Origin of the sequence: Thioalkalivibrio sp. ALRh, from assembly GCF_000381425.1 — a bacterium.
Lineage (GTDB): Bacteria > Pseudomonadota > Gammaproteobacteria > Ectothiorhodospirales > Ectothiorhodospiraceae > Thioalkalivibrio.
The window spans coordinates 56,998-112,497 of record NZ_KB906523.1 but is presented as its reverse complement, the minus strand read 5'-3'; the positions used below and the strand labels follow the sequence as shown (position 1 = coordinate 112,497).

Sequence of the window (55,500 nt, the reverse complement as noted above, 5' to 3'; positions counted from 1 at the left end):
AGCATTGAGTCAGTAGCGGTCACAGAGGATGGATGGGGTAGACCGCGCGGGGTCCGCGGTGGGGCCGGGAATCGAGGCGGACGGGCGTTTCACAGGGCCGGCCGGCACGTCAGAAGCCCGGTCGAGTGAGGCGGCACCGGTCACGCTGGCCGGTAGCGGTACTGTGATGCAAGGAGCCGAAGAATGTTCAAGACCGTCCTAGTCCTGGGCCATGTCAGTGGCATCCGTATTCAGATCCACATCAGCTGGATCTTCATCCTGATCCTGCTGCTGGCGAGCATGAGCACCGGTTTCTATCACCAGTATCCGGAATGGTGCCTGGCGATGGCGGTTGGCACCGCGGCGGTGACGGCCCTGCTGTTCTTTTCTTCCATCCTCGCCCATGAACTGGGCCACAGCATGGTAGCGCTGCGGCGTGGTGTGCCGGTGGAGTCCATCACCCTGTTCATCTTCGGGGGACTGGCCCAGATGGGGCGAGACCCCGAGCGGGCAGAGGACGAGTTCTGGATAGCGATTGCCGGGCCGGCGGTGAGTGCGGCCCTGGCATTGCTCTTCTGGTGGCTCGCGTTGCTCACCGCGGATTGGTTCGAGCCGGTACCGGTGGCGCTGGGCTGGCTCGCGCTGATCAACATGATCGTGGCCATCTTCAATCTGATCCCGGGTTTTCCGCTGGATGGCGGGCGGGTGTTCCGGGCAGTGATCTGGAAGTTGACGGGCGACCCGCGCAGGGCCATCGAGGCCGCAGTACGGGGTGGGCGGATGGTGGCCTACCTCCTGTTCGGCTTCGCCTTCTGGAACGTCGTGGTGCTGGGCAACCTGATCGGGGGCCTGTGGGTGATGCTGATCGCCTGGTTCCTGCTGAACATGGCCGAGATGCAGGGGCGGATGTATGACATGCGCGAGCGGCTGGTGGATGTCCGTGCGCGGGATCTGGCAAACCCGGATCCGCCATTTGTCGGCCAGGATGTATCGGTCGAGGAGTGGATTGACCGTTTTGTTCTGCCGGGTGGGCGCCGCTCCTTTCTGGTGGGCGATGCGGAGCGGGTTCAGGGACTGGTGACCCTCAGCGACAGCCGCAAGGTGCCGCGGGAGCGGTGGCCGACCACCCGGATCGCCGCGATCATGACCCCCGTGGATGCGCTGAGCCGTGTCGCGCCCGACACGAAGGCGGAGGAGATCCTGCAGGTCATGAGCGAACACAACCTCAATCAGATCCCGGTGATGGATGAATCCGGTCGAGCCATCGGCTGGATCGATCGCCAGCAGCTCCTGCGCACGATCGAGATCCACATGGAGCTCCAGCGTTAGGTGTGATCTCTCAATAGGTTGTCCTCAGGGAGCCCGAGGAGGCGGATGGAGGATCAATTGCGGTGGTCGCGCTGTGTCTGCAGCCTCTCCTGTTCGCGCCATTCCATCTCCTTCTGCCGGAGGTAGGTGTCCTGGTCCAGCTCCCGCAGCTGTTCGGGATAGCGCTCGGTAAGTTCGAACCAGCGCGCCATGCGGAACGCCAGACGATCCTCTTCCGCGACCTCAAGGCTCTCCAGATAGGCCTGGAATGCCAGGTAGAAGCGCATCACGTTGCGCTCGATGACACCTTGCAGACCGTCGACGTAGATCGGCCTTCCGGCATCATCCTCCCCCACCACGGTGAAGCCGGCCCGATCCCCGCCGCCGAAGCGGAGATAGAGGTTCAGGAAGCCCCGGGCCAGGGCTCCGTAATCAACGGCATGCCGAACGTGGATTAGGGTCCGCTCGGCATCCAGAGGTACGGCCTCCAGGGTCATGCGGTAGTCGCGGGTGCCGTAGGGCCCCCGGTCCCCTGCGAGTTTCACGGCCAGATAGTCCTCCTCGGCGATCTGCACCCGGAAGTCCAGGTCCACCCGATAGGCGTTTTCCGGGCGCTGGAAGCGCTTTCTGCTGATGTAGAGTTCGATGCCGGACCGCTCGCCGTCCCCGTGGTGGACGCAGGCCTTCACATTGATATGCAGGAAGAGGGATTCGCACCATACGGCCGCGGACCGGAACTCCTGGGACACCTGATGGAAGGGATGGTCGAGGATGGCATCCACCCGGACCATGACGGTGTCGTTTTGCTGATCGGAGTCCAGCCGTATCGGTTCGGCATCCAGAGGCGTGCGCTCGATGCCCGCGGTTGCGTCCTCGATTCGCTCCGGCAGTGGTCCGTACTCGAGGGCAGACGCCGGGACCCACGCGCTGCCGAGTACCGCCAGGGCCAGCACGGCCGAAATCAGGCCGCTACGCCGCGGGGGCGACCGTTCCGGCGGCAGGTGGAGGCGCAAGGGTTGTTCCGTGTCCATACGGTGAGATTGGTCAAGGCCGGCGGAAAGTGCCAGCACCTGCTGTGCGACGCGGTAAGCACGAATGAGGTCGGGTCACGCTGACTGGAAGAACCGGCAGGGCCAGATGTTCGAAGTTCGATGCCGATGTCTGGCGGTGTCAGGCATTCGCTTCTGCTTGGTGCCGGCGATACAGCCGCCAGGCCGTCAGGCCGACGAGTAGCGAAGCCAGCCCGCCGGTCACGAAGACCAGTGCCGGTGTAATGCCTGCCGGGCCGGTGAGCAGCCAGAACAGTACCGGGGCCACCAGCATCGCGGCGAACGCGAGGAAATTGCTGGCGGCGATGAAGCGGCCGCGTCGCTCGGCGGGGCTGTGGCCCTGCAGGTAGGCCGTGATCGGCACGATGAAAAAGCCGGAGGCGACACCCAGCAGGGCCATGAGCACCAGGGTTGCGTGGTAACTGTCGGCGGCGAAGTACAGCAGTGCGCTGAGCAGGGCTGCGGCGATCATTCCGGCCGGGGCATGGTGCATGGCGATGGTCCCACGCGAGAGATAGCCGGCGAGGATGCTGCCGGCACCGATGCCCAGCGCCAGCGTGGTCAGGATGATGCCGGTTGCAAGCTCGCCGAGCTCCAGGTGGATTTCTGCGAACAGGGGAACGTTCAGCTGGTACAGCGTGCCCAGCGCCCAGAACCACGCGATGCCGAGAATCACCAGGAACAGGACTCGATGCGGCCGAATCTCGTTGATGGACTGTACGATCGTCGCAAACGGGTTGAGTCGGAACGGCGCGGGGTTGTCGGTGGCCACGGTCGGGGTGATGAAGAGGCTTGTCACCAGGCCAGTGATGGACAGTGCCACGACAAGTGCAGCCGGTATCCACAGGTCCTCGCGGGCGAACTCCATCACGAAGCCGGCCAGAGCTGTCCCGAGGATGATGGCCAGGAACGTCCACAGCTGGATATGCCCGTTGGCGCGCGAGAGCTGCTGGTAGCGCACGATCTCCGGCAGGATGCCGAATTTGGACGGGCTGAAGAACGTGCTCTGCAGGCCCATCAGGAAGGTCGTCACCAACAAGCCGGTGAAGTTTTCGGTGATCAGCATCAGCGCGGCGGCCATTAGTACCGCGACCTCGGCCAGACGCGTGGTGACGATCACCGCTTTCTTGCTGTAGCGGTCCGAGATATAGCCTGCCCAGGGCGAGAACAGCACGAATGGCAGCAGGAAAACGAAGCCGACCAGGCTGTAGTAGAAGGTGCCTTCCCCCTCGGCGACGAATTGGCGGATGGCGATGAAAATGACCACCAGCCGGAAGAAGTTGTCGTTGAGGGCATTGATGAAGACGGTCGCCATGTGGGCGATGAAGCCCTTTCTGCGTATGTCCGAGGTCTCGGTCATGGGGGCCGCCTGCCAAGGTTTCCGGAAGGACTCCGGCAAGGGTTGGCGCGGGACAGCGCAATAGTCAAATCGGGTGGATACCGTTCAGGCGGTGGGCTTGCCGGAGTGGCAGGGCTTGGCGGGGCTGCGAGAGGCGGCGTCGGGCTATACCAGTTGCTCTGCTGGCACAGGAAGAGCCGGTACAGGCTCCCCGGCACAGCCGGTGTATGTGGATCGGGCACCCATCCCGTCGAGTGCGGGGCTCTGGTCAGCCCAACAGCCCGTGTTGCCGCCCAGTGATCCGGCGTAGGAAGAGGGCGCCCGTGTATTGGTGCGACCCGCAACGAGCATGTCGGCGCGCGTTCACCTGGCGTCGAATTCTTCTCGCGTGATTTCCACAAACTGGCCGAAGCTGCGCAGTCGGGCGACGTCGCTCCGGTCGACACTCAGCTGCAGTTCGAACGTCTTGCCTGCGACGAGTTCTTCGCGTTGTGCAGTCCCGGTCGATGTCAGTCGTGCCTTGATCGCGGGGATCTTGTTGCCATCCAGGTCCGCTGCCTGGACGAACAGGGTAAGCGTCTGGCCTCGGTGATCCAGGAAATCCCCCGCACCGATGATCGGCGGCCCCCTCAGGGTGAAGGCTGGCGGGGCAGGTTCGTCGCTGTCCGGTTCGGTCAGGTCCTGCGTCAGCGTGGCTGTTCCGGTCAGGATCAGGTGATTGAACGGCATGGGCCTTCTTCCTTCGATCCTGAGCTCGTCAACGGTGTATGGCCTGGCGTCGATCGGCGTCAATGGGATGGTTTGTCCCACCAGGTTCGTGTGAACGTACGCGGAGATCTTCTCGTCCCAGTGCCGTTCTCTTTCGGCGACGTGACTGCGGAACGCTTCGGCCTGCTCCCAGTCTGTGGCCTGCATCTGTCGCAGTTCCTGCTGTAACTGCGCGGATTCATCGAAGCGCGCCTGCTCGAGTTCGGGCAGGTTCTTCAGATAGGGGTTGGGCGGGCCGAGGCTGCGGGTTTCCTCTGCATCCTCCGGATCCGCCGCATTGGCTGCATCGGCTTCGTCTGGCTGGCCACAGCCGGAGGCGGCGAGCGCAATGCCGACAAGGAAGAAGAGGGAGCGGCTGTGATTGTGGGCGCGTTTCATCAATAGGTTCCCTGGATTGGCTGGCCAGGCCTTGAGCGGCTCCAATCCGCCACCAACGCCCGACGACACGGCCCAAGCGAAGCCCATGCCAACCAAGGGGAAGAAAGAACAAACAGTCAGTTATACGATTGCGAGCGCAGCATTCCCGGATCCCGAGCGCCTGTCTGGAAAGAAACCTGACGTGCTCGAGCCTGACGCGACTGGTGGTGCGCTTGCGCCGGCCGTCCCGCCGGCTCATGGCGGCAGGGTGTAGCGGGCTTGCGCCAGTTCGGTGATCATCTGGCGCGTCTGTGCCGGTGCCAGGTCGGTGCGCTGCTCGACGCGCTGTGCCTCATCCGCCAGGAACTCGTCTCTGACCGCGTGCCGAAACCAGCGCGAATAGTCGCCGCGGCGCAGGTGAAATAGCCAAGTCTGTTCGTCGATGCCCTGGGCGATCTGGCAAAAGATGGCCATGTTCTGTGCCTTCAGGTTGTGGCGGCTGTCGGGCCCTCGGAAATAGAAGCTGTGCCACCGCAGGTCGCCCTCGGCATACTTGCGATGATGGCGCACGCGCTCTGCGCGCCCGGGCATGGGGCGCATGGCGAACGGGGGTTCATCGATAAACCAGGCGATCACCTGCTCCGGCTCTCGTGTCAGGCTGTCGGACCACGGGACCGTTCTGCCCGTGGCCCGCCCGAACTTGGCGAGTGTCTCCTCGGGTGAAGATCCAATGGCGATGACAATGTCGACCGGCGCCAGAATCTCCGATGCGACATGCTCTGGATGCACAGTTACCAGGGCACTCTCGCCGATCCGTTTCGGCAACGCGGATCCGGTATGCCCCCATGTATCGGGGAGCATGTGGTGGGCCTCGTCGAGCACCAGCCAGTGTGGCCGACCAGTGCGTGCGCGCATGGCCTGTAGGTTGGGGATGAGTTGCGCAAAAAACTGGGGCCGGTCCCCAAGCGGGATGCCAAGGAGGTTTATGCTCAGGTTGATCTTCGGATCCTCGAGGATCGAGAGGATCTCCGTGACGGCTGGAGCACGCCATTGGTTGCCGAGTGCCACCACGTCGGCCAGCGTTCCGTAGTCGCCTTCCGGGTCGACGATGCAGACCTGGAAGTCTTTCTCGATTAGCCGCTCGATGATGCCCGCGGCGAACGTGGACTTGCCACTGCCCGAGGGCCCGGCAACCAGCATGTTGTGCCCGAATGGCGACAGGTTGATCAGCCTCCCGTCTGCCGCTGTGCCGAGCGGGATCAGGTGCTGTTCGAGCCGGCTGTCCAGCCGGCGCAGATCGTTTGCGATCAAGTCGTCGATCAGTTCGATGACGCCGTTCCCGTTCTCGCCAGCGGTCTCCAGGCTGGCGGACGCCTTCAGGGACGGCACTGCGTTGGCGACTGCCACGGAGCATTCGCACAAGTCCAGAAACGAGTGGTCATTCTCGGCGTCGCCGATTCCCACCACCTCATGACGCGAAAGCCCCAGCTTGCGCAGCGCACGCTCCAGTCCCTTGGCCTTATTGACGCCGGCCGGCAGGACCATCAGGGCGCCACGGTTGGCGATCACCTGTGCTTCCAGTCCGAGTTCCCAGATCACGTCCTGCACGGCCGCTCGTTGTGCTGCCTGAGTCCCGACGACCACTTGCCCAATCTCCAGGGGCTCCACGCCGCGCTCTCGGAGACCCTTGAGCAACAGCTTCGGCGGGGGGTTGGCATAACGCGCTTCCTCCCGGGTCGCAGGGTTGTAGACAATGGCGCCGTTTTCCGCCACGACCAGGTCGAAGAGGCGCGCACAAGGACAGACTGACAACAGGTCATCCACCCGCCGCCCGGTGACCAGGATCGCCCGTCGTCCCGATTTTCTGAGCCGTTCGACGGCACGAACGGTGTCCTCCGAAACCCGATCATCCGAGGCGAGGGTTCCGTCATAGTCTGCCGCCAGGGCGAGATAACGCATGTGCCTGCCACCTTCCTGTTGCACCGGTGCGGTTAATGGGTTTGCAGCCCTGTTCTGAGGCCGTTCAATGAGTTATAGCCCAGTTCGGTCTTCTGGATCGCATGAGAAATGGCAGTCGATTGGGAACCGATGAAGAGCGAAGAAGATGACATCCATGAGCAACGGCGAACAGATAACGTGATCGGACCTGTAGCCGCAGCAAAACCTCATGGCCTGACCGCTTGCGGAGATTTGCTAGATTCAGAGATGGAGGCGAGCTGGAGCTGCTGGCTTGCGACGAGGACAGGAGATGGAGCCATGGTGTCGAAGAGTGTGCCGGTGGAAGAGTTCACGACCCCCGACCCGATCACCGCGAACGAAGACATGACGATCGCTGATCTTCGGGCATTGATGGAACAGCATGGGGTCCGCCATCTTCCGGTGGTCCGCGGTGGGTCGGTGGTCGGGCTGGTCAGCGACCGGGATGTGCGCATCGTGATGGGCTTGCCGATAGAGGACATCGGCCAGGTTAGCGTGTCCGATATCATGTCAGCCGACCCCTTGACGGTGTCGGCAGCCACGCCCCTGGACGAGGTGGCTTATGCCATGTCCGAGAAGAAGATCGGCAGCGTTATCGTCAATGAAGAAGACGGGAGCCTTTTGGGTATCTTTACGGCGAGCGACGCCCTGAATGCGTTGATCGAGGTCATCCGCGAAGGGGATGCGTCCACCTCGTAACGTCGAGGTCTTGCTCCGGTGCGGTCCGCGTGTTGCCGCGGGGAAAGCATCAACGAAGGCGCCGTACCTCGCTGATGTCGGTCAGGGCGATCGGCATCACCATGTAGCCGCTGCCGATGCGGCGGCGTACGCGGATATGCCCCTCATCGATCTCGAGCAGCTCGCCGTTGCGGGCGCGACCGTCCGCGAGGGTGATCTGCAGGTTGCGGCCGATGTGGTCGCCCAGTGCGTTCAACGCGATCACCGGGTCCCGCGCCGAATGCGGGTGGCGGGCAGAATCGGATGGTAGGGCCGGCGTGGCGTTCCATCCTGCGTTCGGTGTCGCGGCGAGCCTCCCGGGGCGTGGCGTGACCTGGCGCAGGTCGACGCGCCCAAAGGGCCGGCCGGCCACGCTCAGGCTGGATTCGACCTGCCGTAGCCACTGCGTCGGGGAGTCGAGGCCGGCCCAGAGCAGGGCGGGGTTGTCGATCGGACCGATGCGCACGGAGTAACCTCGAGGCTCCTGGATGAAGTGGCCATAGGCCTCGATCATCAGCGGCCCCGGCTGCAGGCCGAGGGGTTCCCAGGCTTCGACCCAGGCCGCCTGGTGGTGCTTGAGGTAGTCCCGGTGCTCCATGTCCATCTCGGCCGCACAGAGCTCCATCAGGGCGGGATAGTACCCGCGGTCCTCGTAATCCACGGTCATGGATTGCAATGAGGTGGCCATCAGGGCGGGCGCGAGGTCACGGGCCCGATTCGAGGCGGCCTGGATGTTGAAATGCGCGGTGGATGTGCCCAGGCCCAGGGGACCCATGCCAAAGGTGCTGTGCACGGTCAGGCGGTTCTGGTCCTCCTCGAGATGGTAGCGGATGCTCATGTCCAGCGGGATGTCGCGATAGCCGAGGGCAGCCAGCAGGTCGTCCGCAGGGGCCGCGTGGTAGGCGCCGCAGCCGGCGGTGTCCAGCCACAGGGCCGGGATGCCGTCCTGCGCGCCGGTGGCGAGGCCGGGCGGTAGGGTCAGGCCGTTGACCGCAAAGCCCAGTTGCCGGGGCAGACGGCGGGCATCCAGGGTGTGGCGCAGCCGGAGGAGCTGCCACATGTTGCCGGTTTCCAGGGTGATGCGTTCGGCCCGCATGCGGCCGATCGCCGTATTGCGCGGCTCGAACAGGAGCCGGTTGACGTGCAGGTCGCCGCCCAGGCCGACAGTCACCCCGGCGTAGTGCAGTGTGCCGAGCGGCTCCAGCATCTGCGCCATATCGTCGAGCTTCTGTTCGACCTGGCGGATTTCGTAGTGGTAGTAGCCGATACCCGCGGCGACCACGGCAAGGCCGCCCACGATCCATTTCCCTGGCATGTTCTCCCCCTGCGGTTGCTTGTTCGGGCTCGTGACAGCCGGCCCGACAGCGGGACTGCCCTGTCCCGCGATAACAAGATAGCCGCTGCCGGCACATTCCGCACCTGTAAACAAGGCGGGCGGGCCTGTCTGGGGTACACGTGACACCGTGCTCCGGGCTTGGGCATTAGCCGGAATGGGCGGTTTGACCCGGATGCAGGTGTGCGTCGATGGTGGAGTGATGCGAGGTCCGGTGAACATTCGAGAACGAGAGGATGCGCTGGCGGAGCGATCGGGTGCGGGGGCATTGCGGCTCGGACATAGGTGCTCTGTTCGACGCATCGCGTCCTGGCTCGCGGCGGGCGTCGTCGTCACGCTGATCGTGACCAGTGGTTGCATGCCGTCGGGGGAGGAGGATCAACTTTCAGAGGCCGATGAGGCGTCGGTGCTCGCGCCGCTGGACATTGGTGAGGAGTCTGTTCGGACGGTGGAGGGCACCACGCTCCTTGGCATTGAAGATCTGCCCGGCGATATCCAGGTGGACGAGCAGAACGCCTTCGGAGCAACGAATCGGTTTCGGGAGGCCCACGCATCCCCGGACAATGCCTGGGTGGCGGTGGTTACCAGCGGTGCCGCTCACAGCGGCGGCTGGTTGGTAAGAGTGGACAGCGGCGAGGCGAGCCCCGCGGCGTTTCAGTACGGGGGCCGCGTCACGATCGGCCCCTGGAGCGACGATGGGCGCCATGTGGTGTTCGCGCAGGAAGGGCCTGCCGGGGACCGCACGCTGACGGTCGTGGATCGCGAATCGCTGGGTGACTCGGTGGAAGCGAACACGATCCCGGTGCGTGCCCCCGAGCATGAGGGCCGCGAGCCAGAGCATCGAGACTACGAGGTGGTCGAGTGGGCCGACGGGAAGCTGGTATTTCGCCTGGGCGAGGAGAGGTGGGTGTTTGATCCAGCCGGTAAGTCGGTTATGCCGGACTGACCATCAGGGGCGCGGGCCCCTGTCGCATGGTACGGGCGGATCGAGTGGCTGGGTCAGGCGCGGTCGGCGCGAACGCCCGGGTGGGCGTGTCGGTGGTAGTTCGCTCGATCCGGGATCACGTTGCGGATGCCGCCACGGGGGTCTTCCACGTCGCCCTCGTAGCGGGGCAGCAGGATTACGTGCAGGTGATCGATGCTCCGCCCGGCCATGCGGCCGTCGTTGTTGCCGACGGTGTAGGCATCGGGTGGATTGCCCAGAAAAGGGAGTTCCAGCACGCCTTCGATATGGTCCTTGGGGCGCTCGCTCAGGTCCTCGCGGACCAGCATGCTGCGGTACAGGCTGGCCAGGTCGGTTGACTCGATCACCTGGCGTACGCCATGGATGGCGTCGAAGTAGTCCGACTGTTCGGTCTCGTTGAGTTCGAAAAGGGAAACCACATGCCGCCGCGGGATGACGAGGGCGTGCCCCGGGTTGACCGGGTTGGTGTCGAACAGGGCGACGAACGAGCGGTTCTCGTAGATGAGGGGATCGGCCAGTCCGGCCGCGACGCGGCAGAAGTAACAATCCTTGATGGGTGTGGCACTGGTCATCGAAACGCCTGGTTGATCGGTTTGTTTTGTAAGTCAACGATCTTACGGGATTTTCACCTATTCGTTCGCCTGCGGCCGATGAAGTTCACCTCACGGTATGCCCCGGTCCATGGTCTGTAAGGTGCCGAACACACGCGGTTTGCACCCATCGTGCTTGACGACCTGCAAGTCACCACGTAAGTTCCCTAGCATTGTAAGGGGTTTTTGCGGTCCTTCCTTCGAGCCGTCCTGCGGCCAGACCCACCATCCCCCGATACGTTTGTCGAGGCTGTACGCCCCGCGCCAGCGGTGGCCGCGCGCCTCGACGGTCGCGCGGATGCGCGACGGCAGCACAAACCGGATGCCCGGATTCGCGCCGGGCGGCCGTGTCGCGTCGACAGCCTGCTTGTCGGCCGCCGCGGGTGCCCGACGCCCCGGATGTTTTGTGTCACGACGTATCGAAGGGGGAGTCCATGTCCATGCCATTTTTCGGCCTCGTATTCGCGCTGCTGTGCGGCGTTGCTGCGCTGGCCTATGGTCTGTTTTCCATCCGCTGGGTGCTCTCGAAGTCGGAGGGGAGCCAGGAGATGCAGCGCATTGCCCGTGCCGTGCAGGAAGGCGCATCGGCCTACATGAAGCGGCAGTACACGACCATTGCAGTGGTCGGGGTGGTTCTGTTCATCGGGTTGTGGCTGGTGATCGGCGTGGGCTCCGCGATCGGGTTCCTGATCGGTGCAGTGCTTTCGGGTGCGGCGGGTTTTATTGGCATGCATGTGGCGGTACGAGCCAACGTGCGAACCGCGGCGGCCGCGAAGTCGGGGCTGGAAGCAGCGATGGACGTGGCCTTCCGCGGGGGCGCGGTGACCGGCCTGCTGGTGGTCGGGCTCGGGCTGCTGGGAGTGGCAGGCTATTTCGCCGTGCTCTGGTGGCTCACACCCGAGGGCGGCGACGTCGGGCTCTCGCCGCTGGTGGGGCTGGCACTGGGCGGCTCGCTGATCTCGATTTTCGCGCGTGTCGGCGGTGGCATCTTCACCAAGGGTGCGGATGTCGGCGCGGACCTGGTGGGCAAGGTCGAGGCGGGCATCCCCGAGGATGATCCCCGCAACCCGGCCGTGATCGCGGACAACGTGGGCGACAACGTCGGGGACTGTGCCGGGATGGCCGCGGACCTGTTCGAGACCTACGCGGTGACCATTATCGCGACGATGATACTGGGGACCCTGCTGATCCCCGAGCTGGGCCTGATGGCCTCGGTGTATCCGCTGGTGCTGGGCGGCGGGGCGATCCTGGCCTCGATCATCGGTACCTTCGCGGTGAAGGCACGGCAGGGTTCCGAGATCATCAAGGGACTCTACAAGGGCCTGATGGTCTCCGGCGGGCTCGCCGCGGTGGCCTTCCTGCCGATTACGCTGGTGCTGGTGCCGGACAACGCGCTGGCCACCAGCATGGGCATCGAGAGTGGCGCGGCGATGAGACTGTATGGCGCGGCGCTGGTGGGCCTGGTGCTGACCGGGGTGATCATGGTCGCTACCGACTATTACACCTCCACGGTGTTCCGCCCGGTCCGCCATCTGGCCGAGGCCTCGACCACCGGCCACGCGACCAACATCATCGCCGGTTTGGCGCTGTCGATGAAGGCGACCACCGCGCCGGTGCTGGCGGTCTGCGCGGCGATCCTGGTGGCCTATGCCTTTGGCGGCCTGTACGGCATCGCCATCGCCGCGACCACGATGCTGTCGATGACCGGGATCATCGTGGCGATGGACGCCTACGGGCCGATTACGGACAACGCGGGCGGCATCGCGGAGATGGCCGATCTGCCCTCCGAGGTTCGCGAGACCACCGATGCGCTGGACGCGGTGGGCAACACGACCAAGGCGGTTACCAAGGGTTATGCGATCGGCTCGGCCGGGCTTGCGGCCCTGGTGCTGTTCGCCGACTACACCCACGAGCTGGTGCGCCACACGGGCGGTGTACACAACTTCGAGCTCAGCAATCCGAATGTCATCGTGGGCCTGTTTATCGGGGGGCTGGTCCCGTTCCTGTTCGCGGCGATGACCATGGAGTCCGTGGGCCGGGCGGCCTCGGGCATCGTGAACGAGGTGCGGCGCCAGTTCCGCGAGATCAGCGGGATCATGGAGGGCACCACCAAGCCGGATTACACCCGTGCCGTGGACATGCTCACCGGCGCGGCGATCCGCGAGATGATCCTGCCCTCGCTGCTGCCGGTGCTGGTACCGGTGCTGGTGGGTGTGTTCCTCGGTACCGAGGCGCTGGGCGGGCTGCTGATCGGAACGATCGTGACCGGCCTGTTTGTGGCGATCTCCCAGACCGCCGGTGGCGGGGCGTGGGATAACGCGAAGAAGTACATTGAAGATGGACACCATGGTGGAAAGGGCTCCGAGGCCCACCACGCGGCGGTCACCGGCGACACGGTGGGCGACCCGTACAAGGACACCTCGGGCCCTGCGATCAATCCGCTGATCAAGGTCATCAACATCATGGCGCTGCTGCTGGTGCCCGTCCTGTAGGGCCCGCGAAACGCAAGGAGAACCGAGATGCCGACAATCCGACTGCAAATGGCCCCGGATCTGGAGCTGAACATGGAGCTGGACGTCGAGGGGGTCGACTGCGACAGCCGCGACTGGGACGTGCAGCAGCACAAGGCCGAGATCTACGCCGAGTTCGAGCGCCGACTCAAGGCCGCGTTTCCCGAGGGCTTCAAGATCCATACCTTCGAGTTCGGCCTGGCCTGCAAGCCGCGCTAACGGGGCGGGAGGGCACGCACGTCAGTGTGTTCTCCCGAACCGAAGGTGGTCTTTGGGGGCACGCGAGTGCCGTGTTCCCCCTGACACCATGCACAAGAGCCGACTCGGAAACATCGTGATCGACTGCCGGACGGAGGATCTGGCCGCCGATGCGCGTTTTTGGGCCAGCGCACTGGGCTATCCGATGCCCGAGGACTTCGATGCGGCCAGCGGCTTTATCCAGCTCGTCACGCCGCCCGGGGAAGTGCAGGTCATCATCCAGCGCGTGGATCACAATCCGCGCGCACACCTGGATATCGACTCCGACTCGGTCGAGGCGGAGGTCGCGCGTTTGCAGAGTCTGGGCGCAACCGTGGTGGCGCGCCATGCAGAGTGGGTGGTGATGCAGGCGCTGAGGGAGACACTGACTGAGTGGCGCATTCGCGCTCGAGTCGCTTTTGCGTGCGAACAAGGCGCGGTGACTGCCGTGCAGTCATTCTGCACAAGGGAACCGCAACGCCGTGCGCGCGCAAAAGCGGCCGAGCCCCTCCGGGGTTGGCACCCCAGGTACCCCGATCCGGCGTTGCGCCGCTTGCGGGTAGAACCACTACCCGCTGCGCGGCGCGCCTGGTCTCGGAAAACCTGGGGTACCAACGCGAATGCGCCACTCAGTCAGTGTCTCCCTAATGGGCATCGTTTTTGTGTCGGCAGTCCCTATCGGGGCGGCTTCGAGCAGGGAGCCAACACGTGGGAGTAAGGTCAGAGTAGTAGGCCCCGGCCTTGCGGGAGATACGCGATGGCGACCATTCGGCACAAACTCGTTCCGCACCTGTGGTTCGAGCGTCAGGCCAGGGAGGCGGCCGAGTTCTACGCCTCGGTCTTCGAAAACTCGTGGGTCGAGAGCACGGTCACCCTGGAAGGCACCCCGTCCGGTTCGGTGGAGGTCGTCACCTTCTTCGTGCTGGGGCAGGAGTTCCAGGCCATCAGTGCAGGTCCGCTGGTCCCGTTCAACGAGTCGATCTCGTTCATGGTCAAGTGCGATACGCAGCAGGAGATCGACTACTACTGGGACAAGCTGACGGCCGATGGCGGGCAGGAGGTGGAATGCGGCTGGTTGAGGGACAAGTTCGGCCTGTCCTGGCAGATCGTCCCCGCGGTGCTGGACGAGATGATGCAGCCCGGTGATCCCGCGGCGCTGGCCCGGATCACGCAGGCGTTCCTGAAGATGAAGAAGTTCGACATCGCGGCCCTGGTTCGAGCCTTTGAGGGTCGGTGAAATGGACGCCCGCGGGCCCAGCATGGCCGAGGTGCTGCACCTGACCGTATCCATCGCGCGCACTCCCGCAGATGTCTATGCCTTTGCCTCCGATCCGAGAAATCTCCCGTTATGGGCCGAGGGGCTCGCGCGTTCGGAGGTTCGACAGCAGGGGGATGCGTGGGTCGTGGAAGGGCCCGTTGGGAGGGTGACGGTACGGTTTGCGGCGCCCAACGATCTCGGTGTGATGGATCACGATGTCGAGCTCCCCTCGGGCGTGATCGTTCACAACCCCATGCGCGTCCTGCCGAACGGCGAGGGGAGCGAGCTGGTGTTCAGCCTTTTCCGGCAGCCGGGGATGTCCGACGAGCAGTTTGATTCGGACCGGTGCGCGGTGGAGAAGGACCTGGACCAATTGAAGGTGCTGCTGGAAGGAAACCCGGCCCTCCCTATTCGGGATTCAACCACCGGGTAAACCAGTCCGTGGCCAGATCGGCCGCTTGCTCCAGGGTGCCCGGTTCCTCGAACAGGTGAGTGGCGCCCGGGATGATCGCGAGCCTGCAGGTGGCCTGCATGCGGGACTGCGCCTGGCGGTTGAGCTCGATCACCATGGTGTCGTCGCCCCCGACAATCAGCAGGGTGGGTGACGCCACCCGCGGCAGGGCCTCGCCCGCCAGATCCGGGCGGCCGCCGCGGGAGACGACGGCGCGGATGGTATCGGGGGCCGCCGCGGCCGCCTGTAATGCCGCGGCCGCCCCGGTGCTGGCGCCAAACAGGCCCATCGGGAGCCCTGCGAGTCGGGGTTGCGAAGCGGCCCATTCGCAGGCCTGTACGAGCCGACGGGCCAGCAGCGGGATGTCGAACCGGTTCTCGTAGGTGCGATCCTCCGTCTCGGTCAGGAGGTCGAACATCAGCGTGGCGAGATCGGCCGCCTGCAGCACGTGGGCCACCTGGTGGTTGCGCGGGCTGAGGCGGCTGCTGCCGCTTCCATGCGCGAACACGACCAGCCCGGAGGGGGTCTCCGGCAGGCCGAGGATCCCCTGATGCGGACGCCCGTCCAGGGCGAGGGTCACATCGTGTTGCTCAGCGCGAGACATCGGATTTGCGCGAGCGGTGGGCGGTGGCCAGGAGGTCGATCACCTCGTCGTCCGAGGTCTGTTCGAAGGATTCGTAATAGGACCCGACCGAGCCCCGGTAGTACACCGGGCGGTCCAGGGTTACCACGTGGTTGACCTCGGTCTCGAGCAGCTCCGCCGTGTCGGCCGGGGCCACGGGGATCGCGACGACGATCTGGCTGGGGTGGCGTTGCCGGGCGTCGCGGATGGCTGCGCGCATGGTCAGGCCGGTGGCAATGCCATCATCGACGATGATCGCCAGTCTGCCGGCGACGTCCGGGGCGGGCGTGGTGCAGTACAGTTCGCGTCGTCGCCGGGCCTCGGCGCGTTCGCGGGCCTCGGCCCGCTCCAGCCATTCCGGGTCGATGCGTTCCTCCTCGCGGGGGTTGCAGACGCGCTCGCCGTGTTCCGGGACCGCGCAGATTGCGTATTCGGGGTGAAACGGGTGGCCGATCTTGCGCGGGATCAGCAGATCCAGCGGCATATCCAGGTGCCGCGCGACCTCGGCCCCGAGCGGGACGCCGCCGCGCGGCAGGGCATACACCACGCCGGATTGACCGCGGAAGCGGTTTAGCGCTTGCGCCAGCCGCCGGCCGGCGTCGGTACGGTCCCGAAAACGCATGGGCCCTCCGGTCAGTACGCAGTTGAACTGTCCTGGAGTGTAGGCCCGAGAGGGCAGGAAAACGGGCGGGTCTGAGCAAAATAGGAGGCCTCGGCCGGTGCCCTTAAGCCCATAGCGGTGTTCGGCCTAGCGGATCTCGAGACTGTGGTAGCGAATCACGCGATCGAGTTCGCCGGGGTGCAGTTCCAGGCCGTAGTCCAGGCGCAGGCGTTCGATCAGTTCCACACGGTGGCTGGGCGGCGGGTCCATCTGCTGGATGAACTGGCCGACGTCCTCGACGACCGCCCAGGGATAGAGCAGCCAGTGCCACTCGCGGACGGTGTGGCTGCGGAAGTCCGCCGGACAGGTGGTCGTGGTCTTCTCGTGCAGCACGGCGGTACGCACGGCCCTGGGCTTGAAGGTCTCCAGATGCGGGCGTGCCGCGGCCAGGGTATCGCCGCCGTCGTTGACGTCGTCCACCAGCAGGACGCGCTCCCCGCGGACCTCGCCACTTAGCGGCACCGTCACGGCCGCGGCCTGTTTCTTGCGGGCGCCGGAGGTGTAGTGCTCCACCTTGAGGCTCAGCAGCTTGTGCACCTGCAGGAAGTCGCACAGGAATCGCGCCGGCATGAAGCCACCACGGGCAATGGCGACGATCGTGTCCGGCCGGAAGCCGCTGTCCAGGATCTGGCGGGCGAGGCGGTCCGCGGCGTCGACCACCGCGTCCACACTGATCAGTTGTACCGGCATCTTGCGGGCTTCAGACATCGCGGGCGCTCTCCATCGCGGCTTCAGCAAGGATGTTATCGGCCGGCCAGAAAGAGCAAGCGTGCGATGAAGGCGATGGTCAGGATGATCCATCCGATGGGATAGGGCAGTACGCCGGTAAAGAATGCGGCCAGGCTGGCGACCAGCAGGAGGCCCAGGATGAGTAACGGGGTGTCCATACCGGTAGGATTGGGAGATGCGGCGTTGGTTCGCAGAAAGGGCCCTTGCGGGCCCGAGATCGGAACGACTGGCCTTGGCGCCGGACGATTGAGAGAGGCTTGATGACTCAGACTAGCGACAATCCCGCCCGCTCCCTGGAGATCGGCACGGTGAGCCTGCCCGAAGGCGGAACGATCGGGATGACGCTTTGCCCCGGCAAGTGCGAGCCGGAGGCGCCCGGTGGTCAGCGGGACCTGGCGGCGGATCTGGCAGCGATCCGGGACTGGGGAGCGACGGCCTTGGTCACGCTGAACCAGGGGCATGAACTGGACAAGCTGGGTGTGCCCGAGCTGGGCAAGGCCGTGCGTGCGGCGGGGATGGCGTGGCTGCACCTGCCGATCGGTGACATGGCGGCGCCGGATCGCCCCTGGGAGCTGCGCTGGCGCGAAGTCGGCCCCGAGGTACACCGTCGGCTGCGTGCGGGCGAAGGGGTGATTTTTCACTGCGGTGGCGGGTTTGGCCGTGCAGGGACGATTGCGGCCTTGACGCTGATCGAACGGGGCCTCGCGCCGGAGGAGGCCATCGCAATGGTGCGCGGGGCGCGCCCCGGCGCGATCGAGAGCCCGGACCAGCAGCGTTATTTGTTGAGCCTGTCCGCTACCGGGGTCTAACGATCCGGGCGCGGACCCTCCTGATCGATGCCTTTTCCCGGTGACTTCTGCAGCTCCGCTTCCACGTTGTCGATGATCTCGCGGCTCAGGGTCTGGATCAGTGGTTTGGCCGCCTGGCGGACGGTCTCTTCGAGCAGCGGATTGTCGAGCTCGTACTCCAGACGCAGGTGGATCGTCGTGCCGTTTTGCGCGGGTGTCAGGTGATAGGTGCCGCGATTCTGCACGCCGGTCAGCGATTGCCAGGAAAAGCGCTCCGGTGGTTCCGTTTCTGTGATCTCGACATCGAAACTCAGGGGAATGCCGGCGATGCGGACGACCCATCGGTAGCGGGCCTCCCCGACGCGCGCTATCGTTTCGATGGCCTCGCTGTAATGGACGAACTCCTCGACCCGCGTAATCAGGGCGAATACATCGGGTTGGTCCGCGCGGATGTGTGCCTGGTGTTCGATCGTGGGCATGATCAGAGACGGGGTTCGGAGGACTTCGAGTATGCAGGGAGGCAACCCGGTATGCACCACGTGCCCTGTTCCGGGGCGTAGCGGTCGCAAGGCCCTTTCCGGGAGCCACCTCGCGTGAAGGTGCTCGTGATCCTGGGCCACCCGCGTACCGACAGCCTGTGCGGCGCGCTGGCCGAGGCCTACCGTGACGGGGCCCGATCCTCCGGGGCGGAAGTGCGCTCCCTGGAGCTGGCGAATCTCGAGTTCGACCCGCACGTTCACACGCCTTCGCCGAATCAGCAGCCGCTGGAAGACGATCTGGACGCGGCGCGCGAACTGGTCGCCTGGGCCGATCATCTCGTATTCGTCTTTCCCACCTGGTGGGGCACCATGCCAGCGCTGCTCAAGGGCTTTCTCGATCGCGTGATGACGCCCGAGTTTGCCTTTCGCAGCTGCGAGGGCGGCACCGGATACGAGGGGCTGCTGCAGGGACGCTCCGCACAGCTGATTACCACGATGGATACCCCGGTACTGATCCATCAGTTGTTGTATCGCCAGCCGGGGATCAACGCGATGGCGCGCGCGACCCTGGGCTTTTGCGGCATCCGCCCGGTGCGCTCGCTGATGCTGGGTTCGGTACGCGAGGCCGATGACCGCCAGCGCGAGGCGTGGCTCGAGCGCGCACGACAGGAAGGGCTGCGCCTGGAGCATGGCCGCGAGAGCCTGCGCGAACGGGCGACCTTCAAGCTGGGGGGCTGGCTGCAGGCACTGCGCCTGCAGTTCTACCCGATGACCTTCGTGGCCTACACCGCAGGGGCCCTGGCGGCGGCCCCGGACGGCGGTGTGTCGCGCAATCCGGTTTTCTGGCTGGGTTATCTGTGCCTGTTCCTGCTCGAGGTGGCGACGGTCCTGGTCAATGAACGGGTAGATTTCGGCTCCGATCGCCAGAACCGTTTCTACAGCGCCTTTACCGGCGGCTCGCGGGTGCTGGTGGAGGGGCGGCTGTCCCTGCGCGAGATCAACGCCGGTACGTCGGTGGCACTGGGGGGCTTCGCGGCGGCGTTTGCCGCGCTGCTCGCGGTCGCGCCCGGCGATGCCGGTCCCATGCTGTGGGTAACGGGCGTGCTGGCGGTGCTCGCGATCGGGTATACGGCGCCGCCCCTGAAGCTCAGCTATCGCGGGCTCGGGGAGGTGGATGTCGCGCTGACCCACAGCCTGGGCGTGTTGCTGTGCGGGTACGTGTTCCTCGCGGGGGACTGGACGGACCCCTTGCCCTGGTGGCTGAGCCTGCCGTTGTTTCTGGCGATCATCCCGTCGATTACGCTGTCTGGTATCCCCGATCGCGAGGCGGACGCGGCTGTGGCCAAACGGACCCTGGCGGTGCGGCTGGGAAATGGTGGTGCGCTCGGTGTGGCGCTGGTGTTCACCGGTCTGGCGGCGGTTGCGGGAACGGCATTCCACCTGACCGGTTGGGCTCAGGGGGCCTATGCAGGCATTGCCTATTTCGTGGTGCCGCATGCGGCCTGGCTGATATGGATGTTGTGGCGCGAGCGTCAGCGCGGGGCACCGGGCGGGCGTATCGACGGCTTGATGGCGGTATCGCTAGCCTATGTGCTTTGGTTTGGTCTGGTCCCGCTGGTAAATCTTGCCGCGGCTTGAGTGACGGGATGCCGACCTCCGGCGGATTCGGGGCCCGGACGGCACGGTATGGAGGGACTGAGCGATGTTTGGACGGCTTTTAGCGGGTATTGCGGTCTTGGGCATGCTGTCGGTGCCGGCGGTGGCCGATCACCGCGAGGCCTTCCATATCGCGGGCGACCGGGACGAGGCGCCGTACGGGTACATCAATCGCGATGGGCGCTTCGCGGGCCACTATGTCCAGTTGATGCAGGAGGCCTTTGCCCACTTGTGGGTGCCACTGCGCCACGAGCCCTACGAATGGGAGGAGGCGCAGCGGCTGGTGAAGGAGGGCAAGGCCGACGCGATCATTACCACCATGACGCCGGAGCGCGAGGAGTATCTGATCGCGAGCGAGGTCGCCCTGGCGGAACCGGAATGGGTGGCCTTCGTGCGCGAGGACCACCCCGAGCGCGACGAATTGCTGGCAAAGGAACGGCTGGAGGACTTTACCGGATACCGCGTACTGGACTACGCCGGGAACGGCTGGGGCAAGGCCAACCTGGAGGGTCTGGACGTGCAGCGCGAGGGCACGCTGTCGGAGAATCTGCGACGTCTGGCGGCCGGCGAGGGGGACGTGCTGATCAACATGAGTGAGGTGACGGAACACACGATCCGGGAGTTGAAGCGGGCCTATCCCGACGAGGCGGATGCACTGGGTCGGCTGGTGGCCTCCTCGAACGTGCTGGACGTGACCTCGATGCATCTGCTGGTACGCAAGGACTCGCCGCATGCGCACCTGGTGCCACGCATCGACAAGGTCCTGCGGGAGCTGGGGATCTGACCCCTGCGCTGGAGAGACGTTAGTCCTGCGGGTCAATCGCGGGGACAGGCCGGTCCTCGTCCCGCCAGTCGAACAGGATATGCAGGATCGGTTCGACCGCGGGGGGGTATTCCGTCAGGGGGCCGGGAACCAGGAGACCGCGGTGCGAGGCCTCCAGGATCTCGGGTTCGGGGTGTCCCTCCAGTGACAGGGAATCGATCGGCACGACCCCGTCTCCCAGTCCTTCGCTGGTGTCCTCCCACCACTCTTCGATGCGCGCGGGCAAGTCCTCGATGCCGAACTGCTCGCTCAGGGATCGCAGGCTGGCCTCCATCGCCGGGGTCGGCTCGGGTACCACGCCGCCGATGATTCGCACGGGAATGTCCTCTGGCCAGGGGCGCTGATTCAGGTCCGCCAGAAACTCGCTGTCGGGCCGCAGATCGATCTTGGCCGCGCCCGTGCCGTCGCGAAGACCGGCGAAAAGCGAAAAGCGTTGCTCACGTATGTCGGCCAGCCATTCGCGCACCTCGAGCCAGACGCGCAGGCGTGCCCAGTCGGAGCCCTGGTTCGGGGTGGCGACCAGGATTACGCCTGCAATGGGTGGTCCTTCGGCCCGCGGAGCCTCGTCGACGGGGTGTCGCCAGCGGGTGACAAAGTCGCGGATCACCAGGCCGCCCATGCTGTGGCCCACCAGAATCACGGGCTGTTCGGTCTCCAGCGTCTCCCAGTACTCGGCCAGGAGGTCGGCGCTGTGATCAATCGCCTGATCGTTCGGGTAGCGAAACTCCCAGCCATTGATGCCGGCCGTGTCGAGGGCGGACGCCAGCGTGTCCCAGATATCGCCGGGCTCGTCGAGCCCGTGCAGCATCACGACTTCGGGGCGGGTGCTGTCGTCGAATACCGTGGATCGCGGGACAAAGCCGCGAAGCTCGTCGGGTAGCTCCATGACCTCCGGAAACCACTCGTGCAGGCGGTCCTGGACCTCCACACGCAACTCGCGCTCCTGCTCCGGGTGCTGCTCCGTCCATGTGACCCAGGCGATGAACGCGAGTAGCGGCAAGCCGAACAGGACGGCGGCAGCGTACAGGCGCTTGCGGGCGGGTCTTTGGCGGCGCGGTCTGTGGGTCATATGCCTTAACAATTGAGCATGCGCGGGTGGACCGCAAGCCTGGCGCGGTGCTGGATGTGACAAGCGGGGCACGGGGTATGCGAGGCGTGATGTGTATCATGCCCCGTATGATTCTGTCGGAGTGTCCGCATGCGTAATTCGCCGCTCTTGTTGTTGCTGTTTCTGCCGTTCTTTCTCTCGGCCTGTGCCGGACTGGATGTCCGCGACTTCGGTTTGAACGGCGAGGGGAGTGGTGGTGACCGGGCGGAAGAGGCGGTCCGCGAGGCCCTTCGAGTCGGCACCGAACGAACCGTGGAACGGACGGGGCAGGAAGACGGCTACTGGGGCAACCAGGCCATACGGATCGGTCTGCCGCAGGAGTTGCGGCAGGCCGGGGATGTGCTGCGCAGCGCTGGCATGGGCAGCCAGGTGGATGATCTCGAGCGGCGCATGAACCGGGCCGCCGAGGCGGCCGCACGGGAGGCGGCCCCGGTGTTTGTGAGTGCGATTCGGGGCATGCAGCCGTCCGACGTGCACGCGGTACTGCGCGGTGATGACGATGCCGCGACCCAGTACCTGCGCGGTGCGTCCGAGTCGGATCTGCGCGAGCGCTATGCGCCCGTGGTGCGCGAGCATATGGAGGGTGCCGGGGTGTACCGGGTGTACCAGCCGCTGCGCGATGCAGCCAGCCGTATCCCCGGCCTGGCCGATCTGGATGTGGACCTGGATCGCTATGTGACCGACCACGCACTGGATGGTCTGTTTACCATTCTGGCGGACGAGGAACGTCGCATTCGCGAGGATCCGGCCGCGCGCACGACGCAGCTCCTGCGGGAGTACTTCGGGTCAAGCTAACCCAGGCGCCGAGCACAAACGGCCGGGCCCCGTGGCATTGCGCCTCGGGGCTTTTTTGTGGGTGAAGGGCCTTGCCGGCGTTGAACGAGGCGGCCCCAGGGAGTGAGTCGAAGCGACACGGGTCGGGGCGATGCATGTGTCTGAATGACCCACCTCTGGATGTGATTGGGACCCGTCCTATCAGTCCATTCAGGTGCGGAAACCGCCTGGCGGCGCGGCATGCGGCATTCAGGCCATGTTGGCACGGAGGCTGCATCGCTACGGGTCAGACGGCGCGTTCATTGCGACGGGCTAACGCAATCCAACCAATCTGAAGAAGCAGGAGGCGCAGAATGGGACACAAGACCGGTACAACTTATTCGATCGCCCTGGCTCTCGGGCTCGCATTGGGTGGTGCGGGCACGGTGGCAGCGGATGATCCGCATGTGTTCGAGCAGGAATGGACCGATGATCCCGAAATGTCCGCCGAGGACGTCAGTGAAAGCGATCTGGAAAGCTTTCTGGCGGCCGCGGATGCGGCCCAGGACATCCGCGCGGAATACGCAGATGACATCGCGGAAGCAGAAGGCGAGGGGGCCCAGGAGCTGCGCGACGAGGCCAACGACGAGATGGTCGCCGCAATCGAGGATGAAGGGCTGACCGTCAAGGAATACCAGGAGATTGCTTACCTGATCGACAACGACAGCGATCTTGGTGAGCAATTCGCCGAGGTGGCGGGGGATTCGTAGCCTCCACCAGCACTACGCCTGCTATCTCCCAGGACCCCGGTGGGCGAACCGCCCACCGGGGTTTTCTACGCCCGGGCGCCGCTCGGCGTCGGCGGGTGGTCCGGGTCAACCTCCTCGATCAGCAGAAGGGACGGAATTTCGTCCGCGGTCAGGGGCCGGGCGAAGTAAAACCCCTGGATGCGGTCGAACCCGAGTTCCTCGCTCAGGTCGATCTGGTCCCGGGTCTCGATGCCCTCGGCAACGGTCTTCAGCCCGAGCGATCCGGCCAGCAGTGCGATGCCTCGTGCGAGGTCTTCGGCCGAGGGGTCGTGGCCGAGGCTGGATACAAGCTGGCGGTCGAGCTTCAGCGTATCGATCGGAAACCGATTGAGATAGGCGAGGGACGAATACCCGGTGCCGAAGTCGTCGATGGCGAGCTGTACCCCCAGGTGCTTCAGCGCCTCGAGGGCGGGTTCGGCGTCCTCGAGCGCGAGCACGGTCTCGGTGAGTTCGATGGTCAGGAGTTCGGGTGGCAGGTGGTGGCGCTTGAGCGCGGATGCGACGTCGTACGCGAGTTCGGGGCGAATGAAGTCGCGGGCGGAGAGATTGATCGCGGTGTACCAGGGTTCGCGGCCATGGACCTGCGCAAGGGTCTTCCACTCCTCGGTCTGTCGGCAGGCCTCGGCGATCACCTGCGCGCCGATGTCGTGTATTAGCGAGGAGTCCTCCGCCACGTCGAGAAAGTCCGCCGGCGTCAGCTCGCCGTGCGCCGGGTGCTGCCAGCGGATCAGCGCCTCGACCCCGACGAATCGATGCTGGCGGATCGAGTAGATCGGCTGGTAGCGCAGAAAGAACTCGTTGTGTTTCAGGCCCCGGCGGATATCGAATTCCTGACGCATGCGCCGCAGTTCCTCGGTGACCGGATGCAGCGCGGGAATGACCAGCCAGGCCATCAATTGCCCGATCCCGACGAAGAAGGCGGTGCGCGTCAGCCAGCGTTCGGTCTCCTGTGCGGTGGCGGCGGCGACGTCCACATAGGTCAGGGGCCCGGCCAGTACGCCGGCCACCAGTGCCACGACGAGGGCGGCGCCGGGCCCAAAGCGCGCGGCGGCAAACAGGATGGGCACGTAGTAGAAGTGCGGCACGATGCTGTCGGCGCCACCCGCCAGGTACGGGATCAACCAGGAGAGCAGCAGGCCTGCGACGATGATCAGTGTCGCGGAGACAAAGGACATCCCGACCCAGGCGCGGAGCGTCGTTCGAGCCAGGTAGTCGGAATACCGGGTATTGCCTGCCAGGGGTTGAGCCGACTCGAACCTGGACATTGCGTGGCATCCTTTGGCCTTCCTGGCCGGCTTTGCACCCTGTTGCGGCAGGGCGGGTATGGCGGCGCGGTCACGGTCCTTTACCGGTTCGCGCCCGGGCCTTTACACGCAGCTATAAGTGGTTGTTCCGGGAGTGTAGTTCATATGCGCCGGAACGAGACGTCCGGGCCCATCAGTGATTGAGCCGGGTGCTTTTTTCGGGGCTTGAGGGAAACGGCGCAGGGCGGGAGGTCCTGCCCCGCGGCCGTCAGCGTGGCCTAGTCGCAGGCGGAACGCTCGGCGGGCAGGTTGCCGCGCACGCAGGTGCTGATCTCGGGCGGGCTCTCGTCGCTGCGCAGGCGCACGAAGAGACCATCGATCTCGCCGGCGGCGTTGGTCGGGTAATGGTCGCCCATATGCATACCGGCTCCGTGCATGACCCAGTAGTTGAGCTGGTGGGCCTCGCCGTGGGGTTGTTCCAGGACGACCAGGGTGATGCCTGGGGCCATCTCGGTCACGATCAGCCGTCGGATCCGCTCGCCGGCCTCGAATTCGACATAACCGAGCGCATGACTGCTGACATCGCCGCCGCGCATGCCCTGCATCTCGGGTGTGTGATTGGTCTGGATCAGCCGGAAGCGACCGTGGGGCTGGCCGTCCTGCATCTCGCCGTCGAAGCGCATAACCATCTTCATGCTGCTGTCCTTCGCAGAGGCGGCGTACAGCCGCTGCGCCTCCTCGATGCTGGAGACAGCCGCCGGCTCCATGGCCTGGTGGTTCTGGTACCAGGTCATCCAGAAGCTGACGGGGCCGTTGTCGACCGCATCCGGACAGGCACCGTCGGCGTGCAGTTCGAAGCGGTCAAAGCCCAGGTCCACCGAGCCGCGTCCCTTGTTGGTGACCAGGGCGCGGGTAAAGATGACGTCGGCCGGCGTTTCGAGGTTGGCCATGGCGCGGTAGCGATCGTCCCAGGCGCATTGAGTGGCACCGCGTCCCGGCAAGGCCTGACGGCTGATCTGCCGCGCCTCGCGCGATCCTCGTTCGCTGCGATAGGCGTCCAGCAGCGCCCGGGTGCCGGGGTCCAGCAGGGCCGTGTCGACCGCCTGGATGTTGCGGTCGAACTGGCGGTCGGTGCCCGGGGTGGCGTGGGCGGCCGAGGTTGTAAGGCCCAGGCTCAGGATCGCGCCCATGGCGAGCATGCGGGCAGACGTCAGGTGGATTCGCATCATTGGGTTCTCCGTGGGTTTATTGCCATTGCAGGTCCATGCGTTGCTGCATGCGGTGCCATTCGGCGGTGATGATGTCGCCCGCCACGCGATGGGCGGCGTCCATGCGCGGGCGGGCCTCGGGGTAGAGGAGCATCACGGCCTCGCTGGCGCGGGCGAAGTCGCGCCGGGTACGGTAGTGCACCATGGTGTGTACCAGCAGGCTGTCGAGGTCGTTGAACGAACGGTCCGCGGACTGGCGGTAGCGCACCATGCGTTCCGGGGTCAGTTCGAGCTGGCGGTGGGTCTGCGAGAGCCCGTCGAACAGGGCGAAAAACCCCATGCCCAGCTCGGCGCCCTGGCGCAGGGCGTGATCGCCCAGCTGACGCTGCAGCAGCTCCCCGGCGCCGAACAGCCCGGCATCGTGGTCACGGGCCAGCAGGCCAAAGACGCTGGCGGCAGAGCCGGACGATGCGCTGCGGGGCTGGGCCAGTTCGCGCATCTGCTGGTCAAGCCGCTGGTGGCCGGCGTCCAGCAGGAGTTCCAGCGCCGGGGCGGTGTCGTGGTCCAGGGCTCCGAGTACACCCTGGCGTTGGCCTTGCGGGAGGCGCTCCAGTTCGCGGAGTACCCCGGCGATGTCCCGCGAGCCGATCTGCAGGCGTTCCAGCTCGCCGCGCACGGCGGTCTCCGGGTCCTCCAGCACCTGCGCGAGCCGCCGCACCTGATGGCCGGCGTGTTCGCCCACCAGACCACGGCTCCCCAGCTCGCCCAGGATGGCGGTGGCCTGCTCAAGCCCCCCGGCCGAGGTGTGGCCGGGTTCGGTGGCTGCGGCAAGGGCATGGCCGAAGTCCATCGCGGGTATGCCGGATGACCGGCTGGCCTGGTCGAGCATGCCGCCCAGACGATTCGACTGCTGCGCACCGTAGGCCATCGCCGCCGTTTGCAGCAGGCGTCCGGCCAGCCCGGAGATGTCGCGCGAGGACTCGCCCAGTGCCTCGTCGACCCACCCGGCCAGCTCTCCGGAGGCGGTGTACGGCGAGAGGTAGAAGCCAGTGTTGTGCGGCAGGGGGGCGGGGGTGACCGCAGACAGGGCTTGTGCGGGCAGCAGCGCAGTCAGCCCGAACAGACTGAGTCCGGCCAGGGGCCCGAGTCTCGCGAACAAGCCGAACATGCGCGCTGGCATGGGGCGTTTCCCTCCCTGTCGGGTGGTCGCAGCCATTCGGATCCGTTCCGGAATGTTTGCCGCCGATCGCTCGGGATCGCCACCCAAAGGAAAGACTAGGCGAGTGAACCCTCGCGGTCAATGAGGGAATGAAGGGGGGGGATGGCGGGGCTTCGATGGTCAGGAGCGTCCCGTTGCCCGGATGGTTTTGCCTTCCGGGTGTGCGAGGCCTTTCGCAGGCCGAGTCATGCGCGCGGGATCGAGGCGACGGATTCGACGACGTGGCTGGCGCCTTCGCGTATCTCGGCCATGATCTGCTGTACCGACAGGACCTGTTGGCGCCCTTGCTCGGCCACCTGGTTCACGGTGTCGATGCGCTCGGCGATGGCCTGGGTGCTTTGCAGATTGCCATGAATGACCTCGGCGATCTGACTGGTGGCGTCGCGGGTATCGGACGCGAGCTTGCGGACCTCCTGTGCCACGACGGCAAAGCCGCGCCCCTGCTCTCCGGCACGCGCGGCCTCGATGGCGGCATTGAGGGACAGCATCTTGGTGGTCTCCGCCACGCTGCGGATGGTCTCGATGATCGACTCGATACTGCGCGCCTCGGCATTGAGTCGGTCGATCGCCGATTTGGTTTCGGCCACCTGCTGGCGGATCTGTTCGGAGTGGGTCGCGTTGGCCTCCAGCGAGGCCTCTCCGCGTTGCGCGCCATCCGCGGTTTTCTGGGCCATTTCGCAGGCGATGGCGGAGGCCTCCCGGGTTCGCTCGGCCGTGTGCACGCTGGCGGTGATGTCCGTGGCGAACTTGATGACCTTCACGGTGCGACCCCGGTCATCAAGGATCGGGTTGTAGGTGGCCTCCAGCCAGATCTCCTCGCCGGAGGACTTGAAACGGCGGAACTTGCCGCTCATGAAGCGCCCGCGGGCGAGGTCCTGCCAGAAATTCGGGTTATCGCGGTAGAAGGCGTCGTCGCAGAACATCCGGTGGTGCTGTCCCTGAATGTGTTCGAGCGGGTAATCGACGGCCTGCAGGAAGTTCTCGTTGGCCTTGAGGATGGTGCCGTCCGGCGTGAACTCAATGACCGCCTGGGAGCGATCCAGCGCCTCGAATACGGCTGCCTGGTCGTGGAGGGTCTCCATCTTGTCGCTTACTTCCGATGCGATCTTGACGACCTTGTACACCTCGCCCTGGGCATCGCGTACCGGAAAGTAGGTGGCCTCCAGCCAGATGGTTTCGCCAGTCCTCGTAACCCTGGAGAAGGTGCCGGCGTGAGACTCGCCCGCAGCCAGCTGCCGCCAGAATTGGCGGTATTCCGTGGAGCGAACGTAGGCCGGGTCGCAGAACATCCGATGGTGCTGGCCGATCACATCCTCGCGGGGATGACCGACAGTCTCGAGGAAGTGCGAGTTGGCGTCGAGCACCGTACCGTTCGGCGCAAATTCGATATAGGCGACGGCATCGCGGACGGCCGCGAGTAGAGCCGTGGCGTCGTCGCTGGAAACCGCAGGGGGTACCCCCTGGGTGGGGAGCCGGGTGGCATTTGCACACATGGGCACGTCCTGAGCGGTTGGTTGATGATGCCCTATTGAACTTCATGTACACACATTGTACAAGAACTATACAGAAAGGGTTTTCGAGGGTGCAGAAATGGAAAAGAAGAACAAGACGACATTGCCGGTGTTGCGAGCGAGCGCATGGGTAGTGCCGCTTCTGGTGGTGTCTGTACTGCTGTTGGCGGGTTGTGCCGCTACTTTCCCGGAGCCCGATGAGGACCGGACTTTCGCCGACGGGATGACGGCCCAGGAACTGTTCGACCGGACCATGGCCGCTCACGGAGGGGATCTTCGCGAGTACGACGGGGACCTGAACCAGGCTACGGACGGCGAGTGGGGGCGAATGGTGCAGCGTGTGCAGCCGCTGGTGGCGGATGGTGGCTACCGTGGCCAGGGCGAGGAGCGCTACCGCCCGGCGGACGAGTTGTACGCAGTCCATTACACGGGGCCGGAGGGCACCAAGACGGTGATCCGCCAGCGTGACGAGATTCGCGTGTACTACGACGGCGAGCGGAGCGAGGACGAGGACCGGATTCGTGCCACCGCGATGACGACCGATGCCGGCAAGCTGTTCCACTACGGACCGACCTTCGTGAAACACCGCGCGACCTCAATGACGCGGCTGGCGGATCGCCGCGAGGGCGGCGTGGACTACCGTCGCGTGCTGGCGACCATCCACCCGGGCTTTGGCAAGGCGGACGAGGATCAGGTGGTGATGTGGATCCACCCCGAAACCGATCGGCTCTATCGGGTGCATATCACCCTGACCGGCTTCGAGCCGACCCGGAATGCCCATGTCGATACGACCTTCCTGGAGTACGAGGAGGTCGGCCCGTATACGCTGCCATCGCGTTTCGAAGAACGCGTGCTTGGGCCGATTCGGTTGTTCGTTCACGAATGGTGGGTGACCAGTCGTGACCAGGACCGTGGGTGGACCGATGACGATGTCCGGGGGCCGGAGTTCTCTGGCGCGGCGGCCCGACCCGCAGGGGAGTAGGCGCGCCGGCCCCCTGATTACTGGAGCAGCCGCATGAAGGTCTGGGGTAGCGCGTTGGCCTGAACGAGCACGGCGAGCCCGGCCTGTTGCAGGATCTGGGCGCGCACCAGGCGGCTGACCTCGGCCGCGTAATCGGCGTCCAGAATGCGGCTGCGGGCCGCCGCCAGGTTGTCGCTGGTGACGCCCAGGTTGGTGATGGTCGACTCGAAGCGGTTCTGGATGGCCCCGAACTGGCTGCGCCGCGCGTTGACCGCATCCAGCGCGGCATCCACACGTGACAGGGCGTCGCTGGCCCCCTGGCGCGAGGTCAGGTCGATATCGTTCAGGCTCCCCCCGGGCTCGGTGGTGGCCGGCAGCCCGAGCGTGGCGAGGGCGGTCTCCCCCGAGATCGTCAGGGTCTCGCGGGCGATCAGGTTGAGCCGGCCGTCGTCGGTCAGGATCGCGCGGCCGGTTGATCCGAGGGCGCGGTCGATCGCGGTCGCCAGTTCCTGGGGGGAGCGATAGGGTCCCGCAGGGATCTCCACCGGGTCGCGCTCGCCCACACGGATGGAGAAATCCTGATCCACCTCCAGCGGATTGCCGGCGAAGGCGGCCTCCAGTTCGCCGGACCAGGCACTGGCAATGTCGCCCACGAAGCGGTTGCGCATGCTGTTGCCGAGGTCGATGGCGAGGGTCTGCCCGGCGTTGGCGCCGATCTGGAAGAACGCGGTGCCCATGGACCCGTCCAGCAGCGAACGGCCGTTAAAGGTTGTCTGGGTCGCGATGCGGTCGTTCTCGGCCAGGAGCTGGCGAACCTCGCGGTCGATGGCGCCGCGGTCCGAGGCCGACAGGGTGGCATTGGCCGCCTGTATCGCCAGCTCGCGGATACGTTGCAGGTTGCCGGTCATGGAGCCCAGGGCGCCCTCGGCGGTCTGGGCCAGCGAGATGCCGTCCTGCGCGTTGCGCATGGCCTGGTTCAGGCCGCGGATCTGGGTTGTGAAGCGTTCGGAGATGGCCAGCCCGGCGGCGTCGTCGCGCGCCGAGTTGATGCGCTGGCCTGAAGACAGGCGCTGGAAGGCCGTCTGCAGGGCGGCCTGCGACTGGCGCAGGTGGCGCTGGGCATTGAGCGACAGGAGGTTGGTGGCAACACTCAACACCTGGGCCATGTTGTCGGGTCTCGCACGCCACAAGGGCGATCCGGCGAAGGGCCGGATTCCGCAGCCGGAATTTCCCGTCTACATTCGCTTAACGGCGGGGTTTGAGGAAACTTTAGGCTTGCAAGGCCACGAAACGATGTACGGCGTGCACATCGGCGCGTGTTTGCTTAGGCTGCGCCGATTGGACTGGATTGGAGAGGGGCATGGCCGATACGCAACCCGAGCGCAGGCAGTCGCTGTTCTGGCGCGCGCTGATCGCGATCCTGCTCGGGGTCGGGCTGGGGATCGTCTGGCTTTATGTCACCGCCCTGCTGGGGCTCGGCGGCGGGATCGACTTTATGCCCGTACCGCTGGCCCGGACCTTCGAGTGGGGTACGCCGCTTTTGCTGGTCGGTGGTGCTGTCGGTTATGTGCTGGGCTGGCGGCGGGTGGCGGCTACGCTGTTCGGGCTGGCGGGGATGCTGTTGCTGGCGGCCCTGGCCTTCGAGGGTGCTCGCGTGATCCTGCAGGACCCCGAGGCGCGCAGCTACGAGCACCAGATGGCACAAACGGCCAGGGAAGGTGCACTGCAGATCGCCGAGTGCGATAACGGCGAGACGTTACTGGTGCGCGAGGACCGGGTGACCTCGGAGGGGATCGCGGTACTGCAGATCCAGCGCATCCATGCCGATGGGCGCCTGGATCCGGAGCTTCTGGCGACCACGGGCGTGGGTTACACGCCGAGCATTGGCGAGGGCATGCGACCGTATCTGGAAGGCTCGGTCGAATGCGGTCTGGAAGGCTTTTCCAGTGCTGGCGAGGCGCTTGGCCGGCTGGAGGCGTTTATTCAGGAACACCCGCCGCGGCACTCCAGTGCCGTGGCGCCGGTGGAGCCGGAGTAGCTGCATCGGCATTGGGCTGGCGAATGCGGCAGGTCCAGTAGATGCCGTGGAATTCGAGCATGGCGGCTTCGCCCTTGGTCCAGAAGACGATCTGCTCGCCGGGGTTGGCGTAGCGTGCCCCGGAGGCGACCTCGGTCGCCTGTAATACGGCCTTGGAACGGCCAAAGCGCAGCTTGGCCTCATTGTCGCTGAAGCTCGCCATCAGGTTCGGGCCACGATCGCAGCTGTAGGGCACATCGCGTGCCTGTTCGGCGGTCGGGGGCAGGGTGCCGCAGGCGGCGAGTACCAGCGTGGCGCTGATGGCAATCCAGGTTCTCACGCGCCGGTTCTCCCGCGGGTCGAATGGACTTTTCATCATACGCGTAACGGGCTGTCGCACGTGAAGGAACACTGTGACTCCGGGTTCGAACCGTTATAGTGAGAGCCCGGCCCCGTCAGGCGATTACGCTTTGTTTCCTCGCTGGTTTCTGGTTGCCTACCTGCTGTTTGTCTGCGTCCTGGTACCGGTCTATGCGGTCCAGTATGGCTGGCTCAATTTCCTCTGGCTGTCCAATCTCGCGCTGATCGCCGGGTGCGCGGCGGCGTGGCTGGAGAGCCGGCGCCTGGCGAGCATGCTGGCGGTGGGCGTGGTCCTGCTCGAGATGGGGTGGGTGATCGATTTCTTGCTGGGGCTTGTGCTGCTGGGGAACCCGCCCTTCGGCTTTGTCGCCTACATGTTCGATCCGGAGGTTCCGCTCTACCTGCGGCTGTTCTCCCTGTACCACCTGCCGCTTCCGTTGGTGCTGTTGTGGATGGTCTGGCGCCTGGGATACGACCCGGTGGCGGGGCGTTTGTGGATCCTGGTGGGCTGGGCCGTCTTGCTGGTGTCGTACCTGCTGTCGACGCCCGAGGCGAACGTGAACTGGGTTCTAGGGCCCTGGGCCCGTCCGCAGGACCTGGTCCATCCCTATGTGTGGCTGGCGGTCTTGATGGCCGGCTGCGCCCTGGTCTGGTGGTTGAGCCATCGCATGCTTTGGTGGGGCATGGGTCGCTTTGGGCGTGTTCATCCGGATCAGGAGGATACGCGCGATTGATCTGACGCAGTGGGCCTCTGCGCGGGACAGGCGATACTCTCCCGATAACGTTTTCTCGAGGATGTCGCACGCATGACGCTTTTCTGGGTGGCCCTGGTGCCGTTTGTGGTGCTGTTTGTCTGGCTGGTCCCGTTGCGCAGGCCGGCCTACGAGGCCGCGCCACTGGCCTATCTGGCGACACTGGTTATTGCCCTGTGGGTCTGGCAGATGCCGGGGGCCGTGCTGGGCGCGAGCCTGCTGGATGCGGGCGTGGTGTTTGTCGAGGTCATGCTGATTGTGGCCGTCGCGCTGCTGGTGCTGAACGTGATGATCGCAACCGGCCACATGGATGCGATCCAGTCGGTGATCGCCAGCGTGTCGCGCGATCCGCGCGTGCTGGCGATGTTGCTGGGCTGGGGTCTGGTCGGGTTCGTGGAGGGTATCGCCGGGTTCGGGACTCCAGCCGTGCTGGCGGCACCCCTGCTCGTCTATTTCGGCATGAAGCCGCTGAAGGCCGTGGCGATCGCGCTGATCGGCAACAGTACCGCGGTGCCGTTTGGCGCGGCGGGTACGCCGGTGGTGATCGGCTTCGCGGGGCTGGGACTGGACGATGCGGTGGTGCAGGAGGCGGTGGTGCGCACGGCGTTCATCCTCGCGCTGCTGGCCGTGTTCATCACCATTTTCATGACCTGGGTTGCCACGCTGGGGGACGAGAAGGGGCGTTTTCGCGAGTTTGTGCCATTCGCGGTGCTCTCCGCGCTCGCGTTCGGTATTCCGTACGCCCTGGTCGCCTGGCTGATCGGGCCGGAGTTGCCCTCGATTGTCGGTGGCGTCGTCGCGATGGTCGTCATCTCACTGGCCGCGCACAAAGGTTTTCTGCTGCCATCGAGCCCGCAACACACCGAGACCGAACCCGCCCCGATCAAGCGGGTACTCGTGGCGTTTGTGCCGTTCGCCGTGATGTCGGTGGCCTTGATTGCCTCGCGCACGGTGATGCCGCTGCGCGAGGCCCTGCAATCGGTGCGCTGGTCCCTGGGCGAGTTTCAGGGGGTGGAACTGGGGCAGAGCCTGGCCCCGCTGTACACGCCGTATTTCTACTTTGCCCTGGCGCTGCTGACTGCACTGATCCTTTTTCGCGTGGGGCGCGCCACGCTGGGCGAGGCCGTGGTGGCTACTGGACGCAAGCTGCGGGTAGCCGCGATCGTGCTGATCTTCATCATCGCGCTCACCCAGATCCTGCTGATGTCCGAGCTCAACGCGGCGGGGCTCCCCTCGATGCCGCAGGTACTGGGGCAGGGCCTGGCCGGGTGGTTGGGGGGCACGTTCGTGCTGTTCAGCGGATTTCTGGGGGCGCTGGGGTCGTTCATGACCGGAAGTGCCACGGTCTCCAATCTGCTCTTTGCCCGCCTGCAGGCCGACACCGCGGAAGCAGTGGCATTGTCGCTGCCGTCGATTCTCGCCTTGCAGCTGATCGGCTCAGGCGTGGGCAACATGATCTCGTTGCACAACATCGCAATGGCGGCCGCGGCCTGCGGCCTCCAGGCGCGCGAAGGGCAGGTGGTACGGGAGACGATTGTTCCCGTGGTGGTGGTCTGTCTCGGGGCCGGCTTGCTGGCGCTCGTCTGGTGAAGCTCCGGCCCCCTGGGAAACCGAGAAAGCTCAGGGTCACCAGCACGATTACGACAAAGCCGACGAGCCAGATGATGTGGGTCATCATGAGTAGATGGCCTGACTGGCTGGGTGGGCACACCAGTGAGTCACACGCGGGGGTGGAACGTCTGTGCGTCGCCGAACAGACGCCAGCCAGGTGGTCTGCTTACGCTCGGGTGTTGATTGGCAATGTCGCCGATCAGCGACTGGAGGAGGACGGGGAATGAACTGGGACATCGTTAAAGGAAACTGGAAGCAGTTCAAGGGGAAGGTCAAGGCGCGCTGGGGGAAGCTGACGGACGACGAACTCGACGCCGTGGCTGGCAAGCGGGAAGAGTTGGCAGGCCGCATTCAGGAACGCTATGGCGTGACGAAGGACGAAGCGGAGCAGCAGCTGGCAGAGTTCGAGAAGAAGATCGACCGGGACGAACACTGAGCGAAGCGGCCCGCTGGCGACGCCCCGGGACTGATGCGTTCCGGGACTAGTACTGTGGCGTCGTCGGTTCATCGAGGAGGCGGGCGTATTCTCGAGATACGACCCCGTAGCACTCGCAGCTGTGCTGCTCGAGCCCCGGACGGTCGAGAATGACCAGGCGACCTCGGTGGTAGGTGATCAAGCCCGACTTTTGTAACCGCCCGGCGGCCTCGGTGACGCCTTCTCGGCGAACCCCCAGCATGCTCGCGATGAGTTCATGGGTCATTTTGAGTTCGCGATGTGGTGAGCGATCGTCGCTCAGCAACAGCCAGCGGCAGAGCTGCTGCTCCACCGAGTGGTGTCGATTGCAGGCGGAGGTCTGTGCGATTTGCGTGAACAAGGCCTGCGTGTAGCGAAGCATCAGGCGTTGCAGTTCGCCTGTGCGCGAGAAGGCCTCGCTGATGATGGCGCTGCGGATTCGATAGGCGTGCCCGGCCATGCGTACCGAGGCCCGGGTGGGGGTCGTGCAGCCGCCCATCAACAGCGAGATCCCGACCAGTCCCTCCCGTCCGGCCACCGCGATCTCGCCACACTTGCCGTCTTCCATTACACACATCAAGGCGATGATGGCTTCGGTGGGGAAGTAGACGTAGTGGGTCTCCGACGGGCCCTCGTAAAGGCTGGTGCCCAGTGGCAACAGGACCGGGTTCAGGTGTGGCTGCAGATACTCGTATTCACTGTCCGGCAGGGCCGCGAGCAGGCCATTGTCGAGGGGCGTTCGCCCGGTCGGTCGGGTTAAGGGCACCGGTGCGTCCGTTTGTTGGTCGGGAGCGTTCGACGGTCGGAAAGATTCGGATAATTAATAGTTTAAGGATAGTCCTTCGCGGTGGGCTAAACCCCGTATCCCCGACTGAAATCTTCCAGACTGGCGGACCATTTTCGCGTTAAGGCAGTTGGCGTAGCGACGCCCAACGTTCTGCACTGGCCAGGCCGGCGTAGCGGAAGACCGAGCCCGAGGGAAGAGCGATCCCTCGGGCCGGGTAGTGCGAGCCCTAGTCGCGTTCGTACTCGGGCGCTTCCTTCAGGGTGTCTTCATCCATATCGATGTACAGCTTGACCTCGTCGCCTTCGGTCGTGCGGTCGATCCGGTCCCAGGCGATTGCGATGTCCTTCTCGCCCATACCCAGGACGTCGCCGGTGCCGATTACGACGGCGATGATCCGGCCGTCCTGATCGATGACGAGGTCGTTGATCTCGCCGACTTCTTCATCGTCGGTCCGGCTGTGGATCTTCTTGTCCATCAGGTCGGAGGCATGCAGTCCTTGCGCCGGCATGCGGTCAATATGGGGGGCATCATGGCGCTCGTCGGCATCACGCTCTTCCATTGCGTTGCGGTCATTGCCGTTCATCTCCTGTTGGCCCGCCATGGGGGTGCTCATGCCAAAAGCGAGAACGGGGATCATCGCGGCGGCGAGTTTGAGTGAGGTGAGTTTCTTCCTGATTACGCTCCTTGAAGGGGCCGGCGTTAACGCCGGCGGTCAGTGTCACGCTCATCGCTCGGGCACTCGACCCGCACGATGTATACGCGTCCCCGATCATGTGGCTGGCTGCAATGTCGGTCTGTACGGCGGCCCACAAATCGAGGCAATAACGGCCAGGAGTGCGATGAACGCTGGTTTTTCGCCAGGATGATTCGTGACTGGCCCGACCAGACGCGGTGTGACCCGCAGGTTGTTTCGCCGACGGGGTGCTAGGCTCAGCAGAAGGGCCGGCACGCAAGCGCCAGTCGATCCGAGGGATGCCGATGACGCTCGTCCAGAACCGTGGCTTTCGCAGCCAAGGCTTGCGGCTTGGCTTCGGGGGGCTGTTGTGGCTGTTCCTCTCCGTCCCCGTCTGCGCCAGCCCGCCGCCTTCGTCTCACGCCGGGGTCTTGCTGCAGGACAGTGATATCCAGGCTCGCCAGGCCCCCTGGCGGTTATCGGGGTCCGGTGGACCGGAGGAACGGTGGGGCAGGGAATTGTTTCCGGCCCAGGCGGCCCGGAATTCGTCGGACCGGGCGGATGATCAGAGCGCCAGCCGCGGTGGGGTCAACCGGGACAGACCAAACCTGCCGCGCCGGCAGGCGGTACGCGTCGCAGTCGATCACGCATGGTGGTACCGGATTGCGCTGATCGCAGGCGCTACCTTGCTCCTGGTTAGCCTGCTCCTGCTGCATTACGTGCGGGTCAGTCGCCGTTTGCGTCAGGAGGCCGCTCTGCGCAAGGAGGTCGAGGCAACACTGCGCCAGCAGCAGGAGGAATTGGTGCGTCTGGCCAATACGGACGCCTTGACCGGGGTTTGGAACCGCCAGAAGTTCAAGACCGAGGCGGAACACGAGGTGGCTCGTGCGGAGCGTTACAACCTGCCGCTTTCGTTGATTTTTCTCGATCTCGACTACTTCAAGGAGGTCAACGATCGCTACGGTCACGCGATGGGGGATGCCATCCTGCGGGAGATGTGCCAGCGGTTGCAGGCGTGCCTGCGCGACTCGGACCGTCTCGGCCGGTGGGGCGGCGAGGAGTTCCTGATCCTCGTGCCGCACGCCGACTCGGGCCGTGCAGCGTTGCTGGCGGAAAAACTCCGCCAGGCCATTGCGGACCCACCGGCGGCCCATGGCCAGCCGATGTCGATCAGCCTGGGGGTGGTGTCTCGCGAACCCGGAGATTCCCTGGAAGATCTCGTGCGCAAGGCCGATGCGGCGCTCTATCGCGCCAAGGCGCGTGGCCGAAATCGTGTCGAGGTCCACCGCGCGGAGGGCCCCCCAGACGCTTTGTGAGTCAGGTGGCCGTTAGTGGCTCCACGCGTAGCTCCACGCGGCGGTTCAGGGCGCGCCCATGTGACGTTTCATTCTCGGCGATGGGGCGGTCCGGTCCGTAGCCGATCGCAATGATGCGCGCCTCTCCGACGCCATTGTCGTGCAGGTGACGACCGACCGACAGGGCCCGTTGTTCCGACAGGTGCTGGTTGTAACCGCGTGCGCCCGCAGAGTCGGTATGTCCGGCGATCGTCACCAGGCTGGCGTCGTACTCCTCGAGCACCTGCCCCAGGGCATCGAGGGTGGGTATCATGTCCGGGTGAATCTCCGCGCTGTTGGTCTCGAAGGCCTTGGCGCCCGGAAATATCAGGGTGATGATTCGCCCCTCGCGTTCCATTTGCACATCGTATCCCGAAAGCTCCTGGCGCAACCGTGCGGTCAGCACGTCCATATAGAAGCCCACCCGATCCAGGGCGACGGATTCGTGCCCCTCGTCCAGCAGGTGCTGACGACGTGCGTTGACGGCGTCGTCATCGCGCGCCAGATAAACCGCGTTCCGGCTCGTCCCGTAAGCATCGTCCTGATGGGGGGTATCCCGGGCTTGTTCGCCGTTGGCGGCTGCATCTGGTGAACGTTCTCCCTGAGTGGGCATGGCGTTACACCCGGTCAACAACAGTGCCGCGACGATGGCGGCAAGTGTGTTGTGGCGAATAATGGCGTTCACTTCGAGTCCCCGGCTTGTTGGCACCAATCACGGAATGCGCGCGCCGAGAGGGGGCGGCTGAAGCGATAGCCTTGCCCGAATCCGACCCCTTGCTGGCGCAGCCACTCGACCTGATGCCCGGACTCGATGCCTTCGGCGACGATGTTCAGCTTCAGCGAGCGTGCCATCACGATGATATGGCTAATGATGTTGCTGGTCACCGCTTCGTGGCCAATGGCATCGGCAAATGTTTTGTCAATCTTGAGGGTGTCCAGTTCGAAGCTCTCGAGATAGGCCAGGCTGGAGTAGCCGGTGCCAAAATCGTCAATCGCGATGCGATGGCCGCGCGCGCGCAAATCCTGGATTCTCCTGCGAACGTCATCCGTGTTGAGCAGCGAGCGCTCGGTGATCTCGAGCTTGATTGCGTGGGCCGGAACCTTGGCCTGTTCAAGCTCGCGCTGGAGGGCTTCGCTAAAGCGGGTGGAGGCCAGATCCTGTCCGGTGATGTTCAGGTTGATCGGGCAATCCGGCCGGTCGCGGAGCTGTGGCCCCAGCTCGTGGAGGACACAGCGCAGGATCGCGAGGGTCAAGTCGGTCCCCTGTTCGGTATCTTCGGCCAGAGGCACGAAGACATCCGGGCCAATAGTTTCCCGGTTATCGCGCCGCCAACGCGCCAGGGCCTCGGCACCCTGACAGCTGCCTGTTTCCAGGTCGACGATGGGCTGGAACACCACCTGCAGCTGGTCATGCGCAATCGCCTCGCGCAGCTCCTGAGCCAGGCTGAGCTGGTGGCGGAAGTACCGCAGGATCAGAAACAGCCACAAACCAACGAGTAACAGGCCAAAGGCCCCGGCCCCGGCCAGCGTGGGGAGGTAGCGCTGCCAGAATTGCGCCATCGGCTGCACGGCGATGATGTCGATCGGCAGGATGGTGTCGAGCGACGAGCGGCTGACCAGCCGTTGTTCGGCGTGATCCACCGTGAGCCCGGGTTCGAATAACTCGGGATCCGGGACATCGGCCCCCGGGGGATGGGTGATCATGGGCATGGATTCGACCCAGAGCCCGACTTCCTGGTCCTCCAGCAGGCCTGGGTTTACCAGCAGGCGCGGGTCGATGGCCACGTCGTGCTGGCCATAGCGCATCAGGAAGAGCTCTACGCCGCCGATCGCCGTCGTGGGGTCGGGCCACCAGGCCACCAGTCCGCTGTCGTAGATGCGGCTGGCCTGGGGGGGAGTGAGGGCATCGCCCTGGACAAAACCGGCGCCGCATTCGCGTTCCACTGCCCGCCAGTAACCGACGGCGCGAATATGCGGCCGCGAAATCGCGGCTTCCTGCAACTGGTTCAGGTGCTGCGGCGAGCAGGGGGTCACATCGAGGGCATTGAGCTCGTCGAGCAGGTCGCGCGCGTCGAGGATCGCCTGCTCGGTTTGCTGGCCGAGCTTTTGTGCGAGTTCGTCCAGACGCTGTTCCTCCGCGACCACGGACCCTTGCCAGAGATACCAGCCCAGGAGAAACAGCGGCAGCAGGAGCCCCAGGACGGTTACGCCAAAGACGGCAAACAGCAGCTTGTCGCGCCGTGTAGCCATGGCGTTCCATCCTCCGTAAGTCCCGAATAGACGGGATTTCAAGAGTGTAGCATGGGGTTATTGGGATCCTGCCGCATCCGGGAGGATGGTGAGAAGGATGGCCACACCGTGAGGAATCACGATGAACGAAAAGGTCGCTGCGAGGGGAAAATCGGGGTCGTCACTCAGCCAGCACGAAGGGGTGTCAGTGGCCTGCGACTGTTGCTCCTGCGAGGCGGAGCCCTACTGGTGGGGGGTTGCCGCGGAAATGGGGATCGATCCGCAGTCGGACAAGCCGGATCGGGCGGCAAGTGCCGCCCGGCCGGGAGGTGATTACTCGACCTCGACGGAGCCTTCGGCCCCACCTTCAGCGCCGGCTTCTGCTCCGCCGTCGTCGCCTTCGGCTGCACCGTCAGCACCGGCCCCGGCACCTGCGTCGGCACCCATGCCGCCACGGGCATCGTCGTCCTGACGGACGTCACCGCTGGCGCCGGCATCGCCGCTCGCGCCAGCACCACCCTCGGCACCCGGGGCCTGGCCTTCGGCCGCCGCACCTCCTGCGGTCCCGCCGCTGGCTTCGCCGCCCATTTCGGAGCCGCCGGCGGCTCCACCGCTGGCTTCGGCACCGGTCTCGGCGGCGCCTTCGGCCGCCGCACCCAGGTTTTGCGCCTGCGCGGTGGCGAGTCCACCCAGGGCGAACATCGAGGCGAGGGCAAAGGCAATTGCAGTCTTGCGATAGCTATACATCAGTACAACCTCCTGTTTCGGATTGAGGAACGGTAATTCCGTGCCTCGCGACCGACCGATCGGCCATCGGCTCGTGTCGGTCTGCGTGTACAGGTCTAGCTTCCCCGAGCAGGGGGACGAAAGGGAATGGACGGGAAGGTGCGAACGCCTTCACTGCGCCGAGGGGAGGAATCGAACCTCGGTCAAACTATTTCCCGGTATGGTCAGTCGGTCGCGCTGGATTCGCAATGGCCAACGGAGCCTGCCGCACAGATGCGCCCATCGATCCAGATGGCGCGGTCCAGCCGAGCCCCTTCAAGCCGGGCGTCGGTCAGATCCGCGCCGGAAAGGTCGGCGTGGCGCAGATCCGCATCTTCCAGGCGGGTGCTCCGGAGTCGAGCGCTCCGCAGGTCGGCACCAGTTAATTGGGCGCGTGAGAGATCGGCCCCGTCCAGGCGGGCTCGGTCGAGGTTTGCGTAGCGCAAATCGGCATCCGCGAGTTGCGCGCGCTCCAGCCGTGCGGCGCTCAGGCGGGTGTCATACAGGCTGGCACCGGCCAGGTCAGCTCCGCGCAGCGCAGCCCCGGACTTGTTGCAGTAGTTCCAGTTCACCGAGGGTCCGGGTGGCGCATCGCAATCCGGTGCCGGCGTGATTTCCTGTTGCTGTGCGAACCAGACCAGCAGGCCCGTGGCAAGGAAAAGCGCAACGCCAGACAGGATCCAGGGGCGCGGACCCTGTACCCATTGGCACCAGGGAAATGGCGTACGGTCGAGCAGGGCGGCCCATAGCTGGCGATGGTTCAACGTCTCCAGGTTCTCGGGACAGCGGCGGTCGCCCTTGCGCTGGTCGCGGTAGAACGAATCCGAGGCATGCGAACGACGTTCCCGCAGGCGTTCGTCCTCGCGCAGCCGGGCGCGCTCGAGGCGTTCCTTGCCACCGGGGGTGTTGGCCAGACGCACTTCCTCGGGAATCAGGTGGGGCCGTTCGGCGATCGGCACCCAGAATTCCCGGTCCTGGCTGATCTCGTCCTGTTCGTTCAGGCGCCCAAGGATGAGGAACCGGCCGATCTGGCGAGCCGGGTAGGGCCCGCAGACGCCATCCGGGCGGCGCAGAAACCAGCGCTCGTGGCGCACGGCCTCGGACGAGGAGGGGGGCGGGTCCGTCGCCTCGTGGGCGGTTTCCGATGGATCGGAAGGCTGCGTGGTCACTGGCGGGTCCCCTGATCACGCGTGACGGCGTCGCCGGGTCGCCAGTCCTTCAGGTGCTGGCGCAGCTCGGCGGCGCTTGGCTGGGCAGCCTCCAGGATCAGGTGAATGCGGTTGAAATGGAGCAGTTGCGCGCCACCGGTATCGGGTGCCAGATAAAGGTCCGGTTGTTCGCGCCGGATCATTTCGCGGATCAGCGATTTCTGCATGATGCTGAAGGTCTTGAACAGGAGGTCGGTCAGCCCGGGGAGTGGCTGGTTGGCGACGTTCCATGCGCCGGATACGTCGACCGCGATCACGATATCGACCTTGTCCCGGAGGAGGTCGTATGGCAATGGATTGGAGGCCCCGCCGTCGATCAGTAACCGGCCGTCGTCCGACGGTACGGGTGCGAACAGGCCGGGCACCGCCATGCTGCCCGCAATCGCCGGAAAGAGCTCACCTTCCTGGAGCGTGACCGTCTGGCTGGTCCAGTAGTCGGTCGCTACCACCGTCAGCGGGATGCGCAGTTCGTCGAAGCTGCGGGTCGGGGTGTGTGTCGCAAGAAAGCGCAGGAAGGTATCGGCATCCAGCAGGGCGTTACGGCCCAGGCGCAGGGGAATCAGTTCGAACAGCTCGAGATCGGATCGGGCCAGGCGCGAGAGGGCGTCCATCTCTGAACCGGCGAAGTCGTCAAAGATGTCGAGGATCTCCTCCGCGCTGAGGCCGGCGGCATACAGGCCGCCGATGATCGCGCCAATACTGGTCCCCGCGATATAGTCCGGCTGCAGGCCGAGCTCATCGAAGGCCTGCAGTATCGCGATGTGGGCCAGGCCACCCGCACCGCCGGAGCCCAGGGCCAGACCAATGGTGGGACGCGTATCGCTCGTTGGTTCCGCGTCGCCGGCGTTCGCCGGCATGGCCACCCACGTCAGCAGCAGCGTCAGGGCCAGCAGCAGGAGCGGGCCAGGACGCGTCTTCGAGATGCGACGCTGGAGGGGCTTGATCGCGAACACGCGGATGCTCCGGCAGATACTGTTCGCAGTATAGCGGTCGGTGTCGCATGGCGCGGCTTGCTACCCTGAATGTCCTGCACATCCACCCGCATGGCAGATGAATCCGCAACCAACCCCCAATCTCGGTGTGTCGCAGTGTTTGCTCGGCGAACCCGTTCGCTACGACGGTGGACATCGGCGGGAGGCCTTTGTGGTCGAACGGCTGGCACGCCATGTCACCTGGGTACCCGTCTGTCCGGAGGCGGTGCTGGGCACGCCGCGCGAGCCGATGCACCTGGTTCGTGAAGGCGGACGTCTGGCGCTGCGCGGGAACGAAACGGGTGGGGACTGCACAGGCCCCGTCCAGGACTTTGTTCAAGACCGTGTGCCAGTCCTCGCGGCGGCCGGACTGGATGGCTACATATTCAAGGCACGATCACCCAGTTGCGGGCTGCAGGTTCGGGTGGCGAACGAGGCCGAGCCCGCTGCGGGCCTGTTCGCCACCGCACTGACCGATGCGCTACCCGACCTGCCCGTCGTCGAGGAGGCCGGGCTGGCCGGTCCGGATGCTCGCGAGGCCTTTCTCGAGCGCATCTTTGCGCATGCGCGGGTTCGCGAGCTGTTTGCCGCGCGGTGGACCCTGGGAGACCTCATGCGTTTCCATACGCGCGAGAAGATGCTGCTGCTCGCCCATGACCGGGTCGGCTACGATCAGTTGGGGCGTTTTGTTGCACAAGCCGCTGGGCAGCCGCGGGACGAGGTCGCGCCGGGATACACGCGGCGGTTTATGGGGGTGCTGGCAAGACCCGTGTCGGTCGGCCAACATGTGAATGTGCTGCAGCATATGGCCGGGCACTTTCGCGATCGCCTGGACCCATCCCGCTCGACGGCCCTGCATGAAGCGATCGACGCCTGCCGCCGCGGCGAGTGTCCGCCACGGCATGTCTACGCGCGAATCCGTGCCCTGGCAGAAGAGCTGGATGTCCAGTGGGTGCGCGAGCAAAGCATCCTCAACCCGTTTCCCCAGGAACTCCTGACCGAAGACATTCATGACTGACGTCGCTGCAACCCCGATCATCGTTCGCCTGGCCCCGGAGATTCATCTGAAGTCGCCCAGCACCCGGCGCCATTTCACGCGGGTCCTGCGGCGGAACCTCAAGCGGGCTCTGATCGGCATCCCGCATGATCTGCGTACCCAGCAGGGCCGGCTGGTGCTCTATACACCGAAGCCCGAGGCGGGCCAGTCGATCCTGCGCAAGGCCTTCGGGGTCAGCACCTTTTCGCCGGTCGAGGCGGTGCTCAAAGAGGTCTCGGTGGAACGCCTTTGCGAGGTCGTGGGCGCCCGTTTCACGGAGGCGGTGCGCGGGCGCCGGTATGCCGTTCGCTGCAAGCGCCATGGCCGCAAGGATATCTCGGCGACCGAGGTCGAGCGCCGGGTGGGTGCAGTCCTGGATGGGCCCGGTCGCGTCGACCTGGACAACCCCGAGGTCGTCGTCCGGATCGATCTCGACCGCGAACAGGCCTGGATTTACTCCAGGCGCGAGCAGGGGGGTGGGGGATTGCCCCTGGGCGTGCAGGGGCGCGCCATGGTCCTGATCTCGGGCGGGTTCGATTCGGCAGTGGCGGCCTGGTACATCATGCGCCGCGGGACCGCCGTGGATTTCGTATTCTGCAACGTTGGTGGGTCCGTGCACGAGGAGATGGTGCTCGCGGTCTGTCGCCGTCTGGTCAGCGACTGGGGCGCGGGCATTCGCCCCAGGATGTTCAGTGTCGACTTTTCCGGCGTGGTCGACGACCTGCGCGCGAAGGTGCCCGGCGATGCCTGGCAGATCGTGCTGAAACGGCTGATGTATCGGGCCGCCGAGCCGATCGCGCGTGAGCGTGGCGCGGAGGCGCTGGTGACCGGCGAGGCGCTCAGTCAGGTCTCGTCTCAGACCCTGTCCAACCTGGAAACCATCGATGCGGTAACCGATCTGCCTGTATTGCGGCCACTGATCGGCTTCGACAAGACCGAGATCATGAACCGTGCGCGCGCGATCGGCACGTTCGAGGTGTGCGAGAAGGTCCCCGAGTTTTGCGCAATCGCGAATCAGCGGCCGATGGTGACCAGCAAGCGCGCACACATCGAAAGGCTGGAAGCCGCGCTCAGTGACGGCTGCCTGGACCGCGCCGTTGCCGAGGCCCGGATGCATGACCTGGGGGCGCCGGCCCCATCCGCGGATCGCACGAGCCCGCTTCTGGTCGAGCATATCCCCGCGGCGGCGGAGATCATCGATTGTCAGCCGCCCGATCTGTATCGGCACTGGCACCTGCCGGGCGCGGTGAATCACCCGGCCGATGAACTCGTGGCGTGCTTCGAGCAGTTCCCGCGCGACCGCGCGTACGTGCTCTACTGTTTTCGTGGTACGCAGTCCGCGGTACTGGCCGAGCGCATGCGTGCTGCGGGCTATGATGCGCGGGCCTTCGCGGGCGATGTGAGCAGGCTTCGCCGGCAGTGGGACAGGCAGCCCGTGACTGAGGTGGATGCCTGAGCGCTCTCGTCAGTGGTCTGTTGGAGTGACGAGGACACGCCCGCGGATCTGACCGGCCAGCAGCGCCTCCGCGCGTTGTGGGAGTTGTGAAAGGCCGACCTCTTTCGCCAGGCAGCGCTCCAGTACCTCCGTTGGCAGCAAGTCGCCAATACGCTGCCAGACCCGTTCGCGGTCGGTCGCGGGATATTGCACAGAATCGATGCCCTGCAGCCGAATGCCGCGCAGCAGGAACGGGATGACTGTGGTCGTCAGCCCCGCCCCGCCCGCGAGTCCGCAGGCGGCGACGACGCCGCGGGCCTGGGTCTCGGCGAGTGCATGGGCCAGGGTATCGCCACCCACGCTGTCGATCACGCCCGCCCAGCGTTCGGAAAGCAGCGGGCGGTCGGGCCGCTCGGCAAGCTCGCCTCGGGGCACGATCGACCGGGCGCCCAGGGCCTCCAGGTGCCTGGCGTTTTCCGGCCGGCCGGTGGCGGCCACAACGCGATAGCCCAGCGCGGCAAGGAGTGCGATCGCCAGATTGCCCACGCCGCCGGACGCGCCCGTGACCAGGATCTCTCCGGTCCCGGGGGTGATCTCGCCGTGTTCCAGGGCCTCGATCGCCAGCATGGCGGTAAACCCGGCCGTGCCCACGATCATCGCGCCACGCGCATCCAGCGTGTCCGGCATCGGGGTCAGCCAGTCCCCGTGGACTCGGGCGTATTCCGCGAAGCCGCCCCAGTAGCGTTCGCCGACGTGCCAGCCGGTCAGCAGGACGTGATCCCCGGGTCGGTAGCGGGCATCGCTGGATTCCGTCACGGTGCCCGCCAGGTCGATGCCCGGCACATGGGGATACTCCCGCACCAGGCGACCCAGTCCGTTGAGGATCATTGCATCCTTGTAGTTCAGCCCCGAGTGTTCAACGGCGACCAGTACTTCCCCTGCCGGGAGGTCGGCCGGGTTCAGGGTGGATACCTCGGCGATCGGTCGAGGATCGCCCTCTTGCAGCAGCAATGCGTTGAATGTGTCGTTTTGGGCCATGGGGGGAACGTAATCGAGGTTTGACGATGTGTGGTTGCGCTACGGGGAAAGCAGGCCGGCGCGGAACAACTCGTCGTAGGTCGTCAGGCCGCGTTCGGCCTTGTCCATGCCGTCATCAAGGAGCATGCGCTGGCCCTTGTCGGCCAGGCGCTGGCGCAGGCCCCTGTCGTCGTGGTGGTCGAGGATGGCCGCGCTGTCGGACTCGTCCAGGTGCCAGACCTCGAAGATGCCGATGCGGCCGTAGTAGCCCAGATTGTTGCAGACGGAACAGCCGCGCGCGGCCCAGACCGTCTCGGGGGTCTCGCGACCGCCGATGCCGAGCCACTTTTGCTCTCGGTCGTTCGGTGCCCGGCGCTCGTGGCAATGCGGGCAAAGACGTCGCACGAGCCGCTGTGCGATCACAAGCTCGAGTGTCGGTGCGATCTCGAAGTCTTCAAGGCCCATGTTGCGCAGGGAGGCGACGGTACCGACTGCATCACGACTGTGCAGGGTGGCCATCAGGGAACGCCCGCTGGTGGCGATGTTGATCGCGCCGCGGGCGGATGGCCCGTCGCGGACCTCGCCGACCAGTACGTAATCCGGGTCGAGTCGAAGCAGGGTCTGGGTGCCTTGCTCGAAGTCGAGTCCCTGGTCGGTATTGATCTGGATCTGGTTCACGCCCGGGATGGCGTACTCGACCGGGTCCTCGAGCGTGATGATCTGCTGCGATGTCTGGCCGATTTCGTGCAGCAGGGCGTACAGGGTCGTGGTCTTGCCGCTGCCGGTGGGGCCGGTCACCAGCAGTACGCCACCGGCTGTCTGCGTCCATTGGCGAATGGCCTCGACCTCCTGTTCCGGAAGACCCAGGTCGCTCAGGTCCTGGAAGGCATCGGGCTCGGCCAGGATGCGCACGGACAGCTTGTCGCCATTGACGCAGGGTACGGTTGTAACGCGCAGATCCAGGTGCCCTGTGTCCTCGCCGCGCCAGGCGAAGCTGCCTTCCGCGGAGTTCAGGGTGGGCATTGGGTCGAGACTGGCCAGCGTCTTGAGCTGATTGGACAGCAGTTCGCCGAGGCCGGACTCGAGTGTCGTGGCGTCGACCATCAGGCCATCGATGCGCAGCCGAATGCGGTAGCCGTGAGGTTCGGGGTCGAGATGGATGTCGGAGGCGCGTACGGCGACGGCGTCCTCGATCAGGGCATGGGCCTCGAGCCGGCCTTCTGCGTGCTCGTCCTCGTTGAGGTACTCGCGCAGGCCGGGGACCAGATGGGGTTTCAGTGCACGCCCGTCACCGGGCGTTGGTCGGAGCGATTCCGGCATTCAGCCCCCGGTGAAAGGATTGGGGATGTCGCGATACCGGTCGAAACCGGCAAAAGCTACCGCTGCGGGCGTTCGCGCAGGTCGCTCGCGGAACGGGTGACCTGTGCCTCGCGGTCCAGCATGATCAGGGCCTGCGTCTCCTCAGTCTCCTCGCTGACCATCTGGTCACCCTCGACCCCGGGCGGCGGGCTTTGAGGCCGCATTTCCATGACCTGCGCGAGGGTGGGCAGCTCAACCTTCGAGACCAGCTCGGCAGTGGCGTCCTGGGCCTGCGGATTCTGCATCGTCAGCACGAAGCCGGTCGCGAGCACGAGCAGCGACAGGATAAACGGGTGCTGTTGTTGGGCCGTATGCAGCGGACGGGTATCGAACATCGATGCAGCCTGGGTAAGGGTCTTGATCCATGGACAATACCCGCGGGAGCGGGTTCCTTCAAGCAACCATGTTCCGGCCGCGAGTGCGCGCTTCAGGTCACTCGGCGGCAGACGAGAAAGACCTCGCCGACGTCTTCTGTGGGGATCATGCCCGGATAGAGCTGGAGCGTCTTCTGACGCTTCAGGGCCAGCGGCATGAAGTAGCGGTTGTAGTAATGCATGGCCGTATCGCGGTGATGCTGCAGGAACCACATGCCCAGACGGGTGAGGAGTGACGAGCGGGGCTTCATGCCGAAGACGCCGCTCTGGTCGATGGTCAGACCATGGCGTTCCAGCAACGCGAACAGGCTGTTGGGCGTGTAGCGGCGGTAGTGACCCACGATTTCGTCGAAGCGGGTCCAGTACTCCGGATGGAGGGGCGTCGAGAGCAGGATGCGCGCCCCCGGGGCGGCGACACGCGTCAGTTCGCGCATGGCCTGCTCGTCATCCTCGACGTGCTCGATGATGTCGAGCGCAGAGATCAGGTCGAAGCGGCCGTCTTCGTAGGGCAGGTCGCTGATGACCGCAGATTCCGTGTGACCGCCTTCGGCGCGCAGCGTGCGCAGGGCGGGCTCGCTGATGTCGGCGAAGTGGGTACCGGCGATGGGCAGCCGCGGCCGCATGCCGGGCCCGACCTCAAGGCGCTCGCAGCCGTCGCGATTGAGTCGGCAGACCAGCGGCCAGGTATTGAACTGGTCGGGCGACACCAGTTGCGAGTCTTTCCACAAGTCATTGTAGAAACGGCGATTGGTGTCGAGCAGCCGATCGTGATCGGCGGTATGCGGGGAGGCAGGATCAGACAAGCAGATTTCCGGGGTGCGAATATGTGAAGAGTATAGGGATTCTGTGACGCTCCATGGCGGAGACCGGGGGGCGCATGTGGGAAGCTGTGAACGGCGTCCGGGTTCCGCCCACGCAAGGGAGCGCTTACCTGGGGCGATGTCGATCAGCCGAAATGTTGTTCCGTGGATTCCTGTGACCGCGTGGGGACCGACACCACGCAGTTCCGCCCTTGGGCCTTGGCGTTATAGACGGCCTCGTCGGCCGCGCGGAACAGGTCGTTGATTTCTACATCACTTCCGGGTTCCCGGCTGGTTACTCCGAAGGACGCGGTGAGCGGCAGGCCCGCCGGGCGCAGGTCCTGGATCCGCTGGCGCAGGTCCTCGGCACGGGTATGGGCATCGAACAGGTCGTTGCCTGGCATCAGGATCAGCAGTTCCTCGCCGCCGAAGCGGACAGGGACCTCGCCGGGCGCGGCCACGGCGCGCAGGAGTTCGCCAATGGCCGCGAGGACTTTGTCGCCGACCAAGTGACCGTGACGGTCATTGATGTCCTTGAAGTGGTCGAGATCCATCAGGATCAGGGCCAGCGGTTGTTCCCGGCTGCAGGGCTCATCGAAGAAACGGCTGGCGAACTCGGTTAGTGCATTGCGATTGCTCAGACCGGTCAGTGGATCAACCATTGCCATTTCGTAGTGCTTCTGACGCTGAAGGCGGACCTCTTCCATCAGGCGTTTGTTGTTCAGCAGGTTGCACAGGCGCGTCCGAAGTTCACCCCCTTGGAAAGGTTTGGTGATGAAGTCATTGACGCCAAGGCGAAATAGCTCCGCGCGTTGGTGCTGATCGTCCAGGCCAGACATGGCGACGATCGGCATCTCGGTCATGTCCGGGCATTGCTGACGGATGCGCCCCACAAGCCCCATCCCGCTCAGCTCGCCCTCAACCAGGATGTCGCTCAGGACCAGGTCGAACTGCGAGGGATCGAAGGCCGCGAGGGCGTCGGAGGCACTGGCGTAGTGCACGATATCGATGCCCATCGGCTCCAGGGCGCGGCGCAGGTAGCGTGCGGCGGTGGGGCTGTCCTCCACAAACAGAATCCGTCCGCTGTGGAGGTTCTCCAGCGGCTGCGCGTACCGTTCGGCCTGCTGGAACAGTTCCCCAATGTTGGTTCGGTCGTGGACATCGGTCGCGCCCGCGGCGAAGGCGCGTTCGCGAATGCGCATATCGGGGTTGGACGTAAGGAGGATCAGTGGCAGCCCGCGGCCGTAACGCTTCTTGCGCGCCGCGCGGCAGAATTCCAGGCCATCCATGTCGGGCAGGCTTAGCGAAACGCAGGCCAGCTCTGCGCGGAAGATGTCCAGGCGTGCGAGCCCCTCGGCGCCGGTGCCGGCCATGCTGGCTTCGTGTCCGGCGGTGCCCACCATGCGGCTCCAAAGGGCCCGGAACACGCGCGAGCGATCGACGACCAGGATCCTCATGATCCCGGCCCCTGTGGGCGATCCTGCCGTGGCCCCCTGTGCCCGTGCATGTCCTTGCTCCCATTCCGTCCGGAAACCGCAGCGTCCGTGCTGCCGCTCCGTATAGTGCGCGTTGCCAGCGTTTGCAACAACTGCGGTACTTCGGCTGTGTTGCCGGGGCATGAATGGAGCGTGGGTCGCCTGACTGCATAAGCCAACCCACGGTACAGTTCCGTCATGACAGGAGACGACGCTGGCAAGGCACCGGGAGCGCGCGATTATCCCCAATGGGATGCCTGCGCCTGTGCGGCAGCCGTGCGTGACGGGGAGGTCGCGCCCGGGTCTCTGCTGCGGTGCGCGCTGGAGCGCCTGGATGCGGTGAACCCCGTGCTCAATGCGGTTTGCATCGATGCCCGATCGCGTGCCAAGGCGCGAATCGACGAGGGCGTTAAGGGACCATTCGCCGGGGTCCCGTACCTGGTCAAGGACCTCCTGCAGGACGTCCAGGGGCTTCCCTCGACCCTGGGCAGTCGGTCCTGCCGCCAGGTCATTGCGCCGGCCAGTGCTGACACCGTCCACCGAGCCGAAGATGCAGGGTTGGTGATTCTGGGCAAGACCGCGACGCCGGAATTCGGGCTCAAGGGGGTTACGGAGTCCGCGCTCTGGGGGCCGACGCGAAACCCGTGGGATATCGATCGCTCGCCCGGTGGTTCCAGCGGCGGGGCGGCGGCAGCCGTGGCGGCCGGGATCGTGCCCATGGCCGGTGCCAACGACGGGGCCGGGTCGATTCGCATACCGGCCTCGTACTGCGGGTTATTCGGACTGAAGCCTTCGCGCGGTCGGGTGCCGGTGACGCCGCTGGCGGGCGAGGCCTGGGAGGGCGCCGTGAGCGAGGGGGTGCTTTCGCGCAGTGTGCGTGACAGTGCCCGGATGCTCGATGTCCTGTCCTCGGGGCAGAGTGCTTCCGCGCCCTTTCGGGTGGAGCCACCTTCGGCAAGCTTCGAGGAACTCGCCCGACGCGAGCCGGGACGCCTGCGGATCGGCTGGAACGTCGATTCGCCCGTTGGCGGAAGAGTCGATCGCGATTGTGTGGAGGCGGTGGGGCGGGCCGGCGCTTTGCTGGAAGCGCAGGGCCACGTCGTCGAGCGGGTAACGGACTGGCCAGTGGATGGCCGGCATGTGGCGCGGTCGGTACTGGCGTTGTTGTACGGACAGGTGGCGGCGTTTGTGGCGCGGGCGCGCGAACGGGGTGCGCGCTGGGACGACTTCGAGCTGGATACGCGTACGCTGGCGCGGCTGGGGCGGGCGTTGACCGCGGGGGAATACGCCCGCGCCCGGCAGGGCTGGAATCGCGTGAGTCTGGCGCTGGCGACGCTGTTCGAGCGCTATGACGTCCTGCTGCTGCCGACCGTGGCGATGCCGCCCCCGCGGATCGGCGAGCTGGAGCCAGCCCCCCTGGTCCGCGCCCTGCAACGGCTTGCCCTGTACCTGCCTGTGGGCCGCTGGATGCTGAACAGCCGCTTTCTGGAGCGGATGACGTTCGAGAACCTGGAGCGCACCCCGTTTACCCTGGCCGCCAACCTGGCCGGAATCCCCGCGATGTCGGTGCCGCTGCACTGGGATCGGGATGGACTCCCCGTGGGTGTGCAGTTCATGGCGCCCTGGGGCGAAGAGGGACGGCTGCTCTCACTGGCGACCCAGCTGGAGGCCGCGCAGCCCTGGTTTGACCGGGTGCCGCCACCCCTGCCGGGCACAGGGCAGGGCTGAAGCATCGTCCCTGCGTCCGATTCGGGTCAGGCGACGCTGTGGCGCCAGCCCGTGATTTCGGCGTGCAGGTGCTGGCGGGCCGGGTCGTCCAGGAAGGCGGCTTCGACCGCGTTGCGGGCGAGCTGCTCCAGGTCGTCGAGCGACAGGCTTAGCGCTTCGGTCGTTGCGCGGAAGTTTTCGCCGATGTAGCCGCCGAAGTAGGCGGGGTCGTCGGAGTTGATGGTGACCCGCAGCCCGGCAGCGAGCAGGCGCTTGAGGTTGTGGTCCTCGAGCTGGTCGAACACGCAGAGCTTGATGTTCGACAGCGGGCAGACGGTCAGCGGGATCTGTTCCTTCGCAAGCCGTTGCAGTAGGGCGGGGTCCTGTTCGGCCTGCACGCCATGGTCGATGCGATCGACTTGCAGCAGGTCCAGGGCCTGGTGGATGTATTCGGGTGGGCCCTCCTCGCCGGCGTGGGCGACGACGCGGAAGCCGGCCTCGCGCACGCGATCGAAGACGGCCCGGAATTTCTCCGGCGGGTTGCCCTGTTCGGCCGAGTCCAGACCGAATGCCGCAATGCGGTCACGGTAGGGCTGGGCCGCCTCGAAGGTCTCCATCGCGGCCTCGGCGCTCAGGTGGCGCAGAAAGCACAGGATCAGCCGGCTGGAGATTTCCAGCTCGCGTTTGCCGTCGTCCAGGGCGCGGGTGATGCCATTGATCACCGTCGCGAACGCCACGCCGCGTTCGGTATGCGTCTGGGGGTCGAAGAAGATCTCGGTGTGGCGTACGTGATCCTCCTGGCAGCGTTTCAGGTAGGCCCAGGTCAGGTCATAGAAGTCCTGCTCGGTCAGCAGGACGCAGGCCCCCGCGTAGTAGATATCCAGAAACGACTGCAGATCCTGGAACTGGTAGGCCGCGCGCACCTCGTCGATCGAGGCATAGGGCAGTTCCACGTTGTTGCGCTCGGCCAGCCGGAACAGGAGTTCCGGTTCCAGGGCGCCCTCGATGTGCAGGTGCAGCTCTACCTTGGGGAGGCGGGCGATGGCGTCTTGCATGGTGGCGGCCTGTGGTTTCGTGCGTGGGCGAGGAATGGTAACGGCTTGTTCTGGATCGCGCTTGATGGGCCGCGATTACGGGTCGATACGCGTCTCGCTGGCACTGCCGTGCTCGATCCAGCCATGGATCATGCGTGGGGTCGCCGTGCCGGCCGCACAGTGGCCCTCGCGGTCGATCACGATCGCCCCGCCGTAGCCGTCCAGTCGCTCGCGCAGCCGTCGCAGGCTCGCGGTGAGGGCCTCGGCGGCACCGAGGCCCAGCAGCTCGATATGGTCGGCCAGGTCCTTGGCGAAGACACTGCGTAGAAAATGCTCGCCGAGGCCGGTCGCCGAGATGGCGGCGGTGTGATCGTCGGCGTAGACGCCCGCACCCGCGATGGGCGAGTCCCCGACGCGGCCGGGGCGTTGGCCATTCATGCCGCCTGTGGAGGTTGCCGCGGCCAGGTGGCCGTGCTGATCGCGGGCGACCGCGCCGATGGTCCCCGGGGCGGGCTCGTCATGGTCCAGCGTGACTGTGCCGCGCCGCAGTGTTCGTTCCAGTTGCTCCCGCCGTTGCGCCGTGATCAGTCGGCTTTCGTCGATCAGGGGCAGCCCGGCCTGCCGGGCAAAGCTTGCGGCACCCTCCGCGACCAGCAGCACATGCGCGCCGTCCTCCAGGATTGCGCGGGCCAGGCGGATGGGGTTGGCGATCCCGCGCACCGCGCCCACGGCCCCCACACCGAGGGTTTCACCGTCCATGATCGCGGCGTCCAGCTCGACCGTGCCCTCGCGGGTCAGGGCCGCTCCGGTGCCTGCGTTGAACATCGGGTCGTCCTCGAGCAGCGCCGCGCAGTATTCAACGGTGTCGAGCGCACACTCGCCACGGGCCAGGCGCTCGCGGCCAGCCTCCAGTACCTGCAGCATCGCGGCGTGGTACTGCTCGGCAACCAGCGGGTCCTGCGCCTCGCGGATGCGCCCGGCACCGCCGTGGATCATCAGCGAGAAGGATTCCGAGGCCATCAGCGGTCCTGCACCTGGCCACGGATGAACAGGATGTCGCTGTGGCTGCCCGGGACAAAGCGGCTCTGGGCGATCGCGATCTCGCCCGCCGCGTTGACCGCCATCCGCCGTTTCAGCTGCCCCTGAAGCCCGCCGCTGTAGGGCCGGTCGACGGTGCCCGGGACGGGCTCGACGGGCGCGAACGCCAGGGTGTCCAGCGTGGCGTGGGTAAACGCCAGACCGTACGGGCGATCGGTCGGGTGTTGATAGCGCTGCCAGACGAGATAGAGCCGGTCGGCGGAGCGCGCCAGCGTGGGGAAGCCGCCCGGCCAGTCACCCGCGTCGAGCTCATTCGCCGGGCCGAACTCCAGGGTGTCGGCATCGGCCTGGGTGATGTGCAGTCTGCGGTGGTAGGGCTGGCGGTAGTCCTCCAGGTCGTTCGCAGGGATGGCCCCGAACGCCAGATGCACGGTACCTCCGTCATCCACTACTAGCGAAGGGGCGTCGGCATGACCTGGCGTTTCAACCGCCGTCGCAGGTGCGGAAAAGCCTTCGCCCAGTTCATCCGAGGTCGCGATGCGGATGTCGGCATACGGGCTGTCACCCTCCGACCAGGCGAGCAGGATCCGTCCCGAGGGGGCCTGAGCCAGACTCGGTGCGCGGGCCGGTTTGTAGGCCCCTTCGTTGATCGTCTCGGGTTCCGCGAAGCTCTCGCCATTGTCGGACGAGTAGGTGACGCGCAGCGGACCCTGGTACTCGGTCCAGGCCGCGACGACCTGACCCTCGGCGGCCAGCAGCAGGTCCAGGCTGCCATTGTCCCAGCGATGGGCGGTGATGCGTCCCTTGCCGGCACCGTCCCGCGAGTTGGACAGATTCTGATGATCCTCGAAGGAGCGTCCCCCGTCCCGGGAGCGGGCATAGAGGATCTCCCCGCCGTGGTCGCCCCCGGTAAACAGGATCTCCTGCCAGAGCAGGTGAACGGTGAATGCGTCCTCGTCATCCGGTGGCGGCTCGATCGCGACGCGCGGCAGCCAGGAGAAGGTGTCCGGTTCCCCGCCGATACGGGTGGGCTCATCCAGGACGGCCTGGCCGTCGCGGTCGTAGCGTTGCAGCAAGATCGCCTGTTCTACCTGGTCAACCCAGACGACCACCACCTCGCCATGATCGTTGATCGCCACCGAGGCATCGTCCACATAGCGAAACTCGGAGGCATTCATGCGCCAGGGGCCTCGGTAGGCCTCGCCGCGGGCGACTTCGCCGGGATCCTGCCAGACAATCCGGTTCTGGGCTTCGTGGTCCGCCAGTGGTGGTGTGGGCGCAATAGCGAAAGCTAGGCCGGCCACGAGGCCAATGGCCGGCCGGGCGTGTGCGTGTGCGTGTGCGGTACGAGCCATGCGACCTCCTGGGATGAAATCCGGGCCGGTTACGTGCGGCTGCGCATTATGGGACCACCGGGTGCCGGGAAGGATTCACGTCTATCCCCCAAGGGGAGACAACAGTTCCTGGACGAAACGGCCGAACAGCGCTGGTTCCAGCAGGAGCATGAAGCTTACGCCCCAGGCACCGCCCCACAGGTGGGCGCTGTGGTTCACATTGTCGCGAGCCTGGCGCTGCGCCCAGAAGGAATAGGCCACATAAGCCGCCGCAAAAACGATCGCCGGCATCGGGATGAAGAACACGAACAGCATCGACCAG

The 55,500-nt window shown here is 65.6% G+C and carries 57 protein-coding genes (2 of these 57 cut by a window edge); 23 read left to right on the top strand and 34 right to left on the bottom strand.

The annotated features are described in order from the left end of the window. Together F791_RS0110955 and F791_RS0110950 are read left to right on the top strand one after the other, a co-directional pair. Window positions 1-8 carry the 3' portion of an AAA family ATPase gene (locus tag F791_RS0110955; protein WP_018174173.1) on the top strand. 1,531 nt of this gene lie to the left of the window's left edge, so 8 of the gene's 1,539 nt are visible here — the last part of the coding sequence; its start codon lies off the left edge, out of view; its stop codon occupies window positions 6-8. Window positions 9-183: 175 nt separating this feature from the next. After that, the gene (locus F791_RS0110950; RefSeq protein WP_018174174.1) at window positions 184-1,308 is read left to right on the top strand and encodes a site-2 protease family protein; all 1,125 of its coding nucleotides are present in this window, start codon (window positions 184-186) and stop codon (window positions 1,306-1,308) included. Between the two features lie 53 nt (window positions 1,309-1,361). Here F791_RS0110950 and F791_RS0110945 read toward each other — a convergent pair whose 3' ends face one another. From F791_RS0110945 to F791_RS0110930, 4 genes are all read right to left on the bottom strand, one after another. Then, window positions 1,362-2,300 (bottom strand): hypothetical protein, encoded by a 939-nt coding sequence (locus tag F791_RS0110945; RefSeq protein WP_018174175.1) that lies wholly within the window; start codon window positions 2,298-2,300, stop codon window positions 1,362-1,364. A 157-nt stretch (window positions 2,301-2,457) separates the two neighbouring features. Continuing rightward, entirely contained in the window at window positions 2,458-3,696 is a 1,239-nt protein-coding gene (locus F791_RS0110940; protein WP_018174176.1) for an MFS transporter, read from the bottom strand. A gap of 342 nt (window positions 3,697-4,038) precedes the next feature. Then, on the bottom strand, window positions 4,039-4,821 hold the full coding sequence (locus F791_RS0110935; RefSeq protein ID WP_019592591.1) for a hypothetical protein: 783 nt from the start codon (window positions 4,819-4,821) through the stop codon (window positions 4,039-4,041). Window positions 4,822-5,055: 234 nt separating this feature from the next. Then, a complete protein-coding gene (locus F791_RS0110930; RefSeq protein WP_019592590.1) occupies window positions 5,056-6,759 on the bottom strand; it encodes an HAD family hydrolase in 1,704 nt (567 codons plus the stop codon). 297 nt (window positions 6,760-7,056) lie between these two features. Between F791_RS0110930 and F791_RS0110925 the strand changes: the two genes are divergently transcribed. Continuing rightward, window positions 7,057-7,476: a CBS domain-containing protein gene (locus F791_RS0110925; protein ID WP_018137795.1), complete on the top strand. Its 420-nt coding sequence runs from the start codon at window positions 7,057-7,059 to the stop codon at window positions 7,474-7,476. Between the two features lie 49 nt (window positions 7,477-7,525). On the opposite strand, the gene F791_RS0110920 is transcribed toward F791_RS0110925, so the two are convergent. Then, a complete protein-coding gene (locus tag F791_RS0110920) occupies window positions 7,526-8,809 on the bottom strand; it encodes a hypothetical protein (protein WP_038057102.1) in 1,284 nt (427 codons plus the stop codon). A gap of 193 nt (window positions 8,810-9,002) precedes the next feature. Between F791_RS0110920 and F791_RS0110915 the strand changes: the two genes are divergently transcribed. Beyond that, complete coding sequence (locus tag F791_RS0110915; RefSeq protein WP_018994899.1) at window positions 9,003-9,773, top strand: hypothetical protein; 771 nt, start codon at window positions 9,003-9,005, stop codon at window positions 9,771-9,773. A gap of 53 nt (window positions 9,774-9,826) precedes the next feature. Here the strand turns inward: F791_RS0110915 and F791_RS0110910 are convergent, their stop codons facing one another. Continuing rightward, window positions 9,827-10,363, bottom strand: a complete 537-nt coding sequence (locus F791_RS0110910) for an HIT family protein (RefSeq protein ID WP_018137792.1) — start codon at window positions 10,361-10,363, stop codon at window positions 9,827-9,829. 452 nt (window positions 10,364-10,815) lie between these two features. Between F791_RS0110910 and F791_RS0110905 the strand changes: the two genes are divergently transcribed. The 5 genes from F791_RS0110905 (at window position 10,816) to F791_RS0110885 (ending at window position 14,819) form a co-directional block, all read left to right on the top strand. Next, window positions 10,816-12,873: a sodium-translocating pyrophosphatase gene (locus F791_RS0110905; protein ID WP_018994900.1), complete on the top strand. Its 2,058-nt coding sequence runs from the start codon at window positions 10,816-10,818 to the stop codon at window positions 12,871-12,873. 48 nt (window positions 12,874-12,921) lie between these two features. Then, window positions 12,922-13,110 carry a hypothetical protein gene (locus tag F791_RS0110900; RefSeq protein ID WP_018137790.1) on the top strand — a complete coding sequence of 63 codons (189 nt, stop codon included), beginning with the start codon at window positions 12,922-12,924 and terminating at the stop codon, window positions 13,108-13,110. Window positions 13,111-13,225: 115 nt separating this feature from the next. Continuing rightward, entirely contained in the window at window positions 13,226-13,846 is a 621-nt protein-coding gene (locus F791_RS0110895; protein WP_231362964.1) for a VOC family protein, read from the top strand. Between the two features lie 39 nt (window positions 13,847-13,885). Then, a complete protein-coding gene (locus F791_RS0110890) occupies window positions 13,886-14,365 on the top strand; it encodes a VOC family protein (protein ID WP_018174183.1) in 480 nt (159 codons plus the stop codon). Between the two features lies 1 nt (window position 14,366). Then, window positions 14,367-14,819, top strand: coding sequence for an SRPBCC family protein (locus F791_RS0110885; RefSeq protein ID WP_018649453.1), 453 nt, complete (start codon window positions 14,367-14,369; stop codon window positions 14,817-14,819). On the opposite strand, the gene F791_RS0110880 is transcribed toward F791_RS0110885, so the two are convergent. The 4 genes from F791_RS0110880 to F791_RS13795 all read right to left on the bottom strand — a co-directional run bounded on the left by F791_RS0110880 (window position 14,794) and on the right by F791_RS13795 (window position 17,007). Further along, window positions 14,794-15,441 (bottom strand): dienelactone hydrolase family protein, encoded by a 648-nt coding sequence (locus F791_RS0110880; RefSeq protein ID WP_018649454.1) that lies wholly within the window; start codon window positions 15,439-15,441, stop codon window positions 14,794-14,796. The two genes, F791_RS0110885 and F791_RS0110880, sit on opposite strands and share 26 nt — an antisense overlap. Then, the gene (locus F791_RS0110875) at window positions 15,428-16,081 is read right to left on the bottom strand and encodes a phosphoribosyltransferase (RefSeq protein WP_018137586.1); all 654 of its coding nucleotides are present in this window, start codon (window positions 16,079-16,081) and stop codon (window positions 15,428-15,430) included. Before F791_RS0110875 ends, F791_RS0110880 begins: the two co-directional genes overlap by 14 nt. A gap of 126 nt (window positions 16,082-16,207) precedes the next feature. Continuing rightward, entirely contained in the window at window positions 16,208-16,828 is a 621-nt protein-coding gene (locus tag F791_RS0110870; RefSeq protein ID WP_019592587.1) for a phosphoribosyltransferase, read from the bottom strand. 35 nt (window positions 16,829-16,863) lie between these two features. Continuing rightward, window positions 16,864-17,007, bottom strand: a complete 144-nt coding sequence (locus F791_RS13795) for a hypothetical protein (protein WP_018137588.1) — start codon at window positions 17,005-17,007, stop codon at window positions 16,864-16,866. A gap of 102 nt (window positions 17,008-17,109) precedes the next feature. On the opposite strand from F791_RS13795, the gene F791_RS0110860 reads away from it, so the two are divergent. Next, window positions 17,110-17,658, top strand: a complete 549-nt coding sequence (locus F791_RS0110860; RefSeq protein ID WP_018137589.1) for a cyclin-dependent kinase inhibitor 3 family protein — start codon at window positions 17,110-17,112, stop codon at window positions 17,656-17,658. Here the strand turns inward: F791_RS0110860 and F791_RS0110855 are convergent. Continuing rightward, window positions 17,655-18,116 carry an SRPBCC family protein gene (locus tag F791_RS0110855; protein ID WP_018137590.1) on the bottom strand — a complete coding sequence of 154 codons (462 nt, stop codon included), beginning with the start codon at window positions 18,114-18,116 and terminating at the stop codon, window positions 17,655-17,657. The two genes, F791_RS0110860 and F791_RS0110855, sit on opposite strands and share 4 nt — an antisense overlap. Before the next feature lie 114 nt (window positions 18,117-18,230). On the opposite strand from F791_RS0110855, the gene F791_RS0110850 reads away from it, so the two are divergent. Further along, on the top strand, window positions 18,231-19,754 hold the full coding sequence (locus F791_RS0110850; protein ID WP_019592586.1) for an NAD(P)H-dependent oxidoreductase: 1,524 nt from the start codon (window positions 18,231-18,233) through the stop codon (window positions 19,752-19,754). A 103-nt stretch (window positions 19,755-19,857) separates the two neighbouring features. After that, window positions 19,858-20,556, top strand: a complete 699-nt coding sequence (locus tag F791_RS0110845; protein WP_019592585.1) for a transporter substrate-binding domain-containing protein — start codon at window positions 19,858-19,860, stop codon at window positions 20,554-20,556. Window positions 20,557-20,575: 19 nt separating this feature from the next. On the opposite strand, the gene F791_RS0110840 is transcribed toward F791_RS0110845, so the two are convergent. Then, entirely contained in the window at window positions 20,576-21,664 is a 1,089-nt protein-coding gene (locus tag F791_RS0110840; RefSeq protein WP_019592584.1) for a lecithin--cholesterol acyltransferase, read from the bottom strand. A gap of 129 nt (window positions 21,665-21,793) precedes the next feature. On the opposite strand from F791_RS0110840, the gene F791_RS0110835 reads away from it, so the two are divergent. After that, entirely contained in the window at window positions 21,794-22,498 is a 705-nt protein-coding gene (locus F791_RS0110835) for a DUF4197 domain-containing protein (RefSeq protein WP_018139289.1), read from the top strand. A gap of 332 nt (window positions 22,499-22,830) precedes the next feature. Beyond that, window positions 22,831-23,226, top strand: a complete 396-nt coding sequence (locus F791_RS0110830) for a DUF4168 domain-containing protein (RefSeq protein ID WP_018174192.1) — start codon at window positions 22,831-22,833, stop codon at window positions 23,224-23,226. Between the two features lie 65 nt (window positions 23,227-23,291). Here the strand turns inward: F791_RS0110830 and F791_RS0110825 are convergent, their stop codons facing one another. The 4 genes from F791_RS0110825 to F791_RS0110810 all read right to left on the bottom strand — a co-directional run bounded on the left by F791_RS0110825 (window position 23,292) and on the right by F791_RS0110810 (window position 28,429). Beyond that, window positions 23,292-24,530, bottom strand: a complete 1,239-nt coding sequence (locus F791_RS0110825; protein WP_018174193.1) for a bifunctional diguanylate cyclase/phosphodiesterase — start codon at window positions 24,528-24,530, stop codon at window positions 23,292-23,294. 257 nt (window positions 24,531-24,787) lie between these two features. Continuing rightward, a complete protein-coding gene (locus tag F791_RS0110820) occupies window positions 24,788-25,735 on the bottom strand; it encodes a hypothetical protein (protein ID WP_026333029.1) in 948 nt (315 codons plus the stop codon). Between the two features lie 19 nt (window positions 25,736-25,754). Beyond that, a complete protein-coding gene (locus tag F791_RS0110815) occupies window positions 25,755-26,897 on the bottom strand; it encodes a hypothetical protein (protein ID WP_019592582.1) in 1,143 nt (380 codons plus the stop codon). Window positions 26,898-27,121: 224 nt separating this feature from the next. Then, the gene (locus tag F791_RS0110810) at window positions 27,122-28,429 is read right to left on the bottom strand and encodes a PAS domain-containing methyl-accepting chemotaxis protein (protein ID WP_019592581.1); all 1,308 of its coding nucleotides are present in this window, start codon (window positions 28,427-28,429) and stop codon (window positions 27,122-27,124) included. A 241-nt stretch (window positions 28,430-28,670) separates the two neighbouring features. On the opposite strand from F791_RS0110810, the gene F791_RS0110805 reads away from it, so the two are divergent. Continuing rightward, window positions 28,671-29,429, top strand: a complete 759-nt coding sequence (locus F791_RS0110805) for a hypothetical protein (RefSeq protein WP_019592580.1) — start codon at window positions 28,671-28,673, stop codon at window positions 29,427-29,429. Window positions 29,430-29,446: 17 nt separating this feature from the next. Here the strand turns inward: F791_RS0110805 and F791_RS0110800 are convergent, their stop codons facing one another. Further along, window positions 29,447-30,574 carry a flagellin gene (locus F791_RS0110800; RefSeq protein WP_019592579.1) on the bottom strand — a complete coding sequence of 376 codons (1,128 nt, stop codon included), beginning with the start codon at window positions 30,572-30,574 and terminating at the stop codon, window positions 29,447-29,449. A gap of 194 nt (window positions 30,575-30,768) precedes the next feature. Here F791_RS0110800 and F791_RS0110795 point away from each other — a divergent pair, with 194 nt between their 5' ends. Then, window positions 30,769-31,446: a hypothetical protein gene (locus F791_RS0110795; RefSeq protein ID WP_018174197.1), complete on the top strand. Its 678-nt coding sequence runs from the start codon at window positions 30,769-30,771 to the stop codon at window positions 31,444-31,446. Here F791_RS0110795 and F791_RS0110790 read toward each other — a convergent pair. After that, window positions 31,388-31,765 carry an MliC family protein gene (locus F791_RS0110790; RefSeq protein ID WP_018139298.1) on the bottom strand — a complete coding sequence of 126 codons (378 nt, stop codon included), beginning with the start codon at window positions 31,763-31,765 and terminating at the stop codon, window positions 31,388-31,390. The two genes, F791_RS0110795 and F791_RS0110790, sit on opposite strands and share 59 nt — an antisense overlap. 130 nt (window positions 31,766-31,895) lie before the next feature. Between F791_RS0110790 and F791_RS0110785 the strand changes: the two genes are divergently transcribed. The 3 genes from F791_RS0110785 to F791_RS0110770 all read left to right on the top strand — a co-directional run bounded on the left by F791_RS0110785 (window position 31,896) and on the right by F791_RS0110770 (window position 34,584). Continuing rightward, the gene (locus tag F791_RS0110785; protein WP_018139299.1) at window positions 31,896-32,519 is read left to right on the top strand and encodes a hypothetical protein; all 624 of its coding nucleotides are present in this window, start codon (window positions 31,896-31,898) and stop codon (window positions 32,517-32,519) included. Between the two features lie 72 nt (window positions 32,520-32,591). Continuing rightward, entirely contained in the window at window positions 32,592-34,127 is a 1,536-nt protein-coding gene (locus F791_RS0110780) for an L-lactate permease (RefSeq protein ID WP_018139300.1), read from the top strand. A 244-nt stretch (window positions 34,128-34,371) separates the two neighbouring features. Then, a complete protein-coding gene (locus F791_RS0110770) occupies window positions 34,372-34,584 on the top strand; it encodes a CsbD family protein (protein WP_018139301.1) in 213 nt (70 codons plus the stop codon). Between the two features lie 46 nt (window positions 34,585-34,630). Here F791_RS0110770 and F791_RS0110765 read toward each other — a convergent pair whose 3' ends face one another. Continuing rightward, window positions 34,631-35,368, bottom strand: a complete 738-nt coding sequence (locus F791_RS0110765; protein ID WP_019592578.1) for a Crp/Fnr family transcriptional regulator — start codon at window positions 35,366-35,368, stop codon at window positions 34,631-34,633. 247 nt (window positions 35,369-35,615) lie between these two features. Next, window positions 35,616-36,026: a PRC-barrel domain-containing protein gene (locus F791_RS0110760; protein WP_051080507.1), complete on the bottom strand. Its 411-nt coding sequence runs from the start codon at window positions 36,024-36,026 to the stop codon at window positions 35,616-35,618. A gap of 554 nt (window positions 36,027-36,580) precedes the next feature. Between F791_RS0110760 and F791_RS0110755 the strand changes: the two genes are divergently transcribed. Beyond that, a complete protein-coding gene (locus F791_RS0110755; RefSeq protein ID WP_019592576.1) occupies window positions 36,581-37,378 on the top strand; it encodes a GGDEF domain-containing protein in 798 nt (265 codons plus the stop codon). A gap of 1 nt (window position 37,379) precedes the next feature. Here the strand turns inward: F791_RS0110755 and F791_RS0110750 are convergent, their stop codons facing one another. From F791_RS0110750 to F791_RS0110730, 5 genes are all read right to left on the bottom strand, one after another. Then, on the bottom strand, window positions 37,380-38,081 hold the full coding sequence (locus F791_RS0110750; RefSeq protein ID WP_018993835.1) for an OmpA family protein: 702 nt from the start codon (window positions 38,079-38,081) through the stop codon (window positions 37,380-37,382). Then, complete coding sequence (locus F791_RS0110745) at window positions 38,078-39,646, bottom strand: EAL domain-containing protein (protein ID WP_019592575.1); 1,569 nt, start codon at window positions 39,644-39,646, stop codon at window positions 38,078-38,080. The genes F791_RS0110750 and F791_RS0110745 overlap by 4 nt, the downstream gene beginning before the upstream one ends. A gap of 312 nt (window positions 39,647-39,958) precedes the next feature. Next, complete coding sequence (locus tag F791_RS0110740; RefSeq protein ID WP_018993836.1) at window positions 39,959-40,372, bottom strand: hypothetical protein; 414 nt, start codon at window positions 40,370-40,372, stop codon at window positions 39,959-39,961. Window positions 40,373-40,575: 203 nt separating this feature from the next. Next, window positions 40,576-41,559 carry a pentapeptide repeat-containing protein gene (locus F791_RS0110735; protein WP_019592574.1) on the bottom strand — a complete coding sequence of 328 codons (984 nt, stop codon included), beginning with the start codon at window positions 41,557-41,559 and terminating at the stop codon, window positions 40,576-40,578. Then, on the bottom strand, window positions 41,556-42,551 hold the full coding sequence (locus F791_RS0110730) for a patatin-like phospholipase family protein (RefSeq protein WP_018649468.1): 996 nt from the start codon (window positions 42,549-42,551) through the stop codon (window positions 41,556-41,558). The genes F791_RS0110735 and F791_RS0110730 overlap by 4 nt, the downstream gene beginning before the upstream one ends. 97 nt (window positions 42,552-42,648) lie before the next feature. Here F791_RS0110730 and F791_RS0110725 point away from each other — a divergent pair, with 97 nt between their 5' ends. Together F791_RS0110725 and thiI are read left to right on the top strand one after the other, a co-directional pair. After that, entirely contained in the window at window positions 42,649-43,587 is a 939-nt protein-coding gene (locus F791_RS0110725; RefSeq protein WP_018862897.1) for a DUF523 and DUF1722 domain-containing protein, read from the top strand. Then, the gene (thiI, locus tag F791_RS0110720) at window positions 43,580-45,061 is read left to right on the top strand and encodes a tRNA uracil 4-sulfurtransferase ThiI (protein ID WP_018139311.1); all 1,482 of its coding nucleotides are present in this window, start codon (window positions 43,580-43,582) and stop codon (window positions 45,059-45,061) included. The genes F791_RS0110725 and thiI overlap by 8 nt, the downstream gene beginning before the upstream one ends. Window positions 45,062-45,070: 9 nt before the next feature. On the opposite strand, the gene F791_RS0110715 is transcribed toward thiI, so the two are convergent. From F791_RS0110715 to F791_RS0110695, 5 genes are all read right to left on the bottom strand, one after another. After that, a complete protein-coding gene (locus F791_RS0110715; RefSeq protein WP_019592573.1) occupies window positions 45,071-46,078 on the bottom strand; it encodes an MDR family oxidoreductase in 1,008 nt (335 codons plus the stop codon). Window positions 46,079-46,117: 39 nt separating this feature from the next. After that, a complete protein-coding gene (locus F791_RS0110710; protein WP_018139313.1) occupies window positions 46,118-47,377 on the bottom strand; it encodes a GspE/PulE family protein in 1,260 nt (419 codons plus the stop codon). A 56-nt stretch (window positions 47,378-47,433) separates the two neighbouring features. Beyond that, window positions 47,434-47,751, bottom strand: coding sequence for a hypothetical protein (locus tag F791_RS0110705; protein WP_012982770.1), 318 nt, complete (start codon window positions 47,749-47,751; stop codon window positions 47,434-47,436). Window positions 47,752-47,843: 92 nt separating this feature from the next. Next, on the bottom strand, window positions 47,844-48,593 hold the full coding sequence (locus F791_RS0110700; protein WP_018139314.1) for a bifunctional 2-polyprenyl-6-hydroxyphenol methylase/3-demethylubiquinol 3-O-methyltransferase UbiG: 750 nt from the start codon (window positions 48,591-48,593) through the stop codon (window positions 47,844-47,846). Window positions 48,594-48,736: 143 nt separating this feature from the next. Further along, window positions 48,737-50,047 (bottom strand): diguanylate cyclase, encoded by a 1,311-nt coding sequence (locus F791_RS0110695; RefSeq protein WP_018994911.1) that lies wholly within the window; start codon window positions 50,045-50,047, stop codon window positions 48,737-48,739. Between the two features lie 216 nt (window positions 50,048-50,263). Here F791_RS0110695 and F791_RS0110690 point away from each other — a divergent pair, with 216 nt between their 5' ends. Beyond that, entirely contained in the window at window positions 50,264-51,793 is a 1,530-nt protein-coding gene (locus F791_RS0110690; protein ID WP_051080506.1) for an amidase family protein, read from the top strand. A 26-nt stretch (window positions 51,794-51,819) separates the two neighbouring features. Here the strand turns inward: F791_RS0110690 and F791_RS0110685 are convergent, their stop codons facing one another. The 4 genes from F791_RS0110685 to F791_RS0110670 form a co-directional block, all read right to left on the bottom strand. Beyond that, window positions 51,820-52,827, bottom strand: coding sequence for an adenosine deaminase (locus F791_RS0110685; RefSeq protein WP_019592571.1), 1,008 nt, complete (start codon window positions 52,825-52,827; stop codon window positions 51,820-51,822). Between the two features lie 75 nt (window positions 52,828-52,902). Beyond that, window positions 52,903-53,826 carry an isoaspartyl peptidase/L-asparaginase family protein gene (locus F791_RS0110680; RefSeq protein ID WP_019592570.1) on the bottom strand — a complete coding sequence of 308 codons (924 nt, stop codon included), beginning with the start codon at window positions 53,824-53,826 and terminating at the stop codon, window positions 52,903-52,905. Beyond that, window positions 53,826-55,199 carry a sialidase family protein gene (locus F791_RS0110675; RefSeq protein ID WP_019592569.1) on the bottom strand — a complete coding sequence of 458 codons (1,374 nt, stop codon included), beginning with the start codon at window positions 55,197-55,199 and terminating at the stop codon, window positions 53,826-53,828. The genes F791_RS0110680 and F791_RS0110675 overlap by 1 nt, the downstream gene beginning before the upstream one ends. A gap of 81 nt (window positions 55,200-55,280) precedes the next feature. Continuing rightward, on the bottom strand, window positions 55,281-55,500 hold the 3' portion of the coding sequence (locus tag F791_RS0110670) for a rhomboid family intramembrane serine protease (RefSeq protein WP_018139320.1). Its footprint extends 398 nt past the window's final position; 220 of the gene's 618 nt are visible here — the last part of the coding sequence; the start codon falls outside the window, past its right edge; the stop codon is at window positions 55,281-55,283.

Coding starts and splice junctions, on each gene's coding strand:
- F791_RS0110880 (WP_018649454.1), bottom strand. CDS start 15,441: ATGTCTCGCGCTGAGCAACACGATGTGACCCTCGCCCTGGACGGGCGT.
- F791_RS0110855 (WP_018137590.1), bottom strand. CDS start 18,116: ATGCCCACGATCGAACACCAGGCACACATCCGCGCGGACCAACCCGAT.
- F791_RS0110910 (WP_018137792.1), bottom strand. CDS start 10,363: ATGACCAGTGCCACACCCATCAAGGATTGTTACTTCTGCCGCGTCGCG.
- F791_RS0110935 (WP_019592591.1), bottom strand. CDS start 4,821: ATGAAACGCGCCCACAATCACAGCCGCTCCCTCTTCTTCCTTGTCGGC.
- F791_RS0110860 (WP_018137589.1), top strand. CDS start 17,110: ATGACTCAGACTAGCGACAATCCCGCCCGCTCCCTGGAGATCGGCACG.
- F791_RS0110940 (WP_018174176.1), bottom strand. CDS start 3,696: ATGACCGAGACCTCGGACATACGCAGAAAGGGCTTCATCGCCCACATG.
- F791_RS0110710 (WP_018139313.1), bottom strand. CDS start 47,377: ATGCCGGAATCGCTCCGACCAACGCCCGGTGACGGGCGTGCACTGAAA.
- F791_RS0110745 (WP_019592575.1), bottom strand. CDS start 39,646: ATGGCTACACGGCGCGACAAGCTGCTGTTTGCCGTCTTTGGCGTAACC.
- F791_RS0110875 (WP_018137586.1), bottom strand. CDS start 16,081: ATGCGTTTTCGGGACCGTACCGACGCCGGCCGGCGGCTGGCGCAAGCG.
- F791_RS0110770 (WP_018139301.1), top strand. CDS start 34,372: ATGAACTGGGACATCGTTAAAGGAAACTGGAAGCAGTTCAAGGGGAAG.
- F791_RS0110705 (WP_012982770.1), bottom strand. CDS start 47,751: ATGTTCGATACCCGTCCGCTGCATACGGCCCAACAACAGCACCCGTTT.
- thiI (WP_018139311.1), top strand. CDS start 43,580: ATGACTGACGTCGCTGCAACCCCGATCATCGTTCGCCTGGCCCCGGAG.
- F791_RS0110905 (WP_018994900.1), top strand. CDS start 10,816: ATGTCCATGCCATTTTTCGGCCTCGTATTCGCGCTGCTGTGCGGCGTT.
- F791_RS0110740 (WP_018993836.1), bottom strand. CDS start 40,372: ATGTATAGCTATCGCAAGACTGCAATTGCCTTTGCCCTCGCCTCGATG.
- F791_RS0110780 (WP_018139300.1), top strand. CDS start 32,592: ATGACGCTTTTCTGGGTGGCCCTGGTGCCGTTTGTGGTGCTGTTTGTC.
- F791_RS0110805 (WP_019592580.1), top strand. CDS start 28,671: ATGACGGCCCAGGAACTGTTCGACCGGACCATGGCCGCTCACGGAGGG.
- F791_RS0110840 (WP_019592584.1), bottom strand. CDS start 21,664: ATGACCCACAGACCGCGCCGCCAAAGACCCGCCCGCAAGCGCCTGTAC.
- F791_RS0110925 (WP_018137795.1), top strand. CDS start 7,057: ATGGTGTCGAAGAGTGTGCCGGTGGAAGAGTTCACGACCCCCGACCCG.
- F791_RS0110845 (WP_019592585.1), top strand. CDS start 19,858: ATGCTGTCGGTGCCGGCGGTGGCCGATCACCGCGAGGCCTTCCATATC.
- F791_RS0110675 (WP_019592569.1), bottom strand. CDS start 55,199: ATGGCTCGTACCGCACACGCACACGCACACGCCCGGCCGGCCATTGGC.
- F791_RS0110680 (WP_019592570.1), bottom strand. CDS start 53,826: ATGGCCTCGGAATCCTTCTCGCTGATGATCCACGGCGGTGCCGGGCGC.
- F791_RS0110795 (WP_018174197.1), top strand. CDS start 30,769: ATGGCCGATACGCAACCCGAGCGCAGGCAGTCGCTGTTCTGGCGCGCG.
- F791_RS0110920 (WP_038057102.1), bottom strand. CDS start 8,809: ATGCCAGGGAAATGGATCGTGGGCGGCCTTGCCGTGGTCGCCGCGGGT.
- F791_RS0110885 (WP_018649453.1), top strand. CDS start 14,367: ATGGACGCCCGCGGGCCCAGCATGGCCGAGGTGCTGCACCTGACCGTA.
- F791_RS0110930 (WP_019592590.1), bottom strand. CDS start 6,759: ATGCGTTATCTCGCCCTGGCGGCAGACTATGACGGAACCCTCGCCTCG.
- F791_RS13795 (WP_018137588.1), bottom strand. CDS start 17,007: ATGGACACCCCGTTACTCATCCTGGGCCTCCTGCTGGTCGCCAGCCTG.
- F791_RS0110900 (WP_018137790.1), top strand. CDS start 12,922: ATGGCCCCGGATCTGGAGCTGAACATGGAGCTGGACGTCGAGGGGGTC.
- F791_RS0110825 (WP_018174193.1), bottom strand. CDS start 24,530: ATGTCCAGGTTCGAGTCGGCTCAACCCCTGGCAGGCAATACCCGGTAT.
- F791_RS0110690 (WP_051080506.1), top strand. CDS start 50,264: ATGACAGGAGACGACGCTGGCAAGGCACCGGGAGCGCGCGATTATCCC.
- F791_RS0110760 (WP_051080507.1), bottom strand. CDS start 36,026: ATGATCCCCGTTCTCGCTTTTGGCATGAGCACCCCCATGGCGGGCCAA.
- F791_RS0110835 (WP_018139289.1), top strand. CDS start 21,794: ATGCGTAATTCGCCGCTCTTGTTGTTGCTGTTTCTGCCGTTCTTTCTC.
- F791_RS0110915 (WP_018994899.1), top strand. CDS start 9,003: ATGCAGGTGTGCGTCGATGGTGGAGTGATGCGAGGTCCGGTGAACATT.
- F791_RS0110890 (WP_018174183.1), top strand. CDS start 13,886: ATGGCGACCATTCGGCACAAACTCGTTCCGCACCTGTGGTTCGAGCGT.
- F791_RS0110950 (WP_018174174.1), top strand. CDS start 184: ATGTTCAAGACCGTCCTAGTCCTGGGCCATGTCAGTGGCATCCGTATT.
- F791_RS0110715 (WP_019592573.1), bottom strand. CDS start 46,078: ATGGCCCAAAACGACACATTCAACGCATTGCTGCTGCAAGAGGGCGAT.
- F791_RS0110815 (WP_019592582.1), bottom strand. CDS start 26,897: ATGCCAGCGCGCATGTTCGGCTTGTTCGCGAGACTCGGGCCCCTGGCC.
- F791_RS0110685 (WP_019592571.1), bottom strand. CDS start 52,827: ATGCAAGACGCCATCGCCCGCCTCCCCAAGGTAGAGCTGCACCTGCAC.
- F791_RS0110810 (WP_019592581.1), bottom strand. CDS start 28,429: ATGTGTGCAAATGCCACCCGGCTCCCCACCCAGGGGGTACCCCCTGCG.
- F791_RS0110820 (WP_026333029.1), bottom strand. CDS start 25,735: ATGCGAATCCACCTGACGTCTGCCCGCATGCTCGCCATGGGCGCGATC.
- F791_RS0110800 (WP_019592579.1), bottom strand. CDS start 30,574: ATGGCCCAGGTGTTGAGTGTTGCCACCAACCTCCTGTCGCTCAATGCC.
- F791_RS0110695 (WP_018994911.1), bottom strand. CDS start 50,047: ATGAGGATCCTGGTCGTCGATCGCTCGCGCGTGTTCCGGGCCCTTTGG.
- F791_RS0110830 (WP_018174192.1), top strand. CDS start 22,831: ATGGGACACAAGACCGGTACAACTTATTCGATCGCCCTGGCTCTCGGG.
- F791_RS0110725 (WP_018862897.1), top strand. CDS start 42,649: ATGAATCCGCAACCAACCCCCAATCTCGGTGTGTCGCAGTGTTTGCTC.
- F791_RS0110870 (WP_019592587.1), bottom strand. CDS start 16,828: ATGTCTGAAGCCCGCAAGATGCCGGTACAACTGATCAGTGTGGACGCG.